At 63.0% G+C, this 54,644-nt stretch carries 60 protein-coding genes and 1 pseudogene (1 of these 61 running past the window's edge); 39 read left to right on the top strand and 22 right to left on the bottom strand.

Features of this window, described 5'->3' with window-relative positions; genetic code table 11:
* The 7 genes from P9272_RS22670 to P9272_RS22640 form a co-directional block, all read left to right on the top strand.
* Positions 1-600: the 3' portion of a hypothetical protein gene (locus P9272_RS22670; RefSeq protein WP_278162250.1), read on the top strand. The gene continues 657 nt to the left of window position 1, outside the view; 600 of the gene's 1,257 nt are visible here — the last part of the coding sequence; its start codon lies beyond the left edge, outside the window; the stop codon is at positions 598-600.
* A 174-nt stretch (positions 601-774) separates the two neighbouring features.
* Positions 775-3,870 (top strand): excinuclease ABC subunit UvrB, encoded by a 3,096-nt coding sequence (gene uvrB / locus P9272_RS22665; protein WP_278162248.1) that lies wholly within the window; start codon positions 775-777, stop codon positions 3,868-3,870.
* A 309-nt stretch (positions 3,871-4,179) separates the two neighbouring features.
* A complete protein-coding gene (locus tag P9272_RS22660; RefSeq protein WP_278162247.1) occupies positions 4,180-5,700 on the top strand; it encodes an ABC-F family ATP-binding cassette domain-containing protein in 1,521 nt (506 codons plus the stop codon).
* A 124-nt stretch (positions 5,701-5,824) separates the two neighbouring features.
* On the top strand, positions 5,825-6,214 hold the full coding sequence (locus P9272_RS22655) for a nuclear transport factor 2 family protein (RefSeq protein WP_128258373.1): 390 nt from the start codon (positions 5,825-5,827) through the stop codon (positions 6,212-6,214).
* Positions 6,215-6,305: 91 nt separating this feature from the next.
* Positions 6,306-6,488 (top strand): hypothetical protein, encoded by a 183-nt coding sequence (locus P9272_RS22650; protein ID WP_278162246.1) that lies wholly within the window; start codon positions 6,306-6,308, stop codon positions 6,486-6,488.
* A 153-nt stretch (positions 6,489-6,641) separates the two neighbouring features.
* A complete protein-coding gene (locus P9272_RS22645; protein WP_042645760.1) occupies positions 6,642-7,058 on the top strand; it encodes a glyoxalase/bleomycin resistance/extradiol dioxygenase family protein in 417 nt (138 codons plus the stop codon).
* A 110-nt stretch (positions 7,059-7,168) separates the two neighbouring features.
* Positions 7,169-7,522 (top strand): DUF1428 family protein, encoded by a 354-nt coding sequence (locus P9272_RS22640; RefSeq protein WP_128258375.1) that lies wholly within the window; start codon positions 7,169-7,171, stop codon positions 7,520-7,522.
* A gap of 128 nt (positions 7,523-7,650) precedes the next feature.
* Here the strand turns inward: P9272_RS22640 and P9272_RS22635 are convergent, their stop codons facing one another.
* Positions 7,651-9,285, bottom strand: a complete 1,635-nt coding sequence (locus tag P9272_RS22635) for a tetratricopeptide repeat-containing sulfotransferase family protein (protein WP_278162245.1) — start codon at positions 9,283-9,285, stop codon at positions 7,651-7,653.
* A 198-nt stretch (positions 9,286-9,483) separates the two neighbouring features.
* Positions 9,484-9,875: pseudogene (locus P9272_RS22630) on the bottom strand (Kazal-type serine protease inhibitor domain-containing protein).
* 450 nt (positions 9,876-10,325) lie between these two features.
* Here P9272_RS22630 and P9272_RS22625 point away from each other — a divergent pair.
* The 3 genes from P9272_RS22625 (at position 10,326) to P9272_RS22615 (ending at position 11,627) form a co-directional block, all read left to right on the top strand.
* Entirely contained in the window at positions 10,326-10,538 is a 213-nt protein-coding gene (locus P9272_RS22625; protein ID WP_006202520.1) for a cold-shock protein, read from the top strand.
* 235 nt (positions 10,539-10,773) lie between these two features.
* Positions 10,774-10,986: a cold-shock protein gene (locus P9272_RS22620; protein WP_006202521.1), complete on the top strand. Its 213-nt coding sequence runs from the start codon at positions 10,774-10,776 to the stop codon at positions 10,984-10,986.
* A gap of 230 nt (positions 10,987-11,216) precedes the next feature.
* Complete coding sequence (locus tag P9272_RS22615) at positions 11,217-11,627, top strand: BA14K family protein (protein WP_128258377.1); 411 nt, start codon at positions 11,217-11,219, stop codon at positions 11,625-11,627.
* Between the two features lie 65 nt (positions 11,628-11,692).
* Here P9272_RS22615 and P9272_RS22610 read toward each other — a convergent pair whose 3' ends face one another.
* From P9272_RS22610 to P9272_RS22600, 3 genes are all read right to left on the bottom strand, one after another.
* Positions 11,693-12,334, bottom strand: a complete 642-nt coding sequence (locus P9272_RS22610) for an MBL fold metallo-hydrolase (protein ID WP_278162244.1) — start codon at positions 12,332-12,334, stop codon at positions 11,693-11,695.
* 164 nt (positions 12,335-12,498) lie between these two features.
* On the bottom strand, positions 12,499-12,807 hold the full coding sequence (locus P9272_RS22605) for a hypothetical protein (protein WP_095817307.1): 309 nt from the start codon (positions 12,805-12,807) through the stop codon (positions 12,499-12,501).
* Between the two features lie 146 nt (positions 12,808-12,953).
* Entirely contained in the window at positions 12,954-13,847 is an 894-nt protein-coding gene (locus P9272_RS22600) for a branched-chain amino acid aminotransferase (RefSeq protein ID WP_278162243.1), read from the bottom strand.
* A gap of 259 nt (positions 13,848-14,106) precedes the next feature.
* Here P9272_RS22600 and P9272_RS22595 point away from each other — a divergent pair, with 259 nt between their 5' ends.
* From P9272_RS22595 to P9272_RS22580, 4 genes are all read left to right on the top strand, one after another.
* Entirely contained in the window at positions 14,107-14,634 is a 528-nt protein-coding gene (locus P9272_RS22595; protein ID WP_042647466.1) for a MarR family transcriptional regulator, read from the top strand.
* Positions 14,621-15,340, top strand: coding sequence for a response regulator transcription factor (locus P9272_RS22590; RefSeq protein WP_128258381.1), 720 nt, complete (start codon positions 14,621-14,623; stop codon positions 15,338-15,340). The genes P9272_RS22595 and P9272_RS22590 overlap by 14 nt, the downstream gene beginning before the upstream one ends.
* 52 nt (positions 15,341-15,392) lie before the next feature.
* Positions 15,393-16,808, top strand: coding sequence for an ATP-binding protein (locus P9272_RS22585; RefSeq protein ID WP_128258382.1), 1,416 nt, complete (start codon positions 15,393-15,395; stop codon positions 16,806-16,808).
* A 249-nt stretch (positions 16,809-17,057) separates the two neighbouring features.
* Positions 17,058-18,122 (top strand): glycosyltransferase family 1 protein, encoded by a 1,065-nt coding sequence (locus P9272_RS22580; protein WP_278162242.1) that lies wholly within the window; start codon positions 17,058-17,060, stop codon positions 18,120-18,122.
* Here P9272_RS22580 and P9272_RS22575 read toward each other — a convergent pair.
* The 3 genes from P9272_RS22575 to P9272_RS22565 form a co-directional block, all read right to left on the bottom strand.
* Positions 18,114-18,473: a tRNA-binding protein gene (locus P9272_RS22575; protein ID WP_278162241.1), complete on the bottom strand. Its 360-nt coding sequence runs from the start codon at positions 18,471-18,473 to the stop codon at positions 18,114-18,116. The genes P9272_RS22580 and P9272_RS22575 overlap by 9 nt on opposite strands.
* A gap of 18 nt (positions 18,474-18,491) precedes the next feature.
* On the bottom strand, positions 18,492-18,992 hold the full coding sequence (locus tag P9272_RS22570; RefSeq protein ID WP_128258385.1) for a YbjN domain-containing protein: 501 nt from the start codon (positions 18,990-18,992) through the stop codon (positions 18,492-18,494).
* 312 nt (positions 18,993-19,304) lie between these two features.
* Complete coding sequence (locus P9272_RS22565; RefSeq protein WP_128258386.1) at positions 19,305-19,607, bottom strand: accessory factor UbiK family protein; 303 nt, start codon at positions 19,605-19,607, stop codon at positions 19,305-19,307.
* 130 nt (positions 19,608-19,737) lie between these two features.
* Here P9272_RS22565 and lgt point away from each other — a divergent pair, with 130 nt between their 5' ends.
* The 6 genes from lgt (at position 19,738) to P9272_RS22535 (ending at position 25,507) form a co-directional block, all read left to right on the top strand.
* Positions 19,738-20,592 carry a prolipoprotein diacylglyceryl transferase gene (gene lgt, locus P9272_RS22560; RefSeq protein WP_278162240.1) on the top strand — a complete coding sequence of 285 codons (855 nt, stop codon included), beginning with the start codon at positions 19,738-19,740 and terminating at the stop codon, positions 20,590-20,592.
* Positions 20,589-21,656, top strand: coding sequence for a class I SAM-dependent methyltransferase (locus tag P9272_RS22555; protein ID WP_278162239.1), 1,068 nt, complete (start codon positions 20,589-20,591; stop codon positions 21,654-21,656). Before lgt ends, P9272_RS22555 begins: the two co-directional genes overlap by 4 nt.
* 88 nt (positions 21,657-21,744) lie before the next feature.
* Positions 21,745-22,533 (top strand): peptidoglycan editing factor PgeF, encoded by a 789-nt coding sequence (gene pgeF, locus P9272_RS22550; RefSeq protein WP_278162238.1) that lies wholly within the window; start codon positions 21,745-21,747, stop codon positions 22,531-22,533.
* On the top strand, positions 22,533-23,684 hold the full coding sequence (locus tag P9272_RS22545; protein WP_278162237.1) for a Xaa-Pro peptidase family protein: 1,152 nt from the start codon (positions 22,533-22,535) through the stop codon (positions 23,682-23,684). The genes pgeF and P9272_RS22545 overlap by 1 nt, the downstream gene beginning before the upstream one ends.
* 55 nt (positions 23,685-23,739) lie before the next feature.
* Entirely contained in the window at positions 23,740-24,366 is a 627-nt protein-coding gene (locus tag P9272_RS22540; protein ID WP_278162236.1) for a hypothetical protein, read from the top strand.
* Positions 24,367-24,571: 205 nt separating this feature from the next.
* A complete protein-coding gene (locus tag P9272_RS22535) occupies positions 24,572-25,507 on the top strand; it encodes a ribose-phosphate pyrophosphokinase (protein WP_126059768.1) in 936 nt (311 codons plus the stop codon).
* Here the strand turns inward: P9272_RS22535 and P9272_RS22530 are convergent.
* Entirely contained in the window at positions 25,504-26,064 is a 561-nt protein-coding gene (locus P9272_RS22530) for a dihydrofolate reductase family protein (protein WP_278162235.1), read from the bottom strand. The two genes, P9272_RS22535 and P9272_RS22530, sit on opposite strands and share 4 nt — an antisense overlap.
* A gap of 114 nt (positions 26,065-26,178) precedes the next feature.
* A complete protein-coding gene (locus P9272_RS22525) occupies positions 26,179-27,048 on the bottom strand; it encodes a helix-turn-helix transcriptional regulator (protein WP_278162234.1) in 870 nt (289 codons plus the stop codon).
* Positions 27,049-27,180: 132 nt separating this feature from the next.
* Here P9272_RS22525 and P9272_RS22520 point away from each other — a divergent pair, with 132 nt between their 5' ends.
* On the top strand, positions 27,181-28,410 hold the full coding sequence (locus tag P9272_RS22520) for an MFS transporter (protein WP_278162233.1): 1,230 nt from the start codon (positions 27,181-27,183) through the stop codon (positions 28,408-28,410).
* 85 nt (positions 28,411-28,495) lie between these two features.
* On the opposite strand, the gene P9272_RS22515 is transcribed toward P9272_RS22520, so the two are convergent.
* Positions 28,496-29,740, bottom strand: a complete 1,245-nt coding sequence (locus P9272_RS22515; RefSeq protein ID WP_278162232.1) for a glycosyltransferase — start codon at positions 29,738-29,740, stop codon at positions 28,496-28,498.
* Positions 29,741-29,958: 218 nt separating this feature from the next.
* On the opposite strand from P9272_RS22515, the gene P9272_RS22510 reads away from it, so the two are divergent.
* Genes P9272_RS22510 through P9272_RS22500 form a run of 3 tightly spaced genes read left to right on the top strand, consistent with a single transcriptional unit; the run spans position 29,959 to position 31,893 of the window.
* A complete protein-coding gene (locus P9272_RS22510; protein WP_278162231.1) occupies positions 29,959-30,441 on the top strand; it encodes a glycosyltransferase in 483 nt (160 codons plus the stop codon).
* Positions 30,404-30,979, top strand: a complete 576-nt coding sequence (locus P9272_RS22505; protein WP_278162229.1) for a hypothetical protein — start codon at positions 30,404-30,406, stop codon at positions 30,977-30,979. Before P9272_RS22510 ends, P9272_RS22505 begins: the two co-directional genes overlap by 38 nt.
* On the top strand, positions 30,979-31,893 hold the full coding sequence (locus P9272_RS22500) for a hypothetical protein (RefSeq protein WP_278162319.1): 915 nt from the start codon (positions 30,979-30,981) through the stop codon (positions 31,891-31,893). The genes P9272_RS22505 and P9272_RS22500 overlap by 1 nt, the downstream gene beginning before the upstream one ends.
* 78 nt (positions 31,894-31,971) lie before the next feature.
* Here P9272_RS22500 and P9272_RS22495 read toward each other — a convergent pair whose 3' ends face one another.
* A complete protein-coding gene (locus P9272_RS22495) occupies positions 31,972-32,829 on the bottom strand; it encodes an alpha/beta hydrolase (protein WP_278162228.1) in 858 nt (285 codons plus the stop codon).
* A 148-nt stretch (positions 32,830-32,977) separates the two neighbouring features.
* Between P9272_RS22495 and P9272_RS22490 the strand changes: the two genes are divergently transcribed.
* Entirely contained in the window at positions 32,978-33,418 is a 441-nt protein-coding gene (locus P9272_RS22490) for a MarR family transcriptional regulator (RefSeq protein ID WP_278162227.1), read from the top strand.
* Positions 33,419-33,450: 32 nt separating this feature from the next.
* Here P9272_RS22490 and P9272_RS22485 read toward each other — a convergent pair whose 3' ends face one another.
* The gene (locus P9272_RS22485) at positions 33,451-34,095 is read right to left on the bottom strand and encodes a glutathione S-transferase family protein (protein WP_278162226.1); all 645 of its coding nucleotides are present in this window, start codon (positions 34,093-34,095) and stop codon (positions 33,451-33,453) included.
* Between the two features lie 347 nt (positions 34,096-34,442).
* Between P9272_RS22485 and P9272_RS22480 the strand changes: the two genes are divergently transcribed.
* From P9272_RS22480 to P9272_RS22455, 6 genes are all read left to right on the top strand, one after another.
* Positions 34,443-35,087, top strand: coding sequence for a 50S ribosomal protein L25/general stress protein Ctc (locus P9272_RS22480; RefSeq protein WP_128258401.1), 645 nt, complete (start codon positions 34,443-34,445; stop codon positions 35,085-35,087).
* 22 nt (positions 35,088-35,109) lie between these two features.
* Positions 35,110-35,832, top strand: coding sequence for an aminoacyl-tRNA hydrolase (gene pth, locus P9272_RS22475; RefSeq protein ID WP_278162225.1), 723 nt, complete (start codon positions 35,110-35,112; stop codon positions 35,830-35,832).
* A gap of 93 nt (positions 35,833-35,925) precedes the next feature.
* A complete protein-coding gene (gene ychF / locus P9272_RS22470) occupies positions 35,926-37,029 on the top strand; it encodes a redox-regulated ATPase YchF (protein ID WP_278162224.1) in 1,104 nt (367 codons plus the stop codon).
* Positions 37,030-37,048: 19 nt separating this feature from the next.
* Complete coding sequence (gene corA, locus P9272_RS22465; RefSeq protein WP_278162223.1) at positions 37,049-38,023, top strand: magnesium/cobalt transporter CorA; 975 nt, start codon at positions 37,049-37,051, stop codon at positions 38,021-38,023.
* Positions 38,024-38,136: 113 nt separating this feature from the next.
* Positions 38,137-38,598, top strand: coding sequence for a MaoC family dehydratase (locus P9272_RS22460; RefSeq protein ID WP_128258405.1), 462 nt, complete (start codon positions 38,137-38,139; stop codon positions 38,596-38,598).
* A complete protein-coding gene (locus P9272_RS22455) occupies positions 38,595-39,065 on the top strand; it encodes a MaoC family dehydratase (RefSeq protein ID WP_128258406.1) in 471 nt (156 codons plus the stop codon). Before P9272_RS22460 ends, P9272_RS22455 begins: the two co-directional genes overlap by 4 nt.
* Before the next feature lie 54 nt (positions 39,066-39,119).
* On the opposite strand, the gene P9272_RS22450 is transcribed toward P9272_RS22455, so the two are convergent.
* The 4 genes from P9272_RS22450 to petA form a co-directional block, all read right to left on the bottom strand.
* A complete protein-coding gene (locus tag P9272_RS22450; RefSeq protein WP_128258407.1) occupies positions 39,120-39,665 on the bottom strand; it encodes an adenine phosphoribosyltransferase in 546 nt (181 codons plus the stop codon).
* A gap of 97 nt (positions 39,666-39,762) precedes the next feature.
* Positions 39,763-40,557: a cytochrome c1 gene (locus P9272_RS22445; protein ID WP_278162318.1), complete on the bottom strand. Its 795-nt coding sequence runs from the start codon at positions 40,555-40,557 to the stop codon at positions 39,763-39,765.
* An 81-nt stretch (positions 40,558-40,638) separates the two neighbouring features.
* Positions 40,639-41,940, bottom strand: coding sequence for a cytochrome b N-terminal domain-containing protein (locus P9272_RS22440; RefSeq protein ID WP_128258409.1), 1,302 nt, complete (start codon positions 41,938-41,940; stop codon positions 40,639-40,641).
* Between the two features lie 16 nt (positions 41,941-41,956).
* A complete protein-coding gene (petA, locus tag P9272_RS22435) occupies positions 41,957-42,517 on the bottom strand; it encodes a ubiquinol-cytochrome c reductase iron-sulfur subunit (RefSeq protein ID WP_042647595.1) in 561 nt (186 codons plus the stop codon).
* A 312-nt stretch (positions 42,518-42,829) separates the two neighbouring features.
* Here petA and P9272_RS22430 point away from each other — a divergent pair, with 312 nt between their 5' ends.
* Together P9272_RS22430 and P9272_RS22425 are read left to right on the top strand one after the other, a co-directional pair.
* Positions 42,830-43,174, top strand: a complete 345-nt coding sequence (locus tag P9272_RS22430; protein WP_128258506.1) for a cupin domain-containing protein — start codon at positions 42,830-42,832, stop codon at positions 43,172-43,174.
* A gap of 88 nt (positions 43,175-43,262) precedes the next feature.
* Positions 43,263-44,117, top strand: a complete 855-nt coding sequence (locus tag P9272_RS22425; protein ID WP_278162222.1) for an alpha/beta hydrolase — start codon at positions 43,263-43,265, stop codon at positions 44,115-44,117.
* Here the strand turns inward: P9272_RS22425 and P9272_RS22420 are convergent, their stop codons facing one another.
* Genes P9272_RS22420 through P9272_RS22405 form a run of 4 tightly spaced genes read right to left on the bottom strand, consistent with a single transcriptional unit; the run spans position 44,118 to position 48,641 of the window.
* Positions 44,118-44,429: a DUF6665 family protein gene (locus P9272_RS22420; protein ID WP_278162221.1), complete on the bottom strand. Its 312-nt coding sequence runs from the start codon at positions 44,427-44,429 to the stop codon at positions 44,118-44,120.
* Positions 44,430-44,438: 9 nt separating this feature from the next.
* A complete protein-coding gene (locus tag P9272_RS22415; RefSeq protein ID WP_278162220.1) occupies positions 44,439-46,322 on the bottom strand; it encodes an ABC transporter ATP-binding protein in 1,884 nt (627 codons plus the stop codon).
* Positions 46,319-48,199: an ABC transporter ATP-binding protein gene (locus P9272_RS22410; RefSeq protein WP_128258413.1), complete on the bottom strand. Its 1,881-nt coding sequence runs from the start codon at positions 48,197-48,199 to the stop codon at positions 46,319-46,321. Before P9272_RS22410 ends, P9272_RS22415 begins: the two co-directional genes overlap by 4 nt.
* A gap of 25 nt (positions 48,200-48,224) precedes the next feature.
* Positions 48,225-48,641 carry a hypothetical protein gene (locus tag P9272_RS22405; RefSeq protein ID WP_278162219.1) on the bottom strand — a complete coding sequence of 139 codons (417 nt, stop codon included), beginning with the start codon at positions 48,639-48,641 and terminating at the stop codon, positions 48,225-48,227.
* A gap of 472 nt (positions 48,642-49,113) precedes the next feature.
* On the opposite strand from P9272_RS22405, the gene P9272_RS22400 reads away from it, so the two are divergent.
* From P9272_RS22400 to P9272_RS22385, 4 genes are all read left to right on the top strand, one after another.
* Positions 49,114-49,572: a tRNA (cytidine(34)-2'-O)-methyltransferase gene (locus tag P9272_RS22400; RefSeq protein ID WP_128258415.1), complete on the top strand. Its 459-nt coding sequence runs from the start codon at positions 49,114-49,116 to the stop codon at positions 49,570-49,572.
* A gap of 209 nt (positions 49,573-49,781) precedes the next feature.
* The gene (gene soxR, locus P9272_RS22395; RefSeq protein ID WP_278162218.1) at positions 49,782-50,228 is read left to right on the top strand and encodes a redox-sensitive transcriptional activator SoxR; all 447 of its coding nucleotides are present in this window, start codon (positions 49,782-49,784) and stop codon (positions 50,226-50,228) included.
* Positions 50,229-50,422: 194 nt separating this feature from the next.
* Positions 50,423-51,271, top strand: a complete 849-nt coding sequence (locus P9272_RS22390) for a hypothetical protein (RefSeq protein ID WP_278162217.1) — start codon at positions 50,423-50,425, stop codon at positions 51,269-51,271.
* Complete coding sequence (locus P9272_RS22385; protein ID WP_278162216.1) at positions 51,268-52,575, top strand: glycosyltransferase family 4 protein; 1,308 nt, start codon at positions 51,268-51,270, stop codon at positions 52,573-52,575. The genes P9272_RS22390 and P9272_RS22385 overlap by 4 nt, the downstream gene beginning before the upstream one ends.
* Before the next feature lie 18 nt (positions 52,576-52,593).
* Here the strand turns inward: P9272_RS22385 and P9272_RS22380 are convergent, their stop codons facing one another.
* Positions 52,594-52,851 carry a hypothetical protein gene (locus tag P9272_RS22380; RefSeq protein ID WP_042639873.1) on the bottom strand — a complete coding sequence of 86 codons (258 nt, stop codon included), beginning with the start codon at positions 52,849-52,851 and terminating at the stop codon, positions 52,594-52,596.
* A 121-nt stretch (positions 52,852-52,972) separates the two neighbouring features.
* Here P9272_RS22380 and hemF point away from each other — a divergent pair, with 121 nt between their 5' ends.
* Both hemF and P9272_RS22370 read left to right on the top strand, forming a co-directional pair.
* On the top strand, positions 52,973-53,887 hold the full coding sequence (gene hemF, locus P9272_RS22375) for an oxygen-dependent coproporphyrinogen oxidase (protein WP_128258419.1): 915 nt from the start codon (positions 52,973-52,975) through the stop codon (positions 53,885-53,887).
* 255 nt (positions 53,888-54,142) lie between these two features.
* Entirely contained in the window at positions 54,143-54,403 is a 261-nt protein-coding gene (locus P9272_RS22370; RefSeq protein WP_128258420.1) for a DUF1344 domain-containing protein, read from the top strand.
* Positions 54,404-54,644 lie beyond the last annotated feature (241 nt).

Genomic DNA, 54,644 nt, shown 5'->3' with positions numbered 1-54,644 from the left:
TTCGACGGCTCGTTCCACATGCTGTTCCCGCGCGCGAAATTGCCTTTGCAAGACACTCTGGTGCCGCCGGACGGCGGGATGAGCGGCAATATCTTCGCCTCGGAATGGCGCTTCGCCGACTTCGTCTCCCTGGTGCATCTCGTCAACTGGCCGGTGGTCGAGCCGGAGCGCCGGCGGGCCGCGCGCCGCCACCTGCTGGAAATGATCCGGCTTTCGCGCGAGGACTGGAAAGCGATCCTGGCCGAGACCGACAATGACCGCGAATGGCTGCCGGGACCGCAGCAGAAGGGCGCCAATCCCCTCACCGGCCTGGAGGTCGGCCAGGAGCAGGTGACGGCCTGGCTCGCCACGCTGACCATGGCCGAGGACCTTCTCGAAGGCCGCGCGCTGCTGCCGCATTTCCGCATCACCGGCAAGGGCATCAACATGAAGCGCTTCTTCGACGAGCCGAAACCTTTCGACCTCGTTCTGTCGATCACCGGCCCAGGCATCGCGCCCTATCTCGAAAGCGGCAGGATCCTCACCAGCGATGATTTCGACCAGATCCAGCGCGAGTTCGGCGGCGCCGGCTTTTTGACCTTTGCGCTGTGGTTCAATTGAGTCTTGGGTTCTTCGCCCCGGTGAAATGGGGAGATGAACCGTTGAGGTTGGCGTCGACCTGCAATCAAATCACGACGCAGCTCCTGACAGCCTTCTGTCAGCAGCGTCCGCGCCCGGCTGGCGCCATTTCACTCGGCTCTTTCCATTTGGGCCGAGTCCACCCATATTCGGGCCATGGCCAGACATCCTGACAAGAAGACGCCTTCGCAAGACGGCGCGCCGAAGCGGCGCAGCCCGCTGACCGACTTCCTCGACGCCGCCGAGCCGCTGAATACGGGCGGCTTTGCCGAGGCGCCGCAGGCCGAGTTTTCCGGAGCGCCGCTGACCGGATCGATCTCCGATTGGGCCGGGCAGATCGAGCGCGAGGCGGAAAAGCAGCCGAAGGCGAAAGCTCCGAAGAAGATCCCCGAACGCTCGTCGGCGCCCGGGCGCACCGCGCGCGGCACCTCGATGGGCGGCGCGGCCTCGGCCAAGGAGCGCGCCGCCGCCGGCCTCAACCCGGTCGCCGGCCTCGACATCAGCCTGGAGGATGCCGAGCAGGTTTCGTCCAGCGGCGTCACCGCCACCGTCGCGGCGCTGTCGGCCCTGATCGAATCCGGCAATCCCCTGCACAAAGACGGCCAGCTCTGGACGCCGCACCGTCCGGCCCGTCCGCAGAAGTCGGAAGGCGGCATCGCCATCAAGATGGTGTCGGATTTCGAGCCCGCCGGCGACCAGCCGACCGCGATCAAGGACCTCGTCGAAGGCGTCGACCGAAACGACCGGAACCAGGTGCTGCTCGGTGTCACCGGCTCGGGCAAGACCTTCACCATGGCCAAGGTGATTGAGGAGACGCAGCGCCCTGCCCTTATCCTGGCGCCCAACAAGACGTTGGCCGCGCAGCTCTACGCCGAGTTCAAGAAGTTCTTCCCCGAGAACGCGGTCGAGTATTTCGTCTCCTACTACGACTATTACCAGCCGGAAGCCTACGTCCCGCGCACCGACACCTACATCGAGAAGGAATCATCGATCAACGAGCAGATCGACCGCATGCGCCACTCGGCGACGCGCTCGCTGCTCGAACGCGACGACGTCATCATCGTCGCTTCCGTCTCCTGCATCTACGGTATCGGCTCGGTCGAAACCTACACGGCGATGACCTTCCAGATGCAGGTCGGCGATCGGCTCGACCAGCGGTCGCTTCTCGCCGACCTCGTCGCCCAGCAATATAAGCGCCAGGACATCAACTTCGTGCGCGGCTCGTTCCGCGTGCGCGGCGACACGATCGAGATCTTTCCCGCCCACCTGGAAGACCGCGCCTGGCGCATCTCAATGTTCGGCGACGAGATCGAGTCCATCACCGAGTTTGATCCGCTGACCGGGCAGAAGACCGGCGAGCTGAAGAGCGTCAAAATCTACGCCAATTCGCACTATGTGACGCCGCGCCCGACCTTGAATCAAGCCATCAAGTCGATCAAGGAAGAACTCAAGCATCGCCTGCAAGAGCTTGAAAAAGCTGGACGCTTGCTGGAGGCGCAGCGGCTGGAACAGCGCACGCGCTTCGACCTGGAGATGCTGGAGGCGACCGGCTCCTGCGCCGGCATCGAGAACTATTCGCGCTATCTCACCGGCCGCGCTCCGGGCGAGCCGCCGCCGACGCTCTTCGAGTATGTGCCGGACAATGCGCTGATCTTCATCGACGAAAGCCACGTGACCGTGCCGCAGATCGGCGGCATGTATCGCGGCGACTTCCGCCGCAAGGCGACGCTGGCCGAGTACGGTTTCCGCCTGCCCTCCTGCATGGACAACCGGCCGCTGCGCTTCGAAGAATGGGACGCGATGCGCCCGCTCTCCGTCGCGGTTTCGGCGACGCCCGGCGGCTGGGAGCTGGAGCAGTCCGGCGGCGTCTTCGCCGAGCAGGTTATCCGCCCAACCGGCCTTATCGATCCGCCGGTCGAGGTGCGCCCGGCCAAGAGCCAGGTCGACGATGTCGTCGGCGAGATCCGGGAGACGACGAGGCTCGGCTACCGCACGCTGGTCACCGTGCTTACCAAGCGCATGGCCGAGGACCTCACCGAATATCTGCATGAGAACGGGATCCGCGTCCGCTACATGCATTCCGACATCGACACGCTGGAGCGCATCGAGATCCTGCGCGACCTGCGCCTCGGCGCCTTCGACGTGCTGGTCGGCATCAACCTTCTGCGCGAAGGCCTCGACATTCCCGAATGCGGTTTCGTCGCCATCCTCGACGCTGACAAGGAAGGCTTCCTGCGCTCTGAAACCTCGCTGATCCAGACCATCGGCCGCGCCGCCCGCAATGTCGACGGCAAGGTCATCCTTTACGCCGACCAAATCACCGGCTCGATGGAGCGGGCGATGGCGGAGACCAACCGCCGCCGCGAGAAGCAGATGGAGTGGAACGCGGCCAACGGCATCACGCCGGAATCGGTCAAGTCGCGCATCGCTGACATTCTCGACTCGGTCTACGAGAAGGACCACGTCCGCGCGGACATCTCGCAGTTCACCGACGATGCGGGCGCCATGATCGGCAACAATTTGAAGACGCATCTCGAGGCGCTCGACAAGCAGATGCGCGACGCCGCCGCCAATCTCGACTTCGAGAAGGCCGCCCGCATCCGAGACGAGATCAAGCGGCTGCGCGAGATGGAGCTTGCCATCTCCGACGACCCGCTGGCGCGCGAGGTGGAAAGCCAAAGCCCCGCATCGGGCCGCGAGAAGGGCAAGCACAACAAGGGCGTGGCCAGGCATCGCACGGCCGAGGAGCAGGAGCGTTTCCGCAGGCTCGACGAAGCCCGCGCTGCCGAGGAGGCGGCCAAGGCCGCCCGGCCCAACATGTTCCGCAAGCCGCATCTCGACGAGATGGGCGCCGACGGCGCCGTGCCGTTGAAGAAGCCGCTCTTCGCCAAGCCGTCGATCGACGATATGGGCCCCGGCACGGACATGGCGACGCCGGCCGGCGCAGTGTCGCGCTCGCTGTTCAAGAAGCAGTCGGCACAGGAAGCGCATGGCTCCGACTTCGGCATCCCCGGCGACCGCACCAAGCCGTTGTTCAGGAAAAACTCACTCGACGAGATGACGGTGCGGCGGACGGAAAAGCCGGTCGAAGGAAAGGTACCGGCGAAGCCAAGGCCGATTTCCCCCACGCCCGAAGGGCGCGACGACAAACCGATCGTCCGCCAGCGTTCGGGCATCGGCTCCTACGAGGACCCTGCCGACGAGCGCCGCCAAAAGCGTCGACCGGGCAAGACCGGGAGGCCGGGGCAGTAGCACCTTCTTTCTTCTCTCGGAAAAGGGAAGTACTCCACCGCCTTCTTGCCACTCGCCCCTCCCCGATGTACCCATCTCAACTCCAACATCTGGAAAAGGAGGGCTGCGTGTCTATCGATCACCATCGTCAGCGTGGCCCGATTTGCGCCCTGCGAGCTTGCTTGCAGGGCTGACCGGACGGTCCTCCGGGTTCGTCCCGTTTCGATTTTTGGTCTGCCCATCGTGGTGCCGCTAAGCTGATCTGTTGATTGGCCAGCGTACCGTCAAAGTGCATCAGCCGGACGTTCCGGCAAGACCAGAGAAATCGACATGGCCTTGATCAGCCTCAGATCCCTCGGCGTCACCATGAGTGCGCCGCTCTTCTCCAACCTCGACCTCACCATCGGCGCTGGCGACCGGCTCGGCATCGTCGCGGCCAATGGCCGCGGCAAATCCACGCTTCTCAAATGCCTGGCCGGCGAACTCGAACCCACCGCCGGCGACATCACGCGATCACGCGGCCTGCGCGTCGGCCATGTCGAGCAGTCTGTTCCCGACGCGCTGCTCGGCCGCATCTTCCATGAGGTCGTCGCCGACGCGTTGCCGGGCGAGCAGCGCGACACCGAGTTGTGGCGGGTCGATGTGGTGCTGGATTCGCTCGACGTGCCGGAAGACATGCGCGGCCGGCCGATGCGCGCGCTGAGCGGCGGTTGGCAGCGGCTGGCGCTGATCGCCCGCGTCTGGGTCACTGATCCGGACGTGCTTCTGCTCGACGAACCGACCAATCATCTCGACCTCGCCAGGATCAGCCAGTTGGAGGACTGGCTCAACGCGCTGCCGCGCGACGTGCCTGTGATCATCGCCAGCCATGACCGCGCTTTCCTCGACGCCACCACCAACCGCACGCTGTTCCTGCGTCCGGAGGAGTCGCCGGGGTTCGCTCTGTCCTATTCGCGCGCCAGGCAGGCGCTCGACGAGCTCGACGCCGCGACGGCGCGGAAATTCGAGCGCGACATGAAGATCGCCCAGCAACTGCGCAAGCAGGCCGCCAAGCTGAACAACATCGGCATCAATTCAGGCAGCGACCTGTTGACGGTAAAGACCAAGAAGGAGCGGGCCGAGAAGCTCGAGGACGCAGCGGTGGCCTCGCATCGCGAGCGTTCGGCCGGTGCCATCAGGCTGGCGAACCGCGGCAGCCACGCCAAGGTGCTGATCACGCTGGAGGACGTGGAGGTCGAAACCCCCGACGGCACGCTGCTGTTCAGGACCGGCAAGCGCCATATCTGCCAGGACGATCGCATCGTGCTGCTCGGCCGCAATGGCGTCGGCAAGACGCGCTTCATCGCCATGATCCGCGACGCCATTGTCGAACCCGGCTCGATTGCGAACATCAAGGTGACGCCATCTACCGTGCTCGGCTACGGCGACCAGGCGCTGTCCGCCATCAATGGCGAAGACACACCGCGGGCGATGCTGTCGCGCCGGTTCGAGATCGGCGAGCAGCGAGCGCGTTCGCTTCTTGCCGGCGCCGGCGTGGCCATCGAAATGCAGGAGAAAAAGATCGGCGCTTTGTCGGGCGGGCAGCGGTCGAGACTGATGATGCTGGTATTGCGGCTGACCAACCCCAATTTGTATCTGCTCGACGAGCCGACCAACCATCTCGACATCGATGGGCAAGAGGCTTTGGAGGACGAGTTGCTGAAGCATCAGGCAAGCTGCCTGCTTGCCTCGCACGACCGCTCCTTCATCCGCGCCGTCGGCAACCGCTTTTGGCTGATCGAGAAGCGGAGACTGACCGAGGTCGACGACCCGGAAGCGTTCTTCCGCTCCGTCGCCGAAACGCCGAACTGAATAAATCTGCCCGGTCGGCATCCGAAGCAATGCCGGCCAGTAGGTTTTGCCGCCAGCCGGCGATGCTTTTCCATCTGCTAAAAAAGGAGCATCTTGGATTGCTCAGCCATGGAGGGAACGGGCCATGCGTGCAGTGGAAATCGTCAGCAATCTCTATAAAGCCTATGCGGACCGCGACATCGAGGGTGCCTTATCACGGTGCGCCGAGGATGTCGTGTTCCGCTGGATTGCCGATCCCCGGCAATCGCGTCATGCCGGCACCGCGCACGGCAAGCAGGAATTCCTCTCCAGGCTCCTGGCGCTCGACGATGACTTCGAATACCGGCACTTTGTCCCGGTCGAGATCATCGACGGTGGCGACAAGGTTGCCGCGCAGGTCGAGATCCACATGACGCGCCGCACCACCGGCGAGGAGTTCATCATGCGCACCGCCAATTTCTGGACGATCCGAGACGGCGAGATCATCGAGATGGTGGAATATTACGACACCGCGCTGGCGGCATCGGTGTTCTGAAAAGATTGGAGCGATCTGTCGGATCGCCTGTTACCGCCCCGTCCTTGGGACGCCGACACGATGATGCCGGCCTCAACCAGGGAGAATTGTCATGTCCGTCCTGTCATCCATCGGTCGTCTCGCCAACCGGTATGCGGCGGCTCGCGCCCGTCATCGCAGCGAGCTCATCCTGCTTTCGCTGCCCGCCGAATTGCGCAAGGACATCGGCTTTCCGGAGATTTTCGAAACGCGCGAAAGCCGGCGCGCCGCCACCTTCTCGGCGAAGGTCATATGAAGCGGCACTCTCAATGCGATAGTCCTCGGGTCGTCCCCCGGGGCTGCCATGAACCGGCCCTCTAAGAAATTTCCGGCAGGCGTGTAGGATCGCCGCCGCTTCGTCCGTCCTTGGGCCGCAAGCTAGGTCAAACCCGTGAAGAGGAACACGAAAATGAACGATCAGACCCCGCCCCGCGCCAAAGTCCTTGGCGGATTGACCCCCTATCTGCAGGTCGACGGCGCCATCAAGGCCGCCGAATTCTACAAGAAGGCTTTTGGCGCGGAGGAAGTGTTCGCCTATCCGCCGGACGACAAGGGCCGCACCATGCACATCCATCTCTACGTCAACGGCTCGACACTGATGCTGGGCGACGCATATCCCGAACACGGCCACCCGCATCAGGCGGCGCAAGGCTACACACTGCAGCTCCATCTCGGCAGCGACGACATCGATGCCTGGTGGCAGCGCGCGGTCGATGCCGGCTGCGAGGTCGTCACCCCGCTGCAGGTGATGTTCTGGGGCGATCGCTGGGGCCAGGTGAAGGACCCCTTCGGCATCGCCTGGGCGATGAACGCGCCGGTGAAGTGAATTACCTAGCGAGCAAGCGTTGCCTGCCTGCGGCATGGCTGACGCGCTCACAGGCGCCGGGTCGTCTCCCCGCCGACCCGGCGCTCATTTTCCAGCAATGGAGTTTCACCATGTCCTATGTCGACGGTTTCGTGATTGCCGTGCCGCAGGCAAATCTCGATGACTACAAGAAGCTGGCCAACATCGCAGGCCCGATATGGATGGAGCACGGCGCGCTCTCCTATGTCGAATGCATCGGCGACGACGTGCCGTATGGCGAGCTGACCTCGTTCCCGCGTGCCGTGCAGGCGAAGGACGACGAGATCGTCATCTTCGCCTGGGTCGTCTACGAATCCAGAGAGAGTCGTGACGCGGTCATGGCCAAGGTGATGGCCGATAAGCGTCTCAAAATGGACTGGTCCGCAATGCCCTTCGATGGCAAGCGCATGATCTTCGGCGGCTTCCAGCCATTTATCGAGCTTTGAGGAACTCGGCCCCAGCTGGGTTGAGATTGATGTGAGGCCGAGTCGAGAATGGTTGTTCCCGAGAACCGGAGCGGAGGAGCACCGGAAGCGCAAGGAACCGCCGTTCGCAGGCCGGCCTCACCTTAATATCAGCCTAGCTTGTCCAGCAGTGGCTTCAGCCGATCCCCATAGCGCTTCCAAAGATCGACCGAGCCTTGATACATCGGCTGGCGCACCTGCGCGGCGGAAGCAGTGCGCACCGGCCGATCCGTCTCGTGGAAGGACAACACCTTGTCGTCCCAGGGCAGGCCGAGATATGCCATCAGCGCCCGCGTCTGCCCTTCCTGGTCGGCAACGAAATCCTCATAGCGCACATCGTGCACGACGCCAGGCAGCACCTTGTGCCAATGCGCCATGATGTCGGTGTAAAGGTTATGGAAATCCGCGAGCTCGCCGAGTTCATAGCCGTAGCGATGGCTGTCGCCGCGGAAATGCACCTTGAAGATGGACAGGCAGGTGGCGGCCGCATCGCGGGCGCAATGCACGATCTTCGCCTTCGGCAGCATCATGTGCAGGAAGCCGACCAGCATGAAGTTGCCCGGCATCTTGTCGGTGACATGGCGGTAGCCCGGATATCGGCTATGCAGCATGTCGAGATACGCCTGGCCCGCCTCGGCGAAGGCCTTGTCGGGCATGTCGGCGATCCCGGCGGGAAATCCACCCGGCATGCCCATCGGAAACTGCTTGCCGACCGCGGTTTTCAGGATGTTCAACTCGCCGGCGCCAAAGACTTGCGGATGGCTGGCGATGATCTGCTCGACCAGCGTGGTGCCGGAACGCGGCATGCCGACGACGAAGATCGGCGTGTCGTCTGAAATATCGCTTGTCCGGTGCTTCTCGAAGAAGGCCGTGTCGAAGGCCGCCTTCATCGCCTCGAATTCGCGGCGCGTGCGGACCGGATCGTAGTCGATGCCCTGGCGACGGATGGCATTGCCCTCGGCGAAATAGTCGAAAGCGCGGCCATAGTCCTTGAGGTCGTCGTGGACCTTGCCGAGACCGAAGGAAAGCTGCATGCGCGCCAGGCTGCCCTGCGGCGCCTTGGCATGCTCGGCCTCCATGCCGGATAGCTCTTTGTCGCGATCGGTCTGACGCTTGACCTGGCTCAAAAGCAGCCAGGCCTTGGCCATGCCGGGAACAACCGCCACCGCCTGTCTGGCAAGATCGGCGGCTTCACCGAGCTTGCCCTTCTCCATCATGGCCACGCCCAGCCCGTAAAGCAGCTCAGCATCCTTCGGCCGGATCGACAGGGACTCGCGGAACAGGGCTATCGCCTCATCCAGTCGCCCGGCCTCCTGCAGCGTTTCCGCAAGCCCCATGCGGGCGCGGACATGGAACGGGTTGCGGCCGATCGTGCCGCGATAGATCTCCTCGGCGGCATCGAACTGGCCGAGCTGCTTCAGCGACGAACCGAGATTGTCGCGCGCGGCCAATTGGTCCGGCTTGATATCCACTGCGCCGCGAAAGAAATCGACCGCGGCGGCGACCCGACCGAGGTCGCGCATGACGGTGCCCATATTGTTGAGGAAGTCAGCGTTCTGGGGCTGCAGCGTCACCGACTGTTCGATGAGTTCGAGCCCCTCCTCGCTGCGTCCAGTCTGGTGCAGCAGCAGTCCGAGAAAGTGCAAGGCGGCGGCATGGTTCGGCTGCTGCCCCAGGACCTGCCGATAGAGCGACTCGGCTTCCTGACGGCGTCCGGCCTGGTGCAGCTGCAGCGCCCGTTGCACATAGGGGTCGAGCGGGCTGGCCGTTCCTGACTTGCCGCCCGCATTCGCCGCTCTTCTTTGATCTCTGTTAATGGGAAACCTGCCGTGTTTGTTGGTCCGCCGGACCTAAGCCATGCGGGCAAGAGATTCAAGGCTAAGCAACACCACGCGTGTTGCCGTGTCTATACCCGTCTGTTGAGACCGACACCGCGTTGCTTCTCAACACTGTCCGTCGCCGACGATGCGGTAATCCGCCGCGCGGGCCTCGCATGCGTTCGGGAAGCTGCGCACTCGCCCGTGGCGCCTGGCGCAGACCGGGCGTCTTCGCGCGTGCAGAACGTCTGCTCGCCGCCTCCGCCACCGCCGTCGCGGCAAGGGCCGTCACGCACGATGCGGTATCCTTCCCTTTCAGCCAGGCAGGCATTGGCGAAGGTCTGGCGATCGCCGCCATGCCGGGCGCAGACCGGTTGGTATTGCATGGTGCAAAGCTGCGGATGCGGCCCGGGCGGGCGCGGCCGGGGCCCATCGTCGACGACCACCGTACAGGCCGCCAGCAGCGCGGACAGGATGAAAATGACAGCGCCTTGACGCGAGACCGCAAGAAATCGCATTTGTCCCTCCTCCTCCATCCCGGTTCGGTGGCGCCGGCACGCGATATCCTTGCATTTCGCGGTGAACGCAACCGCCGTTTGTGGCGCCGCCAGGCTTGGCCGACAACCCTCGCTGGCCCATGCTTGGGCCCTCTCTGGCCGATGACCCATGCCGGCACGGGGTCTATCGAGGCCCATCGTTGGACGCGCCGCAGGCCGCCCGCGACCGTCGTCTTGCAACCATCACGTTTCCGTGTAATAAATTTCCTCGTTCGGGCATTTACGACCCGGAGAGCGGAACGTTTTGGACGACCTTTCCCCGACAAGTGTGAATCTCTGACAGCCCCGTTTTTCGGCGGGGGGTTTTGACCATGCGCGAATGCATGACCGCCGAAGCAACCACCGGGATTTGCCCAAGGCGCGAGGCAGCGGGCAAACCACAAGACTGACACGGGTGAAGGAGTTTCCCCAATGGCCCAGACCGGTACCGTAAAGTTCTTCAACGCCACCAAAGGCTTCGGCTTCATCACGCCCGATGGCGGCGCCAAGGACGTATTCGTCCACATTTCCGCGATCGAGGCATCCGGCCTGCGCACGCTGGTCGACGGCCAGAAGGTAACCTTCGACGTCGAGCCGGACCGCATGGGCAAAGGCCCTAAGGCGGTCAACCTGCGCGCCGCCTGACCGGCGCAATCGCCTGTCCTTGCGGATGCAATGATGCGGCAGGTCATAAACGGGCTTTTGGACAGGCTCGAAATTGCGAAGGCGCGACCGAACCGTCGCGCCTTTTTCGCGCGCAAATGCTTGGATCGGCAGGCGAAAACTTTCTCTTGCCGATGACGCTAAAATAAAGGACAAATTTCCTCTCGGGCAATTTGCCGGCCCGAGACTTGACTTGATGGGATCAAAGGAGTTTCCCATGCCGCAGACCGGCACCGTCAAATTCTTCAACCATGCCAAGGGCTTCGGCTTCATCACGCCCGACGATGGCGCAAAGGATGTCTTCGTCCACATCTCGGCCGTGCAGGCGTCGGGCCTTCCCGGTCTTGAGGATGGGCAGAAAGTGACATTCGACACCGAGCCGGACAAGCGCGGCAAGGGTCCGAAGGCCGTCAATCTGTCGATCGGCTGAGCCGCTCACGACGGATCCGACGGAGGCTATGTCAGGCGGGGGCGCTCCCGCCCGGTATCGGGCTGTGCCCAAGTCTCGAAAGACTGCCAGGCCACGAAATCGCCAGGCCATAAAAAATCGTTTGCGCCGATTTCCGTTCAGCCTCCGTTCAGCCACGGTCTTCTATTAACCTTTGCTAAAGCCGGTCCGTATCCCCAAGAATGCGCGGGCCGGCGCGAAGGAGACCGAAGATGAACCGTTTTCTCAAGACCGCAATCCTGGGCGTAGGCATTGCCGCGACCACCCTGGCCACCTTCTCGTCGGCCAATGCCGACGACTGGCGCTGGCACCATCATCGCGATCATGGCGGCGACGCTCTTGCCGCCGGCGTTGTCGGCCTCGCGGCCGGCGCCCTGATCGGCAGCGCGCTCAGCAACCCCGGGCCGCGCTATTACGAACCGTCCTATGGTGACGACTACTATGTCGACCCGCCGGTGCGTCGCTACTATGTGCAGCCGCGCGTCGTCTATGCCGACCGCTATGCCGAGCCGTGGACCCGGGCCTGGTACGAATATTGCTCAGATCGCTACCGCACCTTCAATTCGCGGACCGGCACCTTCACCGGCAGCGACGGCGACCAGCATTTCTGCGTCGCGAACTAAGCAAATCCAGGGTTCCCTGCCCAAAAAAGCGTCGCCTGCAGCGGCGCTTTTTCTTTGCATGCGGGTCAGGTGAGAAAGGGATTGGTCCGCCGCTCATCGCCGAAACGGCTGCCCGGCCCATGGCCGCAGATGAAACCGATATCGTCGCCAAGCGGCAGAAGCTTGTCCTTGATCGAGGCGATCAGCGCGGCGTGGTCGCCGCCGGGCAGATCGGTGCGGCCCACCGAGCCGCGGAACAGCACGTCGCCGACATGCGCGAATCTGGCCGCGCGGTTGTAGTAGACCACGTGGCCGGGCGCATGCCCCGGGCAATGCAGCACTTCGAACACATGATTGCCGAAGGACACCGTCTCGCCTTCAGCAAGGAAGCGATCCGGCACGCAATTGCGAACCGGATCGGTAAGGCCGAAGCGCTTGGCCTGGTTCTCGAGATTGGCAAGCAGTGGCTTGTCGGCTTCATGTGGGCCGATAATATCAATACCCAGCGCATCCTTCAGTTCCATCGCGCCGCCGGCATGGTCGATATGGCCATGCGTTATCCAGATCGCACCGGCCTTGATGGCATTGTCCTTGAGCGCCTTGAGCACCTGGTCAATATCGCCGCCCGGATCGACCACGACGCCGTTCTTGTCGTCCATATCGAACAGGATGGTGCAGTTCTGCTGGAACGGCGTGACCGGCACGATGCCGGCATTGAGCTGACCCATGGCTTTCCTTTCTCGAGCCATTCCAGGAAAAGTCCGGAACGCTCCGTTTGTCGCCCTGATGTAGACAGGCGGGCAAACGCCGTCCACTGCCGGCCAGGCCAAATATCCCCGAGACGAAAATGGGCGGCCGAAGCCGCCCATCTGAAAACTTGAAGCGAGAGCCCTTATTTCTTCATCGCATTCATGACCGCGCCGATGATGCCGGTCAGGATGGCACCGCCGCCCACGCCGCCGAGAAGGTTCTTCAGGTCGAGCGCGCTGCCAATTCCACCCGCCGCGGCCGCCGCGTCGACACCACCGCCGCCCAGCAGACTGCCAAGGATGGCCGCACCGCCGACACCGCCGATCGCGCCGCTGAGGATTTTGGTAAGCTGGCCCATCGCCGCCTGCTTCAGCGCCGCGCCGACCGCCTGGCCGCCGATAACGCCGGCAATTACCTGTACAACGATCTGAATAATCGTATTGCTGTCCATGTAACTAGTCCCTCCATAGCCGCCTGCCTCCTAGGGCCGACACGATCATGAGACGCCGAACCGTTCGAAAGTCAAATGCATGAAGGCTTAAATAAAAAAGGCGGCCCGAAAACCGCCCCTATTGCACAAAAAAGCTGTGACTATCGCTATTCTGCGGCTATCGCATGCTTTGGTTGCACCGCAGCGGAATAGTCATTCATCAACGTCTTGGCGATCTCGCCAACCTCGAATCGGTATGGACCGATCTCCGACACCGGTGTTACCTCGGCCGCGGTACCGGTCAGGAAGCATTGCTCGAAACCTTCGAGTTCTTCCGGCATGATGGCGCGCTCGATCACTTCGAAACCGCGGTCCTTGGCCAGACCGATCACCGTGCGGCGGGTAATGCCGTCGAGGAAGCAGTCGGGCGTCGGCGTATGGATCTTGCCGTCCTTTACGAAGAAGATGTTGGCGCCGGTGGCTTCCGCCACCTGGCCGCGCCAGTCGAGCATCATGGAGTCGGCATAGCCTTTGGCCTCGGCGGCATGCTTGGACAGCGTGCAGATCATGTAGAGGCCGGCGGCCTTGGACTTCGACGGCGCGGTGCGTGGATCAGGCCGGCGCCATTCGGCGACATCGAGGCGAATGCCCTTGAGCTTCTGCGCAGGGTCGAAATAGCTCGGCCACTGCCAGATGGCGATGGCGCAATTGATGCGGTTGTTCTGCGCCGAGACGCCCATCTGCTCGCTGCCGCGCCAGGCGATCGGGCGCACATAGGCATCCTGGAAGCCCTGCTTCTTCAAAAGCGTCCGGCAGGCCTCGTCGATCTCTGCGACCGGATAGGGGATCTTGAAGCCGAGCAGGCGCGCCGATTCATGCAGACGCTCATTGTGCTCGGTCAGCTTGAAGATCTGGCCGCCATAGGCGCGCTCCCCCTCGAAGACGGCGCTGGCATAGTGCAGGCCATGGGTCAGCACATGGATCTTGGCGTCGGCCCATTTGACGAACTCGCCGTTCATCCAGATGAAGCCGTCCAGTTGATCGAAGGGAACGGATGCCATTGAAACCTCCCGCGGGCTGCCGCCCGCAAATCGTTGTGTTTATGGCCTTAGTGCCGGTCCCGTCACAGGATCCGAAACGCTGGCCAGTGCTTGGAAGCGTAGGCGGATATTCAATTCGTGGCAAACTCAGGAAGTTCCGGAAAAACGGCTTCCTCCTCCCTTTTCGTTCGCAATCCGCCGAAAAGCTTGTCAAAAATTATCATTGCCCGGAAATTACGTCAATAGTACTGACATAATTCCCGCCTCGCATGGAGAAGTGATGACGAGCCCCGCAGCCGGAAAACCGATCAGGACGGCGATCGCCGATGAGGACGGCATCGACTTCGCCATCATCGAGCTGTTCTTCTTCGCCTATCGCGATTTCACCTCCGACCCGGACCAGATCCTCGCTGATTATGGCTTCGGCCGCGCCCATCACCGTGTGCTGCACTTCGTCAACCGCAGGCCGGGCCTCACCGTCGCCGAACTGCTTGATGTGCTGAAGATCACCAAGCAGAGCCTTGCGCGGGTATTGAAGCAGTTGATCGACACCGACCATATCGTCCAGGTGCAGGGGCCGCGCGACCGCCGGCAGCGCGAGCTCTACCCGACCGCCAAGGGCCGCGCGCTGGCCTTGGCATTGGCGCGGCCACAGTCGCGCCGCATCCGTGCGGCATTGGAGGATTCCGGAGCCACCGAACGCGCCACAATCGAGCGATTCCTGGAAGCGATGGTCAATCCGGAACTAAGAGCGCAGATCGACATTGTGCCTGCGCAAACATCGGGGAAGAACCATGGAGACCATTGAGAAGGTCGATCATCCGGCCGCGCCCGACGATGACGCGCCGCATCTTCTGGTCGTCGACGACGACACGCGTATCCGCAACCTGCTAAAGCAGTATTTGTCCGAGAACGGCTTTCGCGTCACGGTCGCCGGCAATTCCGGCGAGGCCAGGCGCAAGCTAGCCGGCCTCGACTTCGACCTTTTGGTGCTCGACGTCATGATGCCGGGGGAAACCGGCGTCGATCTCACCAAGGCGCTGCGGACCGAGAAGAACGTGCCGATCCTGATGCTGACGGCGCTGTCCGAGACCGACAGCCGTATCACCGGGCTGGAAGCCGGTGCCGATGACTACCTGCCGAAGCCGTTCGATCCGCGCGAGCTGATCCTGCGCATCAACAACATCCTGCGCCGTGGCGGCCCGGCGGCGACGCCGAAGGTGGAGCAGTTGGTTTTCGGGCCCTACACGTTCCAGATCGCCAAGCGCGAATTGAAGCGCGGCGGCGAGGCGCTTAAGCTGACCGACCGCGAGCAGGAGATCCTCGCGATCTTCGCCGCGCGGGCGGGCGAGACCATACCGCGCCATGAGCTTGTGGGCGATGAATCGGATGTCGGCGAGCGCACCATCGACGTGCAGATCAACCGGCTGCGCCGCAAGATCGAGCGCGATCCGTCCAATCCGGTGTGGCTGCAGACGGTGCGCGGTATTGGGTATCGGCTCAGCGTCGAATAAACTACCGTCGAAGGCCCTTTGCTGAACAGGCCATCGACGTGCGGAAGGGCGAATGGCGACCACGCAACTGGACAAGCCGAAAGGAGGCGGCACCGGCGATTTCGCGCTGCGGACGCTGAGGGCGATGCCGCGCGCCTGGAATCGGTTCTGGCGCCTGATAGCGCTCTACATGCCGAAGCGGCTCTATGCCCGCTCGCTGATCATTGTCATAGCGCCGATGATCCTGCTGCAGTCGGTGGTCGCCTTCGTGTTCATGGAACGCCATTGGCAGACGGTCACCCAGCGCCTGTCGCAGGCGACTATCTCGGACATAGCGGCCGTCATCGACATGATGGAGACCTATCCCCACGACGCCGACTACGCCAACATCATCCGCATCGCCCAGGATCGCATGCAATTGAAGGTGGATCTACTGCCGCCCGATCCGCTGCCGCCGCCCGGCCCGAAGCCGTTCTTCTCAATCCTCGACGAGGCGCTGTCGTCGGAGATCACCAGACAGATCAACCGTCCGTTCTGGATCGACACGGTCGGCAACTCCAATGTCGTCGAGGTCCGCGTCCAGCTCGAAGGCAAGGTGCTGCGCGTCTTCGTGCGGCGCAGCCAGGCTTATGCCTCGAACACCCACATTTTCCTGATGTGGATGGTCGGCACCTCGCTGGTTCTGTTGATGATCGCCATCCCCTTCCTGCGCAATCAGATCAGGCCGATCCTGACGCTCGCCGAGGCCGCCGAGAGTTTCGGCAAGGGCCGGCCGATGCCGCGCGATTTCCGCCCGCGCGGCGCCGAGGAAGTCCGTCGCGCCGGCTTCGCCTTCATCCAGATGCGTGAGCGTATCGAGCGCCAGATCGAGCAGCGTACAGCCATGCTGACCGGCGTCAGCCACGATCTCAGGACGATCCTCACAAGGTTCAAGCTGCAGTTGGCGTTGGCCGGCGGAAAGGCGGAGACCAAGGCCGCCCTGAACCAGGACATCGACGACATGCAGTCGATGCTGGAAGGCTATCTCTCCTTTGCTCGTGGCGAGGCTGCGGAGGATACCGGCCGTTTCGACCTCAACGCCTATTTCCAGAAGCTCGGCGAGGAAGCGCAATTGCGTCGCTGCAAGCTCACGACGACACTGACAGGAGATCCGGCCGTGCACGTACGGCCGAACGCCTTTGCCCGTTTGCTTTCGAACGTCATCGGCAACGCGTTCCGCTATGCCAAGACCGTCGAGGTCCACGCCAATCACGGTCGCGGCTCGCTCATCGTCACCATCGATGACAATGGGCCAGGTATCGCGCCTGACAAGCGTGAAGAGGTGTTCAAGCCCTTCCTGCGGCTCGATGAGGCCCGCAACCTGGACGCCAGCGGCACCGGACTTGGCCTGTCGATCGCCCGCGACATCGCCCGCAGTCACGGCGGCGACATCAGCCTTGAGGACAGCCCGCTCGGCGGCCTGCGCGCCGTGATCAAGGTGCCCGCCTAGCCAGAGGATGATCCCGAACCGACCATCGGTTCGGACAAGATCATGCTCAATCAGAAAACAGCTTCATCCGCCCGTCATGAAATCATGGTCAAGAGCGCGCATGAAGCGCGCGACCCTCGTTGATTCTGCCCTGCCGCCCCGCTTCGATCCCGTGCCCGCCCGGGTGCGCTGGAGCGAGGCGCGGGCAGCTGCCTGGCTGCCGTTCCGGCACCGGGCCGGCGCGCTCAAGAATCCCTTCGAAGGATCGCCATGCGCATCCTGATGGTCACCGACGCATGGCGGCCGCAGGTCAATGGCGTGGTGCACACGCTGGAGCGCCTCACCGAGGCCCTGAGGCCCTTCGACGTCCAGCTCGATTTCCTCACCCCGAACCTCTTCCGCACCTTGCCGATGCCGACCTATCCCGACATCCGGCTCGCGCTGACGACTCCGGGCCATATCGCGCGGCTGATCGAGGCCGGCAAGGCCGACCATATCCATATCGTCACCGAGGGTCCGCTCGGCATCATGGCGCGCCGCCATTGCCGAAAGGTGGGCCGCCCCTTCACCACCAGCTATCACACGCGCTTTCCCGAATATCTCAGCGCCCGCCTGCCGGTGCCGGAAAGCTGGGCCTACAACTGGCTACGCGATTTCCACAATTCCGGACAGGGCACGCTTGTCGCCACGCAATCTCTGGCGGACGATCTCGCGGCGCGCGGCTTCAACAAGCTGAGGCCCTGGACGCGCGGCGTCGACACCGACCATTTCCGGCCCGACAAGCGCAAGGAAACCCGATTTCCGCGCCCAGTCTTCCTGTGCGTCGGCCGCGTCGCGATCGAGAAGAACCTGACCGCCTTCCTCGATCTCGACCTGCCGGGCAGCAAGGTTATCGTCGGCGAAGGGCCGGAACTGGCAAAGCTCAGGGCGCGCTATCCCGACGCGCATTTCCTCGGCCATCGCCCGAACGACGAGCTGGCCGAGATCTACGCCTCGGCCGACGTCTTCGTGTTTCCGAGCCGCACCGACACCTTCGGCAACGTCATCATCGAGGCGCTGGCCAGCGGAACGCCGGTGGCCGCCTATCCGGTGACCGGACCGATCGACATTGTCGGCGACGGTGTCGGCGGAGCCGTGTCGAACGATCTGGGCGCGGCGGCAATGAAGGCGCTTGGTGTCGATCGCGCGGAAGCGCGCCAGCGCGCCATGCGATACAGCTGGAAGGCTTGCGCCGAAATGTTCCTCGACGTGGTCGACGAAGCACTGGGGATCACAAGTAGACGCGCCGACCAGGACAGGCTAGCTACGGGTCGCCCCAGGCTCGTCCTAGAATAGGCGCCCGCCATCCGGCACCTTGCGCTCTATGGCGCCGAGCACCACCGCGCCCTCTTCATCGGGAAATCCGAGCGTGAGCACTTCGGACATGAACGGACCGATCTGGCGCGGCGGGAAATTGACCACCGCGAAGACCTGGCGGCCGACCAGCGTTTCCGGCGCGTAGTATTTGGTGATTTGCGCCGATGACTTCTTTACCCCGATGGCCGGGCCGAAATCGATCTTCAGCTTGATAGCCGGCTTGCGCGCCTCTGGAAACGGCTCCGCCTCTACGATCGTGCCGGCACGGATATCGATACGGTCGAAATCGGCAAAGCTGATCTCGGGCTTGCGTTCGCTGCTGGAACTCATCGGCGATATCGGATTGGTTCAGGCGTTTCCGTGGGTCTCGAAGAGCACGCTGGAAAGCGCGTCCTTGGCCGATGTACCCGACCAGACGACGAACTGGAAGGCCTGGAAATAACATTCGCAGGCTTCGAGCGCGGACGATAGAAGCACCTCGACCTGCTGGCTGGACGGCTCGACCCCGCCGGCAAGCAGCAGCGATTGCCGGAACATGATCGCACCCTCCTGCTCCCACAGATCGAAATGCCCGAACAGCATCTGTTCATTGATCAGCGAGAGCAGCCGCATCACTTCCAGCGCGCGCGTCTCCGGCACCTTGATGTCGAAAGCGCAGGCCAGATGCAGCGCCTCGAAATCCTCCATCCATGAGAAAGAGACGTGGTAATCGGTCCAACTGCCGGCCACCGAAATTGAAATCTCGTCGTCGCCGGCTCGTTCGAAGGACCAGTCGTTGTTGTGGGCCACCTGCTCGATGACGTCCACCGGGTGGATTTCGCGGGAGATTTCGAGTTCGAGGAGTTCCATGAATGCTTCCTGTGTTCAGGGGAGCGCCACACGCTCCGCGGGGCACACACGACGAACAATCTTGTCTAGAACTCGGACGGTCAGGACTTTCCAACGCAAAGACCCAACCGGACCCCACCGCCCGGCGCACGACCCTGCTCGAATCATGCAACAAATTCAGTCTATTGATCGGGAGTCGCGTGAACAGCCTAATTTTTCGCACTGCGTCATCCGCATGTGGAAAGGTGGCTGTCACGAAGATTCATGCAATGCCGGTAAGCGATTCACGGCAAAGCGATTTTTCGGATCGCGCTATGTGGAAAAGTTTAACGATTATTTTTTTGCGCGGGGCTTTCCAGCACCCGCAGGTGCGGCCTGTCCGGTCAGTTCGGCGAGCTTGGCCTCGAGCGCCTCGACGCGCGTCGCCAACTGAATGTTGTCTTCCCTCGCCTTGACCGCCATCTCGCGCACGGCCTCGAATTCTTCGCGCTGCACCACATCCATGGAATTCAGCATGCGCTCGGCCTGCGCCCGGAACGCCGTCTCCACCTCGCGCCGAACGCCTTGCGCGGCACCGGCGGCGTCGGTCATCAGCTTGGCGAATTCATCGAGAATGCGGTTCGGTCCGGTCGACATGGCAGATCCTCGCTTTATGGTTTTGACGTAGTGGCGCGCGGAGCGGAATGCAAGCGAAGCCTTGCCTTGACCGCGCCAAAACCCTGCCGCATGGTCCGCGCCCGAACATGACCACGCCCTGGAGACCGTGTTGAGCGAATATTTCCTTCTGCCGCTGGCCTCCCTGCCCTTCCCCAACATCGATCCGGTGATCGTCCATATTGGGCCGCTGGCGGTGCATTGGTACGGCGTCGGCTACATCGTCGGCATCCTCTTTGCCTGGTGGTATGCCAAACGGCTGGTCACCAACGCACGCCTCTGGCCGGACGGCCATCTGCCGATGAAGCCCGAGGACCTTGACGATTTCATCGTCTGGGCGGCCATCGGCGTCGTGCTCGGCGGACGTACCGGCTACGTGCTGTTCTACGACCTGCCGCGCTATATCGCGCATCCGCTGGACATCTTCGCCGTCTGGCAGGGCGGCATGTCGTTCCATGGCGGCCTGCTTGGCGTCATCCTCGCCATGACGCTGTTCTCGATCAAGCGTGGCATCCATACTTGGACGCTGTTCGACGTCGTCTCAGCCGGCGTGCCGGTCGGCCTTGGGCTGGTACGCGTGGCCAACTTCATCAATTCGGAACTGTGGGGCCGCCCCTCCGATATGCCCTGGGCGATCGAGTTCCCCAATGGCGGCCCGTTCACCCGCCACCCCAGCCAACTCTATGAGGCATTGCTCGAAGGCCTGGTGCTGTTCCTGGTGTTGCGCTTCCTCACCCATTGGCGCCTGAAGCTGAAGACACCGCGCTTCGTCGGCGGGGCCTTCATCTGCGGCTACGGCCTGTCGCGGATCTTCGTCGAGTTCTTCCGCGAGCCGGACCAGCAGCTCGGCTATCTGCTCGGCACCAACTGGCTCACCATGGGCATGATCCTGTCCACGCCGATGGTGCTCGCCGGCATCTGGGCCATGGTCACGGCAAAGCCGACGCCACAGCCGCGGGCGGCATGACCCGGCTGAAGGAGCGCATCACAGGCCTGATCGGCGCGGCGGGGCCGATCCCGGTCAGCGAATATATGGCGCTCTGCCTGTTCGATCCCGACGAGGGCTATTACACGACGCGCGAGCCCTTCGGCGCCGCCGGCGATTTCATCACCGCGCCCGAGATCAGCCAGATGTTCGGCGAGCTCGTCGCCGTCTGGCTCTACCAGGCCTGGCAAGGCGCCGGCCGGCCCCTGCCCGCGACCTTTGCCGAGATCGGTCCCGGCCGCGGCACGCTGATGAAGGATATGCTGCGCACCTGGTCGCGGCTCGACCCGGCGCTGGTGGCCGGCGCTTCCTTCGCCATGATCGAGACCAGCCCGCGCCTGGCTGAGATGCAGAAGCAGACGCTTGCGGGGCAGAACGTTGCGCTTGCCTGGCACCAGAACCTCGACACGCTGCCGCCACAGCCGCTCTTCATCGTCGGCAACGAATTGTTCGATGCCGTGCCGATCCGGCAGTTCGTCTATGTCGGCGCGGGCTGGCGCGAGCGTGTGGTCGGCCTCGATGGCGCCGACGAACTGCATTTCTTCGCAGGAGCGGGGTCTGTCGACCCGGCACTGCTGCCACCAGACGCCGCCGATGCCCCGCAAGGCGCCATCGTCGAAGTGGCGCCTGCCCGGTCGGCCCTCATGTCGCAGATCGCCGAACGCATAGCTGGCCGGGGCGGCGCCGGCCTCATCATCGACTACGGCCATTTGCAACCGGGGATCGGCGACACTTTCCAGGCGCTGCGCCATCACCAGCGCGAGGATGTTTTGGCCAATCCAGGCGAAGCCGACCTGACCGCCCATGTCGATTTCGCCAGCCTTGCCGAGATAGTGCGCGCGCACGGTCTCGACGTGCAATTGTCGACCCAAGGCGAATTCCTGCTCGGCATTGGCCTGCTCGAACGCGCCGGCACGCTCGGCGCCCATGCCGATGCAGGGACACGCCAGGCCATTTCCGACGCGGTCGAACGCCTGGCCGGCCCCGATGCGATGGGTGAGCTGTTCAAGGTCATGAAGGTCCTGCCGTCGGCGAAAGCCGGCTGAGAGCGGCGAATGGCCTCGACGTCTGGTCCGCATCGTTCTCCGAACTTCGCCTTGACGAACCCGCCTTGCACGGACCACAAACCCAACCATGCTGAATCAGACCAGACCCGATCCAGTACGCTCGCCGCTGCTTGAAAAGGCGCAAGGTATGCGCCACGGCTACTTCACCCGCATCGGCGGCGTCTCCGATGGCATCTATCGGGGCCTCAACATCGGCACGGGCTCCAGCGACGACCAGACATTGGTCGCCGAGAACCGGCGGCGCGTCGCTGACTGGATGGGCGTGCCCGCGGACCATCTGCTGACCGCGCACCAGATCCATTCTCCGGATGTCGTTGTCGCAAGGGAACCCTTCGCCGGCCCTCGCCCGAAGGCCGACGCCATCGTCACCGACCGTCCGGGCATCGCGATCGGCGCATCGACCGCCGATTGCGGGCCGGTGTTGTTCGCTGATACCGAGGCGCGAGTCATCGGTGCCGCCCATGCCGGTTGGAAGGGTGCCTTCACCGGCGTGCTCGAGAACACCGTCGCCGCGATGGAAGGCCTCGGCGCCCGCCGCGAGCGCATCGTGGCGGTGCTCGGTCCTTCCATCGGCCCCGACAATTACGAGGTCGGGCCGGAATTCGTCGCCCGTTTCGTCGAGGCCGATACCGGCAACCACCGCTATTTCAGGCCATCCAAGACTGTCGGTCACTCGATGTTCGACCTCAACCAATATACGGTGGACCGCCTGCGCAAGGCCGGCGTGACCGCCGAAGGCCTTGGCCGCTGCACTTACGCGGAAGAAGATCTTTTCTATTCCTACCGGCGCACCACCCACCGCAAGGAAGCGGATTACGGGCGCCAGGTTTCGGCAATCGTTCTGGAGAAAGAGTAATGGCGCTGCATTTCGAACGTTCGGAATTCGACGCGCGGCGTGACCGGCTGCTGATCGAAATGGCCGAAAAGAAGCTCGACGCCGTGCTCCTGTTCGCGCAGGAGAGCATGTATTGGCTGACCGGCTACGACACGTTCGGCTTCTGCTTCTTCCAATGCCTGGTGGTGAAGGCCGACGGCTCGATGGTGCTGCTCACCCGTTCGGCCGATCTCAGGCAGGCCCGCCATACCTCGACCCTGGATAACATAGTGCTGTGGACCGATCGTCAGGGGGCCAACCCGGCGATCGACCTGCGCAACCTGCTGAACGACCTCGACCTGCTCGGTGCCCGCATCGGCGTCGAATACGACACGCATGGCCTGACTGCCTATAACGGCCGGCGCCTCGACGAGCAGTTGCAGACCTTCGGCCAGATCGCCGATGCTTCCGGCATTGTCGGCCGGCTGCGCCTGTTCAAAAGCCCGGCCGAGATCGCCAAGGCCGAGAAGGCCGCCAACCTTTCCGACGACGCGCTCGATGCCGCCCTGCCGCTGATCAAGCAGGGCGGTGACGAAGGGCTTGTCCTCGCCGCAATGCAGGGCGCGGTCTTTGCAGGCGGCGGCGACTATCCCGCCAACGAATACATCATCGGCTCAGGTGCCGATGCCCTGCTCTGCCGCTACAAGGCCGGCCGCCGCAAGCTCACCAAGAACGACCAGTTGACGCTCGAATGGGCCGGCGTGTTCCACCACTATCATGCCCCCATGATGCGCACCATTTTGACGGGCAAGGTGTCGAAGCGCCATCAGGAACTGTTCGACGCTTCCCGGGCCGCCCTGCTCGCGGTCGAAAAGGCGATGACGCCGGGCAACACCTTCGGCGATGTCTTCGACGCGCATGCCCGCACGCTCGAGGCGCACAATCTGACCAAGCACCGGCTGAACGCTTGCGGCTACTCGGTCGGCGCCCGTTTCACGCCGTCCTGGATGGACATGCCTATGTTCTACCAGGGCAACCCGGAGCCGATCGCGCCCAATATGACGCTGTTCGCGCATATGATCATCATGGACTCCGAGACCGAGACCGCGATGACGCTTGGCCGCACCTACCTCACCACTGAATCGGCGCCGAAGCCGCTGTCGCGCCATGATCTCGACTTGATCGTGCAGTGAATCCATAATGATTGGTTCACGCGGGGGCGTTCGCCACTAGGGAGTTTTCAAGCAAATGAGACGATCGCGGATGACGACCGTGTCATTGCTTGCGGCGCTGGCGCTCGGCGCCTGCACCAACGCCAAGGACGTGCTCGAACCCTCGGCTATCACCCCGCCGGCGAGTTCGGCTCAGTCCTCGGCCGCCCCGCAGGGCACATCGACGACGGCCACAACCTCGACCACGACCGCGCCTGCCCCGTCTCCAGCGCCTTCCACCACAGCGTCGCCCGCGCCGTCCAGGACACCGGCCCAGACCGCGGCTCTCGCGAAGACGCGCCTGCAGGTGGCGCCGATCGTCGGCGCATCGGTGGACGTGGCGGCCCCGTTGACGGCGGAACTGCAGACCCGCGCCAAGCAACGCGGCCTGACGCTTGTCGGCAGCACCGACCAGACGGCCACGCACGTGCTGAAAGGCTATTTCTCGACGATGTCCGAGGGCAAGGACACCACTGTCATCTATGTCTGGGACATTTACGACCCTTCCGGCAACCGCCTGCATCGCATCAACGGCCAGCAGAAGGCGCCCTCCGTCGGCAGCAGCGAAGGCTGGTCCGCGGTGGCGCCCGCGACCATGCAGGCAATCGCCGACCAGACGATCGACCAGTTCGCGGCGTGGCTAGGCAGCGGCGGCGCCGGTTGACCCTACTGTAGCCGGACGAACTGTTGCCGGCCAAATTGTTGTCGGCCAAGCTGTTGCCAGCTTGCGATGTTTTCCGTGTTTGTTGCGGTCGCCGGAAGGATTCCCGATAACGAGGCTTGCAATACCGGCGCGGGCCGCTAAAAGCCCGCATAAAAGGCTCGTCGAGAGTCTCTCGGGCCTCTCCATCCTTCACCAGGAACGGTGCATGAAGCTTTTCGCGGGCAATTCCAACCGGGTGCTGGCCGAGGCGGTCGCTCGCTATCTCAACATCCCGCTGGGTAAGGCTAGCGTCAGGCGCTTCGCCGACCAGGAAATCTTCGTCGAGATTCAGGAAAATGTGCGCGGCGAGGATGTCTTCATCCTGCAGTCGACCTCTTACCCGACCAACGACCATTTGATGGAACTGCTCATCATGATGGACGCCTTCATGCGCTCCTCGGCGCGGCGCATCACGGCGGTCATCCCCTATTTCGGCTATGCAAGGCAGGACCGCCGCGCCTCCGGCCGCACGCCGATCTCAGCCAAGCTGGTCGCCAACATGATCACCCGCGCCGGCGCCGACCGCGTGCTGACGCTCGACCTGCATGCCGGCCAGATCCAGGGCTTCTTCGACATCCCGACCGACAATCTGTTCTCGGTGCCGGTGATGGCCCGCGACGTGAAGGCCAAGTACAAGCAGCTCGGCAATGTCGTGGTCGTGTCGCCCGACATCGGCGGCGTGGTGCGGGCGCGCGCGCTGGCCAAGCGCTTCGACGCGCAGCTGGCCATCGTCGACAAGCGCCGCGAGCGCCCCGGTGAATCGGAAGTCATGAACATCATCGGCGCGGTCGCCGGCAAGGACTGCCTGCTGATCGACGACATCGTCGATTCCGGCGGCACGCTTTGCAACGCGGCCGACGCGCTGCTTGCCAACGGCGCGACCTCGGTCACAGCCTACATCACCCATGGCGTGCTGTCGGGCGGTGCCGTCGCCCGTATCGCCGGCTCGAAGCTGCAGGAGCTGGTGATCACCGATTCCATCCAGCCGACGCAGGGCGTGCTCGACGCACCGAACATCCGCGTCATTTCGATCGCCGACCTGATGGGTGAAGCGATCTCGCGCACGGCGACGGAAGAGTCGGTCTCAAGCCTGTTCGACTAACTATCCGCCGGTGCATAGCGCAGCAGCGTGACGCCTTGCGCAAGTCGCTCCGCGCCGAGCGGCTTCAGGGCCAGCGACAGACCTGATTGGAAATACGGCTTGCCGCCGCCCAGCACGACCGGATGCAGGTAGAGCCGGTACTCGTCGATCAAGCCCGCGCGTGCAAGATGGGCGGCCAACTCGGCCCCGGAGACGGAAATGTCGCCAGTTGCTTCTCCCTTTAGCGACTTTACTACTGCCTCCACGTCATTTCTAACCAGACGGGCATTCGGTCCAACCTCTTCAAGAGTGGTCGAAAACACGATCTTCGGCGTTTCACGCCACGCGTGCGCAAAATCCCGCTCGACCTCCTCGGCGGCGATCTCTCGCTCCGGGCTGTCCCAGAAGCGCATGGCCTCATACATCCGGCGTCCGCAGAGCGCGATCGTCGTCCGCCGCATCTCGTCGTTGAAATGTTGATGAAGTTCCTCTTCGGGGATGGGCAGGTCGATGTCTCCGCTCGGTCCGGCGATATAGCCATCGAGCGATGTCAGCATGGCATAGACGATTGTCGCCATAGGGGTTCCTCCGATTTCGCGCTCCCGCCAAGGATCATATCTGATTGCACCCTGCAATCGGAAGTCCAGGGAGTCCAGAGAGGCGGCGCATCGGTCCGATGCTGTGGCTCGGTCTCACGCGGCGAGCGGACCGCCTGCGCGCCGCGGGTTTTCACCGGCATCGCGCGCGCCGCGCATATAGCCGCGCGGCGAAGCGCCGAGCATGCGCTTGAACATGGTGGTGAAGGCCGGCACGCTGTCATAGCCGAGATCGAGCGCCACCCTTGTGATTGGCTCGCCATCGGCGAGCCTTGGCAGCGCGGCGAACAGGCAGGCTTGCTGGCGCCAGGTCGACAGCGACAGTCCCGTCTGGCGATGGAAAACACGGGTGAAGGACCGGCGGCTCATGCCCGCGGCATCCGCCCATTCGTCGATCGTAGCATGCGGCGAAGGGGCTGCCACGAAACGCCGGCAGAGCGCCGCGAGCTTCGGATCGGATGGGAAGGGCAACCCAAGCGGCCGTTCCGGCAGATTCGGGATTTCGTGCAGTAGTAGTCCCATGACCAGCGCGGCGCGCCCTTCGAGCTCGCCGCCTTGCGGCAATTTCTCCGATTCAACGATCAGGCTGTGCATCAGCTCGGTGATGCCGACGACGCGCAATCCCTCCGGCAGGCCGGCAATGGCGTTCGGCACCACATAGACCGAGCGCATCGAGACATCGCCCAGCATCTCGACCGAATGCTCGGTGCTGGCTGGTATCCACATCGCATGGTCGGGCGGCACCATCCAGCGGCCGTGTTTCGTCGTCACTAGAACCACACCGACCAGCGCGTGCAGCAGCTGGCTGCGGCTGTGGCGGTGGCGCGGCACGTGGTAACCGTCGGGATATTCGGTCGGCAGCGCCACCGCCGGTCCGACAGCCTCCTCCAGCCACTGCCAGCGGCTTTCATGCAGGCGGCCCAGCTCGGCGGCGTCGCCATTGAAGATTTCCCGGCCATGCGGCATCGGATATGGCCCACTTGCGTAACTATTGGACCAAACCACGAAAGAAGTCGCCATTCAAGCCGACTATAAGCCAAGCGTCCTATCCATGAGACTGCCTGCGGTTAGTCGCCAAAAAGACCACGGAGCATTGCCTTGACCGATACGACCGCCACATCCGTCGCCGCGCCGGCGACGGCAAGCAGCACCTCGGCGCAAGCGACGGTCTTTGCCATCATCCTTTCGGTGAGCTTCTGCCACGGCATCAACGACATCATGCAGTCGCTGCTGCCGGCGATCTATCCGCTCCTCAAAACCAATTACGGTCTCGATTTCTGGCAGATCGGCCTTTTGACCTTCACCTTCCAGGTCACGGCCTCGCTGCTGCAGCCGGTGATCGGCATGTTCACCGACAAGCGCCCTATGCCTTATTCCTTGCCTTGGGGCATGGCCTCGTCGCTGGTCGGCCTGATCGTGCTGGCCTATGCCGGCCACTATGTGCTGCTTTTGGTCGGTGCCTCGCTGATCGGTATCGGCTCGGCGATCTTCCATCCTGAGTCCTCGCGCATCGCCCGCTTCGCCTCGGGCGGTCGCTTCGGCCTTGCGCAGTCGCTGTTCCAGGTCGGTGGCAATTTCGGCCAGTCGATGGGCCCCCTGCTCGCCGCCTTCATCGTCGTACCGTTCGGCCAGACCAGCATTTCCTGGTTCGCCGTCGGCTCGCTGGTTGGCATCCTCGTGCTGTGGCAGGTCGGCGGTTGGTACAGCCGCATGCGCGCCTCGCAGGCCACCCGCAAGCAGTTTGCCCATGTGTCGCCCTTTCCACGCAAGAAGGTGATGGGCGCGCTCGCCGTGTTGACGCTGCTGGTGCTGACCAAGAACGCCTATATCGCTTCGCTCTCCAGCTACTACACCTTCTATTCCATCCATAAGTTCGGCGTTTCGGTGCAGACGAGCCAGGTCATGCTCTTCCTGTTCCTCGGCGCCTCGGCGCTGGGCATCCTGCTTGGCGGCCCGTTCGGAGACCGTTATGGCCAGAAGGCGATGATCTGGTTCTCGATCGTCGGCGTGCTGCCCTTCACGCTGGCGCTGCCCTACGCCAATCTGGAATGGACGATGGTGCTCACCGTGATGATCGGCCTGATCCTGTCATCTGCCTTCTCCAACATCGTGGTGTTCGCGCAGGAACTGGTTCCGGGCAGGGTTGGCACGATCGCCGGCATCTTCTTCGGCTTCGCCTTCGGCATGGGCGGTATCGCAGCCGCGGTGCTCGGCGTCATCGCCGACATGAAGGGCATCGATTTCGTCTTCCAAGTCTGTTCCTATCTCCCCTTCCTCGGCCTGCTGACTGTCTTCCTGCCCAACATGAAGGATGCAAGAAAGGCCTGACTGCGGGCCACGGAGAGAAGAGGGAAGAACGCGACACAAGCACCCGCCTGATGGCGGGTGTTTTGCTTGCGGTTGTGGGTTTGGATCAGCTTTTCCTCCGCAAGCCAAGACGCTGTGAAAGCGCATGGAGAAAGCCTTCGCCTCCATCGGCCGAGCGCAACGCGCGCAAATTCTCCAACGCGTCGCGCCCCCGCCTCGGCAAGGCGGCGAGCTGCTGTGGAAGGTCTTGCAGCGTCGCCGTCCAAACCAGTCCGTGCAATTGCGCAGCATCCGCCGATCCCGGATCGCGACGTTCGCTCCGCAACGCCTCGACAAGCAATCGTTGGAAATCTGCCGCGTTGTCAGCCAGCCGGACGCTCGGCCAATGCCTGAAATGCTCGTAGCCGCGAAACGCGAAGGGCGTTCCCACGATCTGCTTGCGATTGTACAGCGCTTCGGCGGTCTTGACGTTGGTGCCGCCGCCTTCGAGGATCGGAAGGATCACGACATCGGCAAGCGCGATCAGCGCGCTGAGCGTTCCGGCGTCCTGAACACCGAGCAACTCGATCTGGGCATTGTCGACGCCGGCGACCCTCAGGAACCTTGGATCGCGCCCGATCTGGCCGGCAACGCCGCCGACCACCACGATACGTTCGGCAGGCGACAGGTAGCCGAGGTCCGGCGCCATCATCTCAAGAAACCCGTTGGCGTTGGGAGGGTGGCCCGATGCCACGAAAAGAGCCGTGCGCAAGCCGGCAAATCGCTGCGCCCAACGGTCGAGGCCGACCGGCGCCGCCATCGGCCAGACGCCATTGGCCGCCACCACCACACTTGGATTTAGTTTGCGGAAATAGGCGGCATCCTGGTCGCTGACGGCGACAACCAGATCCGCGTTCGCCGCAAGATCTGACTCGATTTCCGCTGCGCGTTGAGCGCTCCAGAGGTCCGTTTGCGCCCCCGGTATCGTGGCTTCTTGCGCCAGCAATTCCTGTTCGACGTTGTGCGAACCGTAAACGATGGAAAAGCGTGTCTCGGGCGAGCACGTCTCGACATACTCACGCAAGGCCGGCCAAAGCCAACACTGCTCCAGGGCGATGACATCCGGCCTGAACTCGTCGAGGAACCTTGCGATTTCGCAGCGATGCGACCTGCTGGCCGTTATGAATTCGGCAGTGGCGACATCGGAACGCCATCCGCGCCTGGCCATCTTCCTCCGGAACCGGCGCGGCATCTCGATGAAAAAATCGCCGGCCTCCATTTCCTGCCTGGCGCCGCCATTGGGCGTGACGACGATGTGACGTGTTTCCCAGCCGCTATCCCGCAGGACCCTGTGAACGGCATTCGCTCTCAACTGGCCGCCATGGACCGGCCGCCAAATCGGAAACGTTCCAAGCGAAACATACCTCATTGTTTCGGCGCGATGCCGCAACGAAGTGTCGACGTCGCATTCATTTTCTCGGTTCCCATTCAAGCGGGACACTACCATTCGACGCCGAGTCTGGACATGATGTTGCTGGATGGATGCCAAGTACGCCTAAGACGGATCTTGGCGATTTCAAAGGTGGCAACATGGGTGCCAACACCCCTCGAATAGCCGGCTTCGCCATCACCTACAACAGCGGGGAAATTCTCAAGACATGTCTCCGCTCTCGCCGATTTGTCGATGAACTTATTGTCGTCGACAAATCATTAACCGATAGCACACCGTCCGTGGCCGAGGCCTATGCCGACAAAGTCATCTCTGTTCCATGGTCGCCATTGCCCACTGAGACCAGATTAACTGCCGACGAGGCATGCTCCCATGATTTCATCCTCTACCTGGACCACGACGAATGCCTCAGCGTCGAAGGCATCCATTGGGTGAGGGAAAATGCCGGCTCGCATCCTGCCGGCGTGTTTCGGTTTCCGAAGCGCGAATATATCCTGGGGCGTCACGACCAGGATGCTTATTACTGGCCCTCCTACAACATACGCGCTTTTCGCCGAGGCTCGGCTGAATTCGTTTCAACGCTTCATGAAGAAAGTCGGCGGCATAGAGGGAGAGGTCTATGACGTCCCGCATGACGAAGGCGTTTGCATTCACAATCTATCCCATCGAGACACTTTTCAATGGATCGAAAAGACCAATCGTTACACCAACGTGCAAGACAGGCTTTCCTTCTTCGACAGGAATACGCCACTTGAGGCTTTCGCCCAGGAGCGAATAGCCTTCTGGCTGGCCCAATCGAGATCCCGATCCGACTATGTTGTCTCGGCGGCGCTTCTGCGGGCAGTCTATGACATCGTGAACAGGGTGAAACTCTGGGAAGCGCAGGAGGGCCTGGATGGAAGCCGTGCGTTCGCGGCCGTTTGCGCTGAATTGGAAGCGACTTACGATATCGCGGACCGGGCAAAGCTCTGGGAGGCTCAGGACGGCCCTGACGGGAAAGCCGTATTCGCCGCTGTCCGGGCGGAACTGGAAGCCAGGGACAACGCATTCAGGCCCGGACACCGCCGGACGGATACCGACATTCCTCCGCATCGACAAAGGTCCTCGCTCAAAACCGTCATGAAGAAAATCGGCTCACGTCTGAGGGGAAAGAGGCCTTGATGCCGGGAAACGGTCGGTACTCTTCTCAATTGCGAATCCTGACCCTTCTGGCACGCCACGGCACAGCCCGATATCCCGCTGCGCTCCAGCATTTGAGGGTGATGTTCGCCGGGCAAATGCCCCAGGTAGCGCACGATGTGGTTGTGATCGACAATTCGCTGCCGGAGGGTCACCGCGCCGACCTCGATCGCGGGGTTGAATTGATCGGCGGCTCAAACTCCAGCTGGGAATTCTCCGCCTGGGACAACGGTATTGCCCATGTCGGCAATCAGGTGAATGACTACGATCTGGTCCACCTCGCCACGTCTGCATTTGCCGAGTACACGCCGGGCCATCTCAAGCTGATCGACCAGAACGTCGTGCGGCATCTGCCGGGCTTGAACGCGGCGCTCGGCCATGTCGATTTCTATAATGAGCCCATGACGGTGTTTGGAATTCCCTCGCAGGCATGGCTCCGCAGCTCGTTCATCTTTCTGCAGCCGAGGCACTTGAAAGCTCTTGGATCAATGGTCGGCGTGCCCAGCGGCGCGCCGATTTTCAGCGGAGATCCGCTTGCGCCGTTCCGGGAAGACGCACCAATCTCACGCTCCTATAGACAGTTTTTGGTTGGATGGCTTACCGCGGCCGGGACGGCGCAAGGACCTGGATGGCATTCCCGGTTCGATCTAACGCTTGAGACGCTGCCTTTCTTCGAGAGCAAGGCAAGGGCGATCCTCAACGAGCAGATGCTGACGAACCGGTTGCTCGCGATCGGCGCCACAATCGTCGATGTCACCTGGCTCGCGCGAAAGGCCAAGGTGGCGGACAGCTTATCCCTTGGCGACATCCCCGACTGGCGGACCCAGATCCGGCCGAGAGTGGGCGCAGAATTCTGGCGTCTCCTGGATGGACCCGGCCGGGGAGGCAGACCCTAGACTGGGCGCGCTTTCGTGCCCCATCCTCTCGCAGCACCCGCCCGAGGGCGGGTGCTTTCACATTTTCGACAGGCAAGCTCAGGCCTTGAAGAAGGCCAGCAGATCCGCGTTGATGACCTCCGCATGGGTCGTCGCCATCCCGTGCGGAAAGCCCTTGTAGATCCTGAGTTCGCCCTTCTTGAGCAGCTTGACCGAGAGCAGCGCGGAGTCCGCGATCGGGACGATCTGGTCGTCGTCGCCATGCATGACCAGCACCGGTACGTCGATCTTCTTAAGGTCCTCGGTGAAGTCGGTTTCCGAGAACGCCTTGATGCAGTCGTAATGCGCCTTGGCGCCGCCCATCATGCCCTGCCGCCACCAATTGTCGATGACACCTTCGGAAACCTGGGCGCCGGGACGGTTGAAACCGTAGAACGGGCCGGCCGGAACGTCGTGGAAGAACTGGGCGCGGTTGGCCACCAGCGCGGCGCGGAAACCATCAAACACCTCGATCGGCAGACCGCCTGGATTGGCCGGCGTCTTCAACATGATGGGCGGCACCGCACCGATCAGCACGGCCTTGGCAACGCGACCGCCGCCACCATATTGCGCGACGTAGCGCGCTACCTCGCCGCCGCCCGTCGAATGACCGACATGGATGGCGTCCTTGAGGTCGAGATGCGCGGCGAGCGCCGCTACGTCGGCGGCATAGGTGTCCATCTCATTGCCGGTGTCGGTCTGGCCGGAACGGCCGTGACCGCGCCGGTCATGCGCGATGACGCGGTAACCTCGTGCCTGGAAGAACAGCATCTGGGCGTCCCAGTCGTCACTGCTCAGCGGCCAGCCATGGTGGAAGACGATCGGCTGGCCCGTCCCCCAATCCTTGTAGAATATCTGTGTTCCGTCCTTGGTGGTGATCGTGCCGCTGCCCGAGCCTGTCTTGGTCTGCGAGGTCATCTCAATCTCCTTCGGTTGATATCACGATAAATAATATCGCGATAATCTCTTCGTAGCGGAGACCGGAAGCCTTGTCCACGGAAATATGTATCGCGATATCATTTCTCGTGGTACACACAGAACGCTCAGTCGGCAAAAGGAATGCGCCGTGCCTCTCGCGTTGGACAATCAGCTCTGCTTCACGCTCTATGCCACATCGATGGCGATCAACCGCATGTACAAGCCAATGCTGGACGAGATGGGGATCACCTATCCGCAATATCTCGTGCTCAATGCGTTAGGAGAGGCTGACGGCATGTCGGTGGGCAGCATCGCGCATCGGCTCGCCCTGGAATCGAGCACCATCACGCCGCTGGTGAAACGAATGGAGCAAGCCGGCCTCGTCACCCGGCAGCGCAGCCAGACCGACGAGCGTCAGGTGCAGGTCGACCTGACCTCCAGCGGACGGGCTCTGCTCGTCCAGTGCAACTGCCTGAACGAGACACTGATCGAGCGCTCAGGCATGCAATTGGCTGAACTCGATGCCTTGAATCGGCAAATCCAGACGTTGCGCGATGCGCTGAATGGAGGCCAGACGACCGACGCCTAGCGCAACTGTCCAGAGGCGCGCAAAGCTGCGGGTCACGTCTCGATCTTCGCCGGCGGCAGCGGCGGCGCCACCAGCCCCTGGAACGGGTCGCGCCAGGCGGCGATCGCTTCCAGCCGGCCGTACCAGCGCTGGATCGACGGGTAGTCGTCGAGCGGCAATCCGGCGGTGTCGTTGAAGGGCAGGAACGTCGCCATGCGGAAGTCCGCATAGGAAATGGAATTGCCGACAAGCCACTCCCGTTCGGAAAGCTCAGGCTCGAGGACCGCCGCGGCCTTGTGGAACTGCCTCAGCCCCTCCTCCACCAGCGCCTCATCGATGGGACCCAGACCATAGCGCTGCTTGGTGCCGCGCTCGAAATGCACCATGTCGCAGGCGAAGGCGAAGCGTTCCTTGCCCCAGCTGATCCAGCGGATCATGTCCGGCTCATCGTTGCCGCCGCGCCAGAAATCCGAACGCATCTCGCGCGAAAGCCGGCAGGCGATGGCGTCCGTCTCCCACAGGCTCCATCCCGCGCCGACCAATATTGGCAAGGTCAGATTGGGGTTGAGCGCGCGGTAGCGCTCGGCCTGCCCCGGCGCCATCGGCGATGCGAATTCAAACGCGATCTCTGCCTTGAGATAGCGCGCCGTCGCGACCGCGAGGCGAGGAGTTGGATTGCGGCTGAACAGAAGTTTCATAGGGTCCCGCAGGTCTTGTTACACCTCGCAGGACGACCGAGAACCACCCGATCCTACATTTGCCGCAAATGGGATTTTCCGATCTATGCTCGGCGCTGAAAACCACCTTGCAAGCGGTCCAGCCCAACCGCTTGCACCCTTGCCCGCCTTCCGCTATAGAGCCGCCACCCGCGTAGACACCCTTGGAGGCAACGCGGAGGAAGGCCGGCTAGGCCTCGCATGATCCCCAGACGCATTTGGATCGCCAAACGCATCGGACAGATCGTGCAAGGCCGCGACGGCTTTCGACGTTTACGGTTGGCCTCGTGCTTGCCGCAAGCGCTCCATAACACGCGAAAGGAAATGCCATGAGCCACGATGCTTATGAGCTTAAAGCCGAAGCGCGCGAACAGGTCGGTAAGGGGTCCGCCCGTGCAGTTCGTCGCAACGGTAAAGTGCCTGCAGTTATCTACGGCGACAAGCAGCCTCCCCTGGCGATTGCGCTGAACTACAAGGACATCTTCTACAAGATCCACGGCGGTGGCTTCCTGACCACGGTCGCCACGATCGATGTCGACGGCAAGAAGATCCAGGTCCTGCCGAAGGATTTCCAGCTCGACCCGGTCAAGGATTTCCCTGTCCATGTCGACTTCCTGCGCATCGGCAAGGACACCGAGGTCAATGTCGACGTGCCCGTCCACTTCATCAATGAGGACAAGTCACCCGGCATCAAGCGCGGCGGCGTGCTCAACATCGTTCGCCACGAAGTCGAGTTCCACTGCCCGGCCAACGCGATCCCGGAATTCATCACCGTCGATCTCGCCGGCACCGACATCGGCGACTCGATCCACATCTCGGCGGTCAAGCTGCCGGCCGGCGTCAAGCCGGTCATCTCCGATCGCGACTTCACCATCGCGACCGTTGCCGGCTCGTCAGCGATGAAGCCGGAGACGGAAGCCACCACCGAAGCGGCGGCAACCGAAACGGCGGCCCCGGCGGCCGAAGAGAAGTAATTCTCTACGCCTGGAGGCGGCGATGCTTGTCTTTGCAGGCCTCGGCAATCCGGGCGCGAAATACGAAAACAACCGGCACAATGTCGGCTTCATGGCGGCGGACGCGATTGCCCGCCGCCATTCCTTTTCGCCTTGGTCGCGAAAATTCCAGGGCCTGATCTCAGAAGGCACGCTCGCCGGCGAGAAAATCCTGCTGATCAAGCCGCAGACCTTCATGAACCTTTCCGGACAGTCGGTTGGCGAAGCGTTGCGCTTCTACAAGCTCGAACCGTCCGCCCTCACCGTCTTCTATGACGAGATCGACCTTGCCGCCGGCAAGCTCCGGGTCAAGGTGGGCGGCGGCTCCGGCGGCCACAACGGCATCCGCTCGCTCGACCAGCATGTCGGCAATGCCTATCGCAGGGTGCGCATCGGCGTCGGTCATCCCGGCGTCAAGGAGATGGTGCACGGCCATGTGCTTGGCGATTTCGCCAAGGCGGACCGCGAGTGGCTGGATGTCCTGCTGGCGGCAATCGCCGACGATGCCGCGCTGCTCGCCAAGGGCGACGACAATTCCTTCATGAACCGCGTCACGCTCGCCTTGCGTGAAAAGCTTGTGCCGACCGGCGATGACGACCGCCCGCCGCCCAAGGAGAAGAAGGCGCAAAGCCACATCCGCCAGGCGCGCCCGCAGCAGCCGGCGCCAAAGCTTCCCGAGAGCGGCCCGATGGCTTCGATGCTGAAGAAGCTGTTCGGCAAGGAGTGAGCGCCGAACGAACGTCGCCTGGGGCTTGACGTTCGTCACTCCTATCGCCCATAGCCCTCACCAAAATCGAATTCCCGATAGGACCGAACGAACATGGGTTTCAAATGTGGCATCGTTGGCTTGCCCAACGTCGGCAAGTCGACGCTGTTCAATGCGCTGACCAGGACGGCCACCGCGCAGGCCGCCAACTATCCTTTCTGCACCATCGAGCCGAACACCGGCGAGGTGGCGGTGCCGGATCCGCGCCTGCAGAAGATCGCGGCGATCGGCAAGTCGAAGGAGATCATCCCGACCCGCATCTCCTTCGTCGATATCGCCGGCCTGGTGCGCGGCGCCTCCAAGGGCGAAGGGCTGGGCAACCAGTTCCTAGCCAACATCCGCGAGGTCGACGCGATCGTGCATGTGCTGCGCTGCTTCGAGGATGACGACATCACCCATGTCGAGGGCCGCATCGATCCTGTCGCCGATGCCGAGACGGTCGAGACCGAGTTGATGCTCGCCGACCTCGAAAGCCTTGAGCGCCGCATCGTCCAAATCCGCAAGCGGGCCGCCGGCAAGGACAAGGAAGCCATGGCCGTCCTGCCGATGATGGAGGCGTCGCTCGAATTGCTGCAGGCCGGCAAGCCGACGCGCTTCCTGCTCAACGGCATCGCGCCGGAGGATCTGCGCATTCTGCAAGGGCTGAACCTGCTCACCTCGCATCCCGTTCTCTATGTCTGCAACGTCGCCGAGGCGGACGCCGCCACCGGCAACGAGCACACGCGCGCGGTGGAGAAGATGGCGGCAGCGCAGGGCGCCGGCACGGTGGTGATCTCGGCGGCGATCGAGGCGGAGGTCGCCCAGTTTTCTGACGAGGAGGAAATGGAATTCCTTGCCTCGATCGGCCTCGACGAGCCGGGCCTCAACAAGGTGATCCGCGCCGGCTACGAGCTGTTGCACCTCATCACCTATTTCACCGTCGGGCCGAAGGAGACGCGCGCCTGGACGATCCACAAGGGCGATAAGGCGCCGCAGGCGGCCGGCGTCATCCACACCGATTTCGAGCGCGGCTTCATCCGCGCCCAGACGATCTCCTACAACGACTTCGTCACGCTGGGCGGTGAAGTGGCCGCCAAGGAAGCCGGCAAGGCGCGCGACGAAGGCAAGGACTATGTCGTCCAAGACGGCGACATCATGCTGTTCAAGTTCAACACCTGATCCTTCAGGAGACCCGGCGATGATAAAAACCTTCGTCGCGGACAATGATCGCCTGCGCCTCACCGAGGATCTCGCGGCGGATGGCGATAGGGTCGTCTGGGCCGATCTCTTCAACCCGACCAAGAAGGAAGAGGCGCGCATCGAGAGCTGGCTGGGCATCGCCATTCCGACCCGCGAGGAGATGGAAGAGATCGAGATTTCGAGCCGGCTCTATGTCGAGGACGGCGGCTACTTCATGACCGCCGTGCTTCCGGCGCAGACGGAAGCTGACGATCCGCTGATGTCGCCGGTAACCTTCGCCCTCGTCGGCAAGAGGCTGATCACCATCCGCTACCACGAACCCAAGGCCTTCAAGACCTTCCCGCTGCGCGCCGAGAAGGTGGCGACCGGCTGCACCAGCGGCGACACCATCCTGATCGGCTTGCTGGAAGCGATAGTCGACCGCCTGGCCGACATCCTCGAGCGCGCCGGCCGCGATGTGGAAGCCATCTCGCGCGACATCTTCGAGGCGCGCTCGACCAAGGCCTCCAAGCGCAACCGCGATTTCCAGGAATTGCTGAAAGGCATCGGTCGCAAGGAGGATCTCGCTTCGTCCGTTCGCGACAGCCTGATCTCGTTGCAGCGCCTCGCCGGCTTCCTCGCCCATGTCGCGGACCAGACCAAGATGAGCAAGGATGTGCGCGCCCGCATCAAGACGCTCTCGCGCGACGTGCTGTCGCTCGCCGACCATGCAACCTTCCTGTCGCAGAAGATCTCGTTCCTGCTCGATGCCACGCTCGGCATGATCTCGATCGAGCAGAACGCCATCATCAAGATCTTCTCGGTCGCCGCCGTCATCTTCCTGCCGCCGACGCTGGTCGCCTCGATCTACGGCATGAATTTCGACATCATCCCCGAACTCAAATGGGAATTCGGCTACCCATTCGCCATCGGCCTGATGGTGATCTCGGCCATCCTGCCCTTCTGGTATTTCCGGCGCCGCGGCTGGCTCTGAGGTAGTCGCCAGCCGACAGCTGGCTTACCAGAAATCACTTGACCAAATTGCCTTGGACCTTCATCCGGGAATGCCCGATTTGGGGATCAAGCATTCGTCAACCGGATTGCCGCATGACCGGAAAGACCTGGGCCTATGAGGATTTCGTCGAGGGCGCCTCGCTCGACCTCGGCAGCAAGACTGTGAGCGCTGCCGAGATCATCGAATTCGCCTCGGAATTCGATGCCCAGCCGATGCATCTCGACGAGGAAGCCGGCAAGGCCAGCATCCTCGGCGGGCTTTCGGCTTCGGGCTGGCACACCTGCGCGATGTTCATGCGCATGCTGTGCGACGCCTTCCTGCTCGATTCGACCTCTCAAGGGTCGCCCGGCATCGAACATGTGAAATGGAAGAAGCCGGTTCTGGCCGGTGATACCCTGCGCGGCAGGGTCACGGTCCTGTCCAAGCGCCAGTCCAAATCGCGGCCCCAACTCGGCTTGATCAGCATGCGCAGCGAGCTCTTCAACCAGCGCGGCGAATGCGTCTTCGAGCTGGAGAACACTGGCATGTTCCTGACCCGCGAGGCCGCGGCATGACCCTCGACGAATTCTTCCTGATCGGCCAGACCGTCACGCTCGGCTCGCACAAGTTCGAAGCCGACGAGATCAAGGCATTCGCCAGGAAATACGACCCGCAGATCTTCCACGTCGATGAAGAGGGGGCGAAGAAGAGTGTGCTCGGCGGGCTCTGCGCCTCGGGCTGGCACACAGCCGCCACCTGGATGAAATACAACCTCGAAAAGCGCATGGAGACCGAGGGCGTTCGCTGGACCGGCCCCGGCCCGCAGCCCGAATTCGGCCCCTCACCCGGCTTCCGCAATCTGAAATGGTTGAAGCCGGTCTATGCCGGCGAGACCGTGACCTTCACGCGCACCGCACTTGCCCATCGCCCGCTCGCCGGACGCCCGGGCTGGAGCCTGCTCACGCTGCGCTCGGAAGGTTTCGATTCGACCGGCGACAAGGTCATCGAATTCGACAGCGCCGTGCTGGTGAAGGTCGAGTAGCGCCGCCTTCTCCTTCTCCCCTTGTGCCCCTTGTGGGAGAAGGGGAAGCCCCGCTCAATGCCCCTCATATCCGATCAGCGTCCTCACCGGCACGCCGAGCGCTTCCAGTCTCTTGCGGCCGCCGAGGTCCGGCAGGTCGATGACGAAGCAGGCCGCGACGATGTCGGCGCCGATCTGCCTGAGCAGCCTGACCGCTGCTTCCGCGGTGCCGCCGGTGGCGATCAGGTCGTCGACCACGATCACCTTCTCGCCGGGGGAGACGCCGTCCTTATGCATCTCCATCTCGTCCAGCCCATATTCGAGGCTGTATGCCACCCGCACCGTTTCATAGGGCAGCTTGCCCTTCTTGCGGATCGGCACGAAGCCGGCCGAAAGCTGGTGCGCCACGGCGCCGCCCAGAATAAAGCCGCGAGCCTCGATGCCGGCGATCTTGTCAATCTTCAGCCCGGCATAGGGATGCACCAGCTCGTCGATGGCCCGCCGGAAGGCACGCGCGTCGCCAAGCAGCGTGGTGATGTCGCGAAATAGGATGCCGGGCTTGGGGTAATCCGGAATGGTGCGGATGGCCGCAAGCAGCGTGTCTTCGAGGGAGGATTTCATAAGCGGTTGATCCGTTGCCGCACAGTTTTGCCGGCAAGCGGGCGAAAAGAAAAGGGCGCCTTTCGGCGCCCGAGCATTTTTCTGAAAGCCCGCCGGCTTAGTGCGCGACGTCGGCCCACACCCTGCGCTTGGTCATGTAAACCAGCGCGCCGAAGAGCAGAAGGAAGACCATGACGCGGAAGCCGGTCTTCTTGCGGTCTTCGAGATGCGGCTCGGCGGCAAACATCAGGAAGGCCGAGACGTCGCGGGCATACTGGTCGACGGTCTGCGGCGAGCCGTCGTCATAGGTTACCTGGCCGTCCGAGAGCGGCTTCGGCATCTTCAAGGATACGCCGGACAGGAAGTACGGATTGTAGTGCGTGCCTTCCGGGATCACCATGCCGGCCGGCGGCGTCTGGTCGTAGCCGGTGAGCAGCGAGTGGATATAATCCGGGCCGCCCTGCGCATATTGGGTGAAGATGTCGAAGATGAAGCGCGGGAAGCCGCGCTCGACGCCACGCGCCTTGGCGAGCAGCGACATGTCCGGCGGGGCGGCGCCGCCATTGGCGGAAGCCGCGGCCTGCTCGTTCGGGAACGGCGCCGGGAAGTGGTCCGACGGCTTGCCGGGACGGTCGAACATGTCGCCGGCGTCGTTCGGGCCGTCATGGATGGTGTATCCGGCGGCCAGCGTCTTGATTTGCGCTTCCGAATAACCGAGCCCTTCCAGCGTGCGGAACGCCACCAGGTTCATCGAGTGGCAGGCCGAGCAGACTTCCTTATAGACCTTGAGGCCGCGCTGCAGCTGCGCCTTGTCATAGGTACCGAACGGGCCCGCGAAGCTCCAGCTCATTTCCTTCGGCTCGTTGATCGGGAAATGCGTCGGAGCGGCCGCATTCTGCTCTTCCGCCGCCATGGCCGCGGTACCCGCGACCAGCAGGCCGAGCAGCGCCAGCGAGGTGAGAATCTTCTTCATACCCAAAATCCCCTCAGATCCTCAGCCCTTGGTTTCCGGCGCGGCGGTTGCGCCTGCCGGATGTCCGCTGCCGCCCTTGTTCTTTTCCAGCACTGCCTCGGTGATCGAGTTCGGCAGCCTGCGCGGCGTCTCGATTAGGCCGAGCACCGGCATGATGATCAGGAAGAAGGCGAAGTAGAACAGCGTCGCCATCTGCGCCATGAACACGTAAGCGCCTTCCGCGGGCTGCGAGCCCAGCCATCCAAGCAGGATGGCGTCGGCAACGAACAGCCAGAAGAACAGCTTGTACCACGGACGGTAGACCGCCGAGCGCACCTTGGATGTGTCGAGCCACGGCACCAGGAACAGCATGGCGATGGCGCCGAACATGCAGAGCACGCCGCCGAGCTTGGAGTTGATCGGGCCGATGTTGAAGGTGATGGCGCGCAGGATCGCGTAGAACGGCAGGAAGTACCATTCCGGAACGATATGGGCCGGCGTCTTCAGCGGGTTGGCGACCGTGTAGTTGTCGGGGTGGCCGAGATAGTTCGGCAAGTAGAAGACGAAATAGGCGAAGACGAACAGGAACACGATCATGCCGAACGCATCCTTGATGGTCGCGTAGGGCGTGAAGGCGACCGTGTCGGTCTTCGACTTGACCTCGATGCCGGTGGGGTTCGACTGGCCGACGACATGCAGCGCCCAGATGTGCAGCACCACGACGCCTGCGATCATGAACGGCAACAGGTAATGCAGCGCGAAGAACCGGTTCAGCGTCGGATCGTCGACAGCGAAGCCGCCGAGCAGAAGCTGCTGGATCCAGTTGCCGACCAGCGGAATGGCGCTGAAGAAGCCGGTGATGACGGTGGCGCCCCAGAAGCTCATCTGTCCCCAGGGCAGAACATAGCCCATGAAGCCGGTGGCCATCATCAGCAGGTAGATGATGCAGCCGAGGATCCACAGCAACTCGCGCGGCGCCTTGTAGGAACCGTAGAACAGGCCGCGGAAGATGTGGATGTAGACGGCGACGAAGAAGAACGAGGCGCCGTTGGAATGGAGATAACGCAGCAGCCATCCCGAATTCACGTCGCGCATGATCTTCTCGACCGAATCGAAGGCGAGATTGGTATCGGACGTGTAGTGCATCGCCAGCACGATGCCGGTCAGGATCTGCGCGACCAGCATGATCGACAGGATGCCGCCGAACGTCCACATGTAGTTGAGGTTGCGCGGCACCGGATAGGCCACGAAGCTGTCATAGACCAGCCGCGGCAGCGGCATGCGGGCGTCGAACCAGCGCTCGATACCGGTCTTGGGCGTATAGGTCGAGTGTCCCTCGCTCATCGAAATATCCCCTGCCTCAACCGATAAGGATCTTGGTATCGGAAATGAACTTGAATACCGGGATCGCCATGTTCTCCGGCGCCGGGCCTTTGCGGATGCGGCCGGCGGTGTCGTATTGCGAGCCGTGGCACGGGCAGAACCAGCCACCGAAGTCGCCTTCCTGGCCGAGCGGGATGCAGCCGAGATGGGTGCAGACCTGCACCATCACCATCCAGGCTTCCTTGCCGGGAGTGGTGCGGTTGGCGTCGGTCGCCGGCGCGTCGGACGGCAGGTTGGCATTGCGCGCGATCGGGTCCTTGAGATCGGCGAGATTGACGGCCTCGCCGTCCTTCATTTCCTTTTCGGTGCGGTTGCGCACCACCACCGGCTTGCCGCGCCACTTGACGATCAGCGAAGAACCGGGCTGCAGCGAGGAGACATCGACCTCGACCGAGGCCAGCGCCAGCGTCGAGGCGTCCGGGCGCATCTGGTCGATGAACGGCCAGGCGACGGCTCCCGCGCCGACAACGGCGGCCATGCCGGTGGCTACGTAGAGAAAATCGCGACGGTTGGGATCGTGGATGTCGGTTGCGCTCACGGGTGCCTGATCCTTTCGCCTCTTCCTAACCGGAGGCCGAGCCTTGTCCCCGCTCAATCGCACCTGCCCGACAGCGCATGGCGAACAGGCTAGCGAATTCCTCCGGCATTTGGATTTTCGGTTTATGCGTGCGGCCCGTTTTTGTCCAGCGGGGTGAGGCCACAAGGGCAGATTGTCGCGGGGAAGCGCAGCGGCCGTGGCCGACGTGTCCTCGCGAGGTCGCCGGACGGCGTGAAACAGCGGGAAATCCGGAGTGAAATCAGGGCGGTGTTTGCCTCGACATCGGCTCCTGGCCCGGTCTATTCTGCCGTCATGGCGCATGTCATTGAACGCGACAGCTGGGCCGACGCCCCCGACCGCTGGAAAGGCGAACTGCAATGCGGCCAGTTCGGCGCCAATTCCTGCCTGATCTTCAACTATCAGGAAAGGATCGGCGCCGGCCCGCGCCTGCACAAGCACCCCTATGCGGAGATCTTCGTCATCCGCTCCGGCACCGGCCTGTTCATCATCGGCGACCGGGAAATCAGGGCCACAGCCGGCCAGATCCTGATCGTGCCGCCTGACACCCCGCACAAATTCACCAATCTCGGCCCCGGTCCGCTCGAAAGCACCGACATCCACGAGAACGGCCACTTCATCACCGAATGGCTGGAATGATTTCTCTTCCGGTCCGTGGTTGATAGGGCCTGTCCGACCACCGACTGCAGCCTAGTTCTATCGATGGGACGTCGATGGAGATCGAAGCATGCAAACACGTACTGTCGAGGTCGAGGGGCTGGCAATCGCGGTCCGGGAAGCGGGACCGCCCAATGCCCCTGGGCTGCTCCTGCTGCACGGCTGGCCGCAAAGCTCCTATGCTTTCGAAGCAATCATTAACCAACTGGCCAGGAACCAGCGCGTCATTGCGCCTGACCTGCCAGGTATCGGCGCCTCGCAGGGCTTGCCCAGAAGCGGGGAGAAGGCATATCTGGCCGAGCTGATAGGCGGGCTGATTGAGGCTTGCGGCCTGCGGCAGGTCATCGTCGCCGGCCATGACGTCGGCGGTCAGATCGTCTTCGCGCTGTTGCGCGACAAGCCGGGAAAATTGTGCGGCGCGGTGATCATGGATGTCGTCATCCCTGGCGTGGCGCCGTGGGAAAAGGTCATCCACAATCCGCATATCTGGCATTTTGCCTTCCATGCGATCCCGGTTTTACCCGAGATGCTGGTGAGCGGCCATGAGCGCGTCTATTTCGATTTCTTCTTCGACACCCTCTCCGAGGAAAAGTCGGCGATCCCTCCCAAGGCCCGGGATATCTGCGCGAAGGCCTATTCGCGGCCGGAAAGCCTCAAGGCGGGGTTCGACTGGTATCGAGCATTTGCCGAGGATGCCAAGGCCAACGCCGCTGCGCCCGCAGTCTCGATCGGCACGCCGGTGCTTTATCTCAGGGGCTCGGCCGAGTCCGGCGACATAGCCGATTATCTCGATGGCTTGAGGTCCGCTGGCCTGTCGCAGGTCGAAGGCGACATCATTGCAGGCTGTGGGCACTTCGCAGCTGATGAGAACCCCACGGCGCTTGCTGCGCGATTGGTGCGCTTCCGTGAAGAAATCAGCGCCTAGCTAGCTGGCGCCGAGCCTGACCAGCACGGCCCGCGGGATGTTGTATTCGCGGATCACGGCATCGTGCTTGCGCAGGCCGCAAAGCTCGCGCTGGATGAAATAGGCGTGCACGGCCGCGGCCGCTTCCTTCAGCAGCCGGTTGCGGTGCTCGCCCTCCCCGCTCTCGCGCAATCTGGCAAGAGTTTCCTCGACGCGCTGGCCGGCGCGGCCAAGCGCGGCGGCCTTCTCGGCGAGGATTTCGTGACCGAGCAGGTCGAGCGCGCTTTCCTGCGCGCCAGACCGTCCGAAATTGGTAGGCATGCGTACTGACATGGTCGCGTTCTACTCCGCCGGCCGCGTCTCTTCCAGCGCGCTTTCCTCGTTGAACAGGAAACCGCCGGACTGTCGCTTCCACAGCCTCGCATAGAGCCCGTCGAGCCCCACCAGCTCGTCATGCGTGCCCTGCTCCAGGATGCGGCCGCCGTCGAGCACCACCAGCCGGTCGAGCGCCGCGATGGTGGAAAGCCGGTGCGCGATGGCGATCACCGTCTTGTTCTCCATCAACCGCGTCAGATTCTCCTGGATCGCCGCTTCGATGTCTGAATCGAGCGCCGAGGTCGCCTCGTCGAGGATCAGGATCGGCGCATCCTTGAGGAAGACGCGGGCGATGGCGACGCGCTGCCGCTGGCCCCCGGAGAGTTTCACGCCGCGCTCGCCGACATAAGCCTCGTAGCCGGCGCGGCCGCGGTTGTCGCGCAGTCCTAGGATGAAGTCATGCGCCTCGGCCTTTTTCGCCGCGGCGATCACCTTCGCGTCAGTGGCATCCGGCATGCCGAGCTTGACGTTGTCGCGCAGCGAGCGGTGGAACAGCGCCGTGTCCTGGCTGACGACGCCGATATTGCCGCGCAGCGAGTTCTGCGTCACATGCGCGATATCCTGGCCATCGATCAGGATCTGGCCGCCTTCCAGATCGTAGAGGCGCAGGATCAGATTGGCCAACGTCGTCTTGCCGGCGCCGGACGGACCGACCAGGCCGACCTTCTCGCCCGGACGCACGACGAGGTCGATCCCGTCAAGCACACCTGCCCCCTTGCCGTAATGGAAGGTGACGTTGCGGACATCGATGCGACCGCCGGTGACGACCAATTCCCTAGCGTCTGGCGCATCGGTCAGGCCGAGCGGCTGCGAGATCAGCGCCTTCGAATTCTCCAGCACGCCGAGATTTCGTAAGATGCCGTTGAGCTGCATCATCAGCCGCCCAAGCAGCATGTTGAGCCTCAGCACCAGCGACAGGGTGAAAGCGACGGCGCCGACCGTGATCGAGCCTTCGACCCAGAGATAGATGGCGAAGGCGGCGATCGCGGTGATCATGACGCCGGAGAGCATGGTCAGCGCCATACGCACGCCGGTCAGTCGCCGCGTGAACGGCCGCAGCGCATCGAGATAGATGTCGAAGCCGCTACGGATATAGCGATCGTCGCCGTCGGCCGAAAACAGCTTCAGCGTCTGCACGTTGGAATAGGAATCGACAATGCGGCCGGTGATCATCGAGCCGGCCTCGGCGGTCGCCTCGGCATGCTTGCGGATTGCCGGCAGATAGAGTTTCGCCAGCCAGCCGAACGCGGCGATCCACACCACCACCATGAGCGCCAGCCGCAGATCCAGCCCCGCGACCAGCGCCAGCGTGGTGACCGTGTAGACGATCATGAACCAGACCACCTCGATGAAGCTTTCCATCAGGTCGCCCGTCGCCTGCCCCGCCTGCCAGACTTTTGTCGCGATGCGGCCGGCGAAGTCGTTCTGGAAGAAGGCGTAGGACTGGCGCGAGACATGCCGGTGCGCCTGCCAGCGCACAAGATTGTAGAAGCCTGGCGTGATCGTCTGCTCGTCGACCAGCGCCGAAAGGCCGACGACGGTCGTACGGATGATCAGCACCACCGCGCCCATGAACAAGAGCTCGGGACCGGCCGCGGCCCAAAGCGCGTGCCAGCTGCGCTCGCCGGGCAATTGGTCGAGGATATCGACCAGCCTGCCGACGAAATAGAACAGGCCGGCCTCGACCAGCGGCGCGATGCCGCCGATGACGAGCATGGCGAAGAAGGCGAGCTTCGCCTGTCCGACATAGTGCCACAGGAAGCCGCCGACGCTGGCGGGCGGCCGCAGATTCGCGGGCTCGCGGAACGGGTAGACCCAGTGCTCGAACCAGCGATAGATGGCCTGCATCATTCGGCGGCTTCACCTTTGGCAATCGCATCGTTGGCGGCGTCAGCCGGTCCGTCATCGAGCAGGAAGCCGCCCGACTGGCGCTGCCAGAGCTGGGCATAGAGTCCGCCCTTGGCGACGAGTTCCTCGTGCGAGCCTTCCTCGATGATGCGGCCCTTGTCCATGACGACGAGCCTGTCCATCGCCGCGATCGTCGACAGCCGGTGCGCGATGGCAATGACGGTCTTACCCTGCATCAGCTTGTAGAGATTCTCCTGGATCGCCGCCTCGGCTTCCGAATCGAGCGCCGAGGTCGCCTCGTCGAGGATCAGAATCGGTGCATCCTTCAGCATGACACGGGCGATCGCGATGCGCTGCCGCTGACCGCCGGACAGTTTCACGCCGCGGTCGCCGACATGGGCGTCGAAGCCCTTGCGGCCATTGTGGTCCGAAAGCCCGTCGATGAAATCGAGCGCTTCCGCCCGCCGCGCTGCTTCGATGAGCATCTCCTCGGTCGCGTCCGGCCGGCCGTAGAGGATGTTCTCCTTCACCGACCGGTGCAGCAAAGAGGTGTCCTGCGTCACCATGCCGATCTGCGCGCGCAGCGAATCCTGCGTCACCGCCGCGATCTCCTGGCCGTCGACGAGGATCCTGCCGCTTTCCAGGTCGTAGAAACGCAGCAGCAGGTTGACCAGCGTCGACTTGCCAGCGCCGGACCGGCCGACAATGCCGACCTTTTCGCCGGGCTGCACGGTAAGCGACAGGTTCTCGATGACGCCCTTCTGCTTGCCGTAATGGAAGCGGATGTCCTCGAAGCGGATTTCGCCCTGACTGACGGCGATGTCCTTCGCACCCGGCCTGTCTTCGACCAGGCGCGGCAGCGAGATCGACTGGATGCCGTCCTGAACCGTGCCGATATTCTCGAACAGCCCGGACATCTCCCACATGATCCACTGCGACATGCCCCACATCCGGAGCACCAGGCCGATGACCACGGCGACGGCGCCAATCGTTACCGCGTCGCCGAGCCACAGCCACAGCGACAGCGCGGTGACCGAAAACAGCAACAGCGCGTTGAGGATGTAGAGCAGGCCGTAGAGCACCGTCACCAGCCGCATCGACCGGTAGACCGTCTCGAGGAATCCAGCCATGCCTTCCCTGGCGAAGGCCGCCTCGCGGCGAGCGTGGGAAAACAGCTTCACCGTCTGGATGTTGGAATAACTGTCGACGACGCGGCCGGTCATCATCGAACGCGCATTGGCCTGCTCTTCGCCGACCTTGCCGAGCCGCGGAATGAAATAGAACAGCAGAGCGATGTAGCCGACCAGCCATACGCCCAAGGGAGCGGCCAGGCGCAGGTCCGCCGAACCGACGATGAACAGCATGCCAAGGAAGTAGACAACGATATAGTTAAGGACGTCTATGATCTTAATGACGCAGTCGCGCACGGCCAGCGCGGTTTGCATCAGCTTGGTGGCGATGCGGCCGGCGAACTCGTCCTGGTAGAAAGCCATCGACTGCTTCAGCAGGTAGCGATGGACCTGCCAGCGTATCCGCATCGGATAGTTGCCCATCGTCGTCTGCTGGTTGATCAGCGAACGCAACCAGACCATGCCGGGCAGCGCAAACAGAACGATGAAAGCCATGCCGGCCAGCTTCCAGCTCTCTGTCTGCAGGAAGGTCTCCCGGTTCTGCGCCGACAGCCAATCGACGATGCGGCCCATGAAACCGAACATCCACACTTCGGCGACGGCGATCGCCGCCACCAAGAGAGCATCGACGATGATGTAAGGCCAGGCGCCACGTGTGTAATGCACGCAAAACGCGACCAGCGTCTTCGGCGGCTCGACCGGTTCCTCGGCGGGAAACGGATCGAGCCTCTGTTCAAACCAGCGGAACATTCCAGGCACTCACGACGCTACGCGCTCACGCGGCGCGGGATTGATGGGCAAGGCTTTGCGGCCGCGCGGTATTGCGGGCCGGCGATACGGAATCATCCGCATTGCCGGCCTTGCTGCTCGCAATATAGGGTTTCGCCGGCGTTTCGCCGACAGGCTCGTTCGACGATCCTGACGACGCCGAGCTTCCCGACGAAAAGCCGGACCCTGCCCGGTCCCTGTCGCCCGGACGGAAGATACGGATGATCCGGCGCACCAGCGTGGGGCGGCTGTGGTCGGGCACCGCGCGCGAGAAATCGACATCCGGCAGCATGCCGCGATGTGGCCTGCGACGCTCCTCGGCATGCACCGCCGACGAATAGGTTTCGCCGATCAGCAGCGCCCAGGTGGCCACCTTGCGTTCATGCAGGCTTCTTGACCCCGGTATCTTGTAGGGATCGAACATTGGTCCGTCCTCCATATGCAAATGCGTTAAAAAGGGTGATACGGCCTTGATCCCCGGCATTCGACCGAAAGCGCGGATCGAATCGTCCGGGGCCGGACGGCAAGCGTCGGCTGGGAGACGACAAATGTCGGTCCCGGCACGTTCAGCTGGGGCGCGGCGGCGCCCCTTTGGCAGTTTGAAAAACATCGCAAGATTCCTTCTAAGGGCCGAAAACTGGGTTCGGCGGGAATCGGTGCGATGAAGACTTTAAAGTGTCAGAAGAATCGTCGTACCGAAACCGCCATTGGGCATACGAGAGCCCAGGAGAGGCGCTGGATGTGCATGGTCATCATGTGTTCCCCTCCATTCGGTTCGGGTTGACGATGGTGGGCATATACCGGACTTCGCAGAAAATGGCCACCCGCCAGGCCAGAAATCGCCGAAAGCGGGAGATGCCTGTGGCCGATCTGCCACTTATTAGCAGGATGCGAAAATGAACGATCGTCTCCGCGTCGCGCTCTACCAGCCGGATATCGCCGGCAACACCGGGACAATCCTGCGCTTCGCCGCCTGCCTCGACATCGCTGTCGATATCATCGAGCCTGCCGGATTCCCGCTCTCCGACCGCGCGCTGAAACGAGCCGGCATGGACTACCTCGAAATGGCGGCGCTCACCCGCCATGTCGACTGGCACGCCTTCGAGGCATGTCGAAAGGCGCACACGCGCCGGCTGGTGCTGCTCACCACCAAGGCCACCAGCGCCTACACGGACTTCGCGTTTACTGCCGGCGACATTCTTCTGTTCGGCCGCGAATCCGCCGGCGTGACGGAAGAGGTCCATCAGGCGGCGGATGCGCGACTGACCATTCCGATGCGAGCGGGCGCGCGCAGCATCAATGTCGCCCTGTCGGTCGCCATGGTCGCGGGCGAAGCGCTCCGCCAGCTCGGCTAAAGCAATTCCAGGAAAAGTGTGAAACGGTTTTCCGTCCGGAATTGCGTCGAAACAACGAGCCAGCCTTCGCGCTTCCGCGTTATCCCGAACCGCAGTTCGTTCCGCCATCGTTCCCGCCCAGACGCACATGGCCCTTCTCCCGCAATTGCCCTATCGATATTTCCTGGATACAAGCTCAACTTAACTTGAGGTCAACCAGGAATTTGAGAATGGCTCCAGTGAGGGAATTGACGGTCGGCCAAGTTGCCATGCGCAGCGGCGTCGCGGTATCGGCGCTGCATTTCTACGAGGCGCGCGGGCTGATCCGCAGCCACCGCACCTCCGGCAACCAGCGGCGCTACAGCCGCGATGTGCTGCGGCGCGTGGCGATCATCCGCGTCGCTCAGGAGGTCGGCATCTCGCTCTCCGACATCGCCCGGGCGTTCCAATCCCTGCCCGAAGAACGCACGCCGACGCGAGAGGACTGGAACCTGCTGTCGACAGTCTGGCGCGACGATCTCGACCAGAAGATCGCCCAGATGAAGAAATTGCGCGACGGTCTGACCGACTGCATCGGCTGCGGCTGCATGTCCATCGACAAATGCCCGTTGAGGAACAAGGAAGACCGGCTGAGCGCCCAAGGGTCGGGAGCAAGGCGACTGGTGGTCGCGCGCTGATCCTCTATTGCTGTCCGCTTCAAGACACCCGGGATGGACGCTACTTGTCTGGAGACAGGCCAATGCAGCGAGCCTGCGCCAGTCAGCATTTTCGACGGTTATCCCAAAGATAATCCTTGCAAGACAAGGATTTGGTCTGCAGGAAAATGCCTTCGACCCTGAATCTCTATAAAGGCCGAGCGGACCGCACGGGCATGAATTGTAACGCCATCGCGTCCCTTGGCCCGAAGGGCCTGCAAGGCCTGAGCCTGACCGCGCAAGATTTCGCCTCGCGCTGGCGCGCCGTTCCGGCCGGCCTCGCCGAGCCTTCAACGCATGACCTCTATCTTGCGCCCCATTGCGACGACATCTGTTTTTCGCTTGGGGCTTTCGTGCTTCGGCGGCGAAAAGGCGTTCTGCTCACCTTATTCTCGCAGTCAGGCTATGTGGCCCAGCCTCGGACGGTTGCAGAACTTGGCGATGACCGCATCGCCGCGATCTCCAGCCTGCGCCAGCGTGAAGACCTCGCCTTTACGGAGCAGACAGGCCTGCGCCTCTGCTTTGGCGGGCTCGACGAGGCGCCACTGCGCGGGCACGCTCCTTTCGACACCGCCAAGGTGGAAGACGATGCGCGGCAGCTTGACGAAGCCGTCGTCGCGGCAATCTTTGCCGCGGCAATGGAACGGCCCACGGATCGGCGGCCTTGGCTCTTCTGCCCGATGGCCATCGGCGGGCATATCGACCACATGGTGATCCTCAAGATCGTGTTACGGCACTACAACGCCCTGCGGGCGCGCTGGCGCATCGCCTTCTATGAAGATCTGCACTATGCCTCCGTCCGGCGGATGCGGGCGGAGGGCCTTGCCAGGTTCCAATGCCTTGCCGCGCGATTGAAGCTCAGGCGCTCGCTTTGGCCCATTGGCGCGGCGGTCGACAAGCTGGCGCTCGTTGCGCTGTATCGGAGCCAGTTCGCGGAATCGCCAGTCTCGATAAAGCCGTTCACGCCGGCCCAGAGCATTACGGCCCCGGCGCATGAGGCGCTCTGGAGCACCGAGCCCGCATGACGCGCACCAACCGGTCCTTGCCGCTGCGCCTTGGTTGGACAGCGCTAGCCAAAAGCTGGTTGCGCAAGCTCGACAGATTGCGCCGGCTGGCGGGCCGCCTTGAGCGGGGCGCGCCTCTCGCTGCCGCAAACCAAGAGCCGTTTTCCGCCCTGGTGCGCTCAGCGGGAAATCTCGCCGACTTGCGCCCACATTTGCTCGTCCTGGTGCCTTGGCTGCCGATCGGCGGCGCCGAGGTGCTGCTGGCTGACATCCTCGACAGCCTCAAAGCAGAATGGCGCCTCAGCATCGTCACGACCGAGAGAGGCGACCAGGCTCTGGCGCCGGCGTTTGCGGCAATCACCACGGAAATCTACCATTTGCCCGATTTGCTCGACCGGCGGCATTGGTTCGAATTCGTCGCCGCGCTTATGGCCTCGCGCGATTCCAAGGCGATCCTGTCGAGCGGATCGCGCTTCCTCTACAAGAACCTGAAGCGGATCAAGGCACGCTTTCCCGCAATCCGGAGCTATGACATTCTGCACAATGACGCGCCAAAGGCGCATTTGGCCTCGGCGCTGCGTGCCACGCTTCACATCGATCGCCTCATCGCGGTGAACGAAAGGATCGGGCGCTCGCTCACCGGTGGCGGCGCTCGCTCCGGGACGGTGGCTGTGATCCCCAACGGTGTCGATTACGAAGGCGTCTTCAATCCGCATGGCATGGACCGCGCCGCGGCCCGCCAGCGCTTCGGCATTGAGGAGGACACCTTCGTCATCGGCTTCGTTGGGCGGATGAGTGCGGAAAAACGCCCTCTCGCCTTCCTCACGGTGGCGGCGCCAATTCTCGCCACCCATCCCAACGCGCGGCTCGTTGTGCTGGGCGACGGCCCAATGGCCAAAGCGTTTGGCGATGCGGCCGAGGCCTCCGGCATCGCCGACCGTCTGCATCACGTGCCTCGCCTCGATCGCTCGGCGATGCCGCAATTTTACGCCTCCTGCAGCATCCTCGTGATGTCGTCGCTCATCGAAGGCACGCCACTGGTGATGCTTGAGGCATTGGCGATGGGCTGCCCGGTGGCGAGCACCGATGTCGGAGATGCTGCGCTCATCATCCGCGAAGGCATCAACGGCTTCATCGTTCCGGTCGCGGTTCCGGAAGACCTGACGCCGCGCATCGCCAGCCTGGTCGACGACACGGCCGCCCTCGAGCGGATGCGCGCGGCCGCCCGGCAGTCGATCATCGACACGGGGCGATCGGTCAATGCGATGCTCGCCGCCTATAGAGCCTTGATGCGGCCGGAATTCCCCGCGCGACACCGAAGATAGCGAAGACGGTGGCGCGCTTCAGTCGGCCGCCGGCAGCCGTCGCATGGTGAACTCGATCACATCGCCTGGGCGTTCGAACCAGCTTTCGATCTCGGTCCAATAGGCCTGCTTCGGGAAGCGCTCGAACCACTCCTTGGCCTTGAGGCGCGCCGCCGGCCGCGGCAGCACGAAGGTCTCGCGCAGAAATCCGTCGCGCGGCAGGTTTGCGCGCTCGGCCCGCGAGCGTTCCAGCCTTTTCTTCAAGCCATCCAGCGGCGGTCTTGCCGGGGTGCGCATGAAGGAACTCCCTTGCACCTTGGTCAGACAGGACTTGACCCTTGCCTTTAAGAGATTAGGGATCGCGCGCAGAAAAAACGAGTCATTTGTCAGGCAAGCGCGCCTATACCTGGAGACTGAATTGGAAAGACCTGATCTTCCGGTGGGGCTGCCGGCCGACATCGAGCAGAAGAAGATGAAGGCCCGCCTCTGGTTCGAGGCCTTGCGCGAGCGCATCTGCGCCGCCTTCGAGCAGATCGAGCGGGAACTCACCGGCCCACAAGCGTCATGGTCGCCCGGCCATTTCGAAAAGACCCCCTGGGAACGTGACGAAGGCCGCGGTGGCGGCGGCACCATGTCGATGATGCGCGGCCGCGTCTTCGAGAAGGTCGGCGTGCACACTTCGACCGTCCATGGCGAATTCTCGCCGGAGTTCAGGAAGCAGATTCCCGGGGCCGAGGAGGATCCGCGCTTCTGGGCGAGCGGCATCTCGCTGATCGCGCATCCATGGAATCCCAACGTGCCGGCCGTTCATATGAACACGCGCATGGTGGTTACCACGCGCCAGTGGTTCGGTGGCGGCGCCGATCTGACGCCGGTGCTCGACCGCCGCCGCACCCAGGACGACCCCGACGCGATCGCCTTCCACCGCGCCATGCAGTTCGCCTGCGAGAAAAACGCCGCGGTCGCCGACTACCCCAAATTCAAGGCCTGGTGCGACGAATATTTCTTCCTGCCCCACCGCAATGAGCCGCGCGGCATCGGCGGCATCTTCTTCGACTGGCTGCATTCGGGCGAGGACAAGGGCGGCTGGAATGCCGATCTCAATTTCGTCCAGGATGTCGGCCGCTCCTTCCTGGTCGTCTATGCTCATCTGGTTCGGGGCAACTTCAATCAAAACTGGACCGACGGCGAGCGTGACGAACAACTGATCCGGCGCGGCCGCTACGTCGAATTCAACTTGCTTCACGATCGCGGCACCATCTTCGGCCTGAAGACCGGCGGCAATGTCGCCTCGATCCTGTCCAGCCTGCCGCCCGAGGTAAAATGGCCGTAACGATCCGGTGAGCGCGGCCATGGCCGCATTGCTGTCCCATTCGCCGAATCTTGGCGGCCAATGTGGCGGGCAGATTTCTTTTTTGTCTAATATCCTTTTGAAAAAATTGAGTTATTTAAGCTTCCGGGTCGGGAAGCGCCGGCGGCAGAGGTGGCGATCGTTGCTCCCACGGCCGTGACCCGACGCGACTTGACGGCCCTGATCAAGAAGGGGTGCCTGGTCCTACAGGCGCCCCCATTTCCAGGAGAGCATGCCATGCGCAAGCTTATCGTGACGGCGGCGACCGCCGCCGTCCTCGCCTCCGGTGGCGCCGCGTTCGCGGCGGTCAAGCACACCATCGGAACCGTGAAGAGCTTTGATGGAACGGCCATGAGCCTTGTTCTGGACAACGGATCGACCTTCACCCTGTCCAAGGCCTTCAAGGATCCCGGCATTCAGGCCGGTGAGAAGGTTCGCGTGTCCTGGGACACGAGCGGCGGGAAAAAAATCGCCGAAGCCGTCAAGATCATGAAGTAGCGACTGCAGCGATTCCTGAAGCTGCGCGGTTGAGCACGACGGCTTGGCCCACAGCCGTCCGCCCGAAACCCATGAACGACAAAGCGACATAGCAGGCTCAGGCAGCACGAAGGGGGGGGGGCCCGGGGCCCCCCCCCGGGGGGGGGGGGGCGGGGGGGCAAGGCGGGGAAAAAGGGGGACACGAAAACACGGCCCGGGTGTTTTTTTTTACATTGTGGGAAAAGCCCCAAACCCCAAATGG

Source organism: Mesorhizobium sp. WSM4976 (genome assembly GCF_029625685.1).
GTDB lineage: Bacteria > Pseudomonadota > Alphaproteobacteria > Rhizobiales > Rhizobiaceae > Mesorhizobium.
This window is presented reverse-complemented; position numbering and strand designations above follow the sequence as displayed.

Bases quoted from the DNA above. Each gene is read 5' to 3' on its own strand.
- uvrB (WP_278162248.1), top strand. From the start codon at position 775: ATGGCCAGACATCCTGACAAGAAGACGCCTTCGCAAGACGGCGCGCCG.
- P9272_RS22660 (WP_278162247.1), top strand. From the start codon at position 4,180: ATGGCCTTGATCAGCCTCAGATCCCTCGGCGTCACCATGAGTGCGCCG.
- P9272_RS22655 (WP_128258373.1), top strand. From the start codon at position 5,825: ATGCGTGCAGTGGAAATCGTCAGCAATCTCTATAAAGCCTATGCGGAC.
- P9272_RS22650 (WP_278162246.1), top strand. From the start codon at position 6,306: ATGTCCGTCCTGTCATCCATCGGTCGTCTCGCCAACCGGTATGCGGCG.
- P9272_RS22645 (WP_042645760.1), top strand. From the start codon at position 6,642: ATGAACGATCAGACCCCGCCCCGCGCCAAAGTCCTTGGCGGATTGACC.
- P9272_RS22640 (WP_128258375.1), top strand. From the start codon at position 7,169: ATGTCCTATGTCGACGGTTTCGTGATTGCCGTGCCGCAGGCAAATCTC.
- P9272_RS22625 (WP_006202520.1), top strand. From the start codon at position 10,326: ATGGCCCAGACCGGTACCGTAAAGTTCTTCAACGCCACCAAAGGCTTC.
- P9272_RS22620 (WP_006202521.1), top strand. From the start codon at position 10,774: ATGCCGCAGACCGGCACCGTCAAATTCTTCAACCATGCCAAGGGCTTC.
- P9272_RS22615 (WP_128258377.1), top strand. From the start codon at position 11,217: ATGAACCGTTTTCTCAAGACCGCAATCCTGGGCGTAGGCATTGCCGCG.
- P9272_RS22610 (WP_278162244.1), bottom strand. From the start codon at position 12,334: ATGGGTCAGCTCAATGCCGGCATCGTGCCGGTCACGCCGTTCCAGCAG.
- P9272_RS22605 (WP_095817307.1), bottom strand. From the start codon at position 12,807: ATGGACAGCAATACGATTATTCAGATCGTTGTACAGGTAATTGCCGGC.
- P9272_RS22600 (WP_278162243.1), bottom strand. From the start codon at position 13,847: ATGGCATCCGTTCCCTTCGATCAACTGGACGGCTTCATCTGGATGAAC.
- P9272_RS22595 (WP_042647466.1), top strand. From the start codon at position 14,107: ATGACGAGCCCCGCAGCCGGAAAACCGATCAGGACGGCGATCGCCGAT.
- P9272_RS22590 (WP_128258381.1), top strand. From the start codon at position 14,621: ATGGAGACCATTGAGAAGGTCGATCATCCGGCCGCGCCCGACGATGAC.
- P9272_RS22585 (WP_128258382.1), top strand. From the start codon at position 15,393: ATGGCGACCACGCAACTGGACAAGCCGAAAGGAGGCGGCACCGGCGAT.
- P9272_RS22580 (WP_278162242.1), top strand. From the start codon at position 17,058: ATGCGCATCCTGATGGTCACCGACGCATGGCGGCCGCAGGTCAATGGC.
- P9272_RS22575 (WP_278162241.1), bottom strand. From the start codon at position 18,473: ATGAGTTCCAGCAGCGAACGCAAGCCCGAGATCAGCTTTGCCGATTTC.
- P9272_RS22570 (WP_128258385.1), bottom strand. From the start codon at position 18,992: ATGGAACTCCTCGAACTCGAAATCTCCCGCGAAATCCACCCGGTGGAC.
- P9272_RS22565 (WP_128258386.1), bottom strand. From the start codon at position 19,607: ATGTCGACCGGACCGAACCGCATTCTCGATGAATTCGCCAAGCTGATG.
- P9272_RS22555 (WP_278162239.1), top strand. From the start codon at position 20,589: ATGACCCGGCTGAAGGAGCGCATCACAGGCCTGATCGGCGCGGCGGGG.
- pgeF (WP_278162238.1), top strand. From the start codon at position 21,745: ATGCTGAATCAGACCAGACCCGATCCAGTACGCTCGCCGCTGCTTGAA.
- P9272_RS22545 (WP_278162237.1), top strand. From the start codon at position 22,533: ATGGCGCTGCATTTCGAACGTTCGGAATTCGACGCGCGGCGTGACCGG.
- P9272_RS22540 (WP_278162236.1), top strand. From the start codon at position 23,740: ATGAGACGATCGCGGATGACGACCGTGTCATTGCTTGCGGCGCTGGCG.
- P9272_RS22535 (WP_126059768.1), top strand. From the start codon at position 24,572: ATGAAGCTTTTCGCGGGCAATTCCAACCGGGTGCTGGCCGAGGCGGTC.
- P9272_RS22530 (WP_278162235.1), bottom strand. From the start codon at position 26,064: ATGGCGACAATCGTCTATGCCATGCTGACATCGCTCGATGGCTATATC.
- P9272_RS22525 (WP_278162234.1), bottom strand. From the start codon at position 27,048: ATGCCGCATGGCCGGGAAATCTTCAATGGCGACGCCGCCGAGCTGGGC.
- P9272_RS22510 (WP_278162231.1), top strand. From the start codon at position 29,959: ATGGGTGCCAACACCCCTCGAATAGCCGGCTTCGCCATCACCTACAAC.
- P9272_RS22505 (WP_278162229.1), top strand. From the start codon at position 30,404: ATGAAGAAAGTCGGCGGCATAGAGGGAGAGGTCTATGACGTCCCGCAT.
- P9272_RS22500 (WP_278162319.1), top strand. From the start codon at position 30,979: ATGCCGGGAAACGGTCGGTACTCTTCTCAATTGCGAATCCTGACCCTT.
- P9272_RS22495 (WP_278162228.1), bottom strand. From the start codon at position 32,829: ATGACCTCGCAGACCAAGACAGGCTCGGGCAGCGGCACGATCACCACC.
- P9272_RS22485 (WP_278162226.1), bottom strand. From the start codon at position 34,095: ATGAAACTTCTGTTCAGCCGCAATCCAACTCCTCGCCTCGCGGTCGCG.
- P9272_RS22480 (WP_128258401.1), top strand. From the start codon at position 34,443: ATGAGCCACGATGCTTATGAGCTTAAAGCCGAAGCGCGCGAACAGGTC.
- pth (WP_278162225.1), top strand. From the start codon at position 35,110: ATGCTTGTCTTTGCAGGCCTCGGCAATCCGGGCGCGAAATACGAAAAC.
- ychF (WP_278162224.1), top strand. From the start codon at position 35,926: ATGGGTTTCAAATGTGGCATCGTTGGCTTGCCCAACGTCGGCAAGTCG.
- corA (WP_278162223.1), top strand. From the start codon at position 37,049: ATGATAAAAACCTTCGTCGCGGACAATGATCGCCTGCGCCTCACCGAG.
- P9272_RS22460 (WP_128258405.1), top strand. From the start codon at position 38,137: ATGACCGGAAAGACCTGGGCCTATGAGGATTTCGTCGAGGGCGCCTCG.
- P9272_RS22455 (WP_128258406.1), top strand. From the start codon at position 38,595: ATGACCCTCGACGAATTCTTCCTGATCGGCCAGACCGTCACGCTCGGC.
- P9272_RS22450 (WP_128258407.1), bottom strand. From the start codon at position 39,665: ATGAAATCCTCCCTCGAAGACACGCTGCTTGCGGCCATCCGCACCATT.
- P9272_RS22445 (WP_278162318.1), bottom strand. From the start codon at position 40,557: ATGGCGGCGGAAGAGCAGAATGCGGCCGCTCCGACGCATTTCCCGATC.
- P9272_RS22440 (WP_128258409.1), bottom strand. From the start codon at position 41,940: ATGAGCGAGGGACACTCGACCTATACGCCCAAGACCGGTATCGAGCGC.
- P9272_RS22430 (WP_128258506.1), top strand. From the start codon at position 42,830: ATGGCGCATGTCATTGAACGCGACAGCTGGGCCGACGCCCCCGACCGC.
- P9272_RS22425 (WP_278162222.1), top strand. From the start codon at position 43,263: ATGCAAACACGTACTGTCGAGGTCGAGGGGCTGGCAATCGCGGTCCGG.
- P9272_RS22420 (WP_278162221.1), bottom strand. From the start codon at position 44,429: ATGTCAGTACGCATGCCTACCAATTTCGGACGGTCTGGCGCGCAGGAA.
- P9272_RS22415 (WP_278162220.1), bottom strand. From the start codon at position 46,322: ATGATGCAGGCCATCTATCGCTGGTTCGAGCACTGGGTCTACCCGTTC.
- P9272_RS22410 (WP_128258413.1), bottom strand. From the start codon at position 48,199: ATGTTCCGCTGGTTTGAACAGAGGCTCGATCCGTTTCCCGCCGAGGAA.
- P9272_RS22405 (WP_278162219.1), bottom strand. From the start codon at position 48,641: ATGTTCGATCCCTACAAGATACCGGGGTCAAGAAGCCTGCATGAACGC.
- P9272_RS22400 (WP_128258415.1), top strand. From the start codon at position 49,114: ATGAACGATCGTCTCCGCGTCGCGCTCTACCAGCCGGATATCGCCGGC.
- soxR (WP_278162218.1), top strand. From the start codon at position 49,782: ATGGCTCCAGTGAGGGAATTGACGGTCGGCCAAGTTGCCATGCGCAGC.
- P9272_RS22390 (WP_278162217.1), top strand. From the start codon at position 50,423: ATGAATTGTAACGCCATCGCGTCCCTTGGCCCGAAGGGCCTGCAAGGC.
- P9272_RS22385 (WP_278162216.1), top strand. From the start codon at position 51,268: ATGACGCGCACCAACCGGTCCTTGCCGCTGCGCCTTGGTTGGACAGCG.
- P9272_RS22380 (WP_042639873.1), bottom strand. From the start codon at position 52,851: ATGCGCACCCCGGCAAGACCGCCGCTGGATGGCTTGAAGAAAAGGCTG.
- P9272_RS22370 (WP_128258420.1), top strand. From the start codon at position 54,143: ATGCGCAAGCTTATCGTGACGGCGGCGACCGCCGCCGTCCTCGCCTCC.